A 45384-nucleotide genomic window follows, 5' to 3' on the forward strand; every position below is an offset into this window, starting at 1 on the left:
GGGCGTGCCCGTGGTCGGTCAGCTGGCCGCGCATGCGCCGGAGCGCAGTCGCGGCGTCGTGCTGACCTCGCTCGCCTATCAACCCGGTGGGCACGCCCTGCGCACCATCGTCCCGCTGGTGGACCGTTCGATCTATCCCGCCGATCAATATCCGGACGGCCAATGGGACTATTACCGCTATTACACGAAGCACTTCGAGGAGGCCGTGGCCGACCTCGATGCGGACAAGGCAGCATCGCTGGCGTCGATCTTTCAACCCGGTGACCCTGCCGGCATCGGCAAGGTTTCGCCGAATGCCTCGGTCACCCGCAAGGGCGGCCGCTACGGCGCCGCGCACCGCGCACCGCCTACCAAACCTGACCCGGCGCTCTGGCCAGCGGCGGATTTCGAGGTGCTGGTGCAGTCATTCGAGGCCCACGGCTTCCGTCCCTCATGCGCGTGGTACATGAACGACGATGCCGACATGGCCTATGCCCGCGAGGCGCCCGATGGCGGCCGCCTTTCGCAACCCGTGCTGTTCGTCAACGGCGACTATGATCAAATCTGCACCATCACCGGAAATCACCAGGGCGACCCGATGCGTGCGGCCTGTGCCGACCTCACCATGACGAGCATGCCTTCCGGCCACTGGCTGCCGCTGGAACGCAAGGCCGAACTCAGCCAGGCCATCCGAAGCTGGCTGAAGGCCAAGAGCCTTTGATGGCGGCGCAATGAGTGTGGCAGCGGCGCCCCGGATGCGTCTACATCGGGCGCTTGGGTTCGCCTTTTTGCGGCGTTGCCGTATCGGAGTCCGATTTCTTGTGCTTGTCGGCCGCGATCCTGCGGATGCGGTCGAAGCGGCTTTCCTCGGTCTTTTCGGTCGTGGCGACCGTTTCTGGCTTCCGCGCGAACGTGATCATGGATCCGTCTCCTGGGCTAGAGGCCTGCACCGGGAGGGGATGCTCCGGTGGTGGTCACCCCGGCTCCTGAAGAGCCGGGGCGTTTGATCGGGATCGGCCGGGCCCTGAAACGGCTTTGAAAAAGCACGTGCAGGCCGGCCTCGCCTGAAGTGTTAGTAGCCGCCCATGCCGCCCATGCCACCGCCGCCAGCGGGCGCAGCGTCCTTGGCCGGGATGTCGGTGATCATTGCTTCCGCGGTGATCAAGAGCGCGGCGATCGAGCCGGCGTCCTGCAGTGCGGTGCGCACCACTTTCGCCGGGTCGACGATGCCGGCCTTGATCATGTCGACATAGACCTCGTTCTGAGCGTCGAAGCCCTGATTGTGGTCCTTGCTGTCGGTGAGCTTGCCGACGACGATCGAGCCTTCGACGCCGGAATTCTCGGCGATCTGGCGGATCGGCGCCTCAAGCGCGCGAAGCACGATGGAAATGCCCGCCGTGACATCGGCATTGGCGCCGTTCAGGCCGGCAAGCACTGAGCGTGCGCGCAGCAGGGCGACGCCGCCGCCGGGCACGATGCCTTCCTCGACCGCCGCGCGCGTTGCGTTCAGCGCATCGTCGATACGGTCCTTCTTTTCCTTCACTTCCGACTCGGTGACGCCGCCGACGCGGATGACGGCAACGCCGCCCGCCAGCTTGGCCAGCCGCTCCTGCAGCTTTTCCTTGTCGTAATCGGAAGTCGTCTCCTCGATCTGGCCCTTGATCTGGGCGACGCGCGCCTGGATTTCGGCCTTGGGGCCGGCGCCGTCGATGATCGTGGTGGTGTCCTTCTCGATCAGCACGCGCTTGGCGCGGCCGAGCATCTCGATGGTGACGTTCTCGAGCTTGATGCCGAGATCCTCGGAAATCATCTGCCCTGCCGTCAGCACCGCGATGTCTTCCAGCATCGCCTTGCGGCGATCGCCGAAGCCCGGCGCCTTGACGGCCGCGACCTTGAGGCCGCCGCGCAGCTTGTTGACGACCAGCGTGGCCAGAGCCTCGCCCTCGACGTCCTCGGAGATGATCAGGAGCGGCCTGCCGCCCTGCACCACCGCTTCGAGGATCGGCAGCATGGCCTGCAGATTGCCGAGCTTCTTCTCGTGGATGAGGATGTAGGGCTCTTCCAGCTCGACGCGCATCTTGTCGGCATTGGTGACGAAATAGGGCGAGAGATAGCCGCGGTCGAACTGCATGCCCTCGACGACGTCGAGCTCGGTCTCGGCGGTCTTGGCTTCCTCGACGGTGATGACGCCGTCATTGCCGACCTTGTCCATCGCCTTGGCGATCATCTCGCCGACGGTGGCATCGCCGTTGGCGGCGATGGTGCCGACCTGGGCGATCTCGGCCGACGACTTGACCTTCTTGGCCTTCGCCTTGATCTCGACGACGACGGCGGCGACCGCCTGGTCGATGCCGCGCTTCAGATCCATCGGGTTCATGCCGGCGGCGACCAGCTTGGCGCCTTCGCGCAGGATCGAGGCGGCCAGAACCGTGGCGGTGGTGGTGCCGTCACCGGCCAGGTCGTTGGTCTTCGAGGCCACTTCGCGCACCATCTGCGCGCCCATGTTCTCGAACTTGTCGGCAAGCTCGATTTCCTTGGCGACAGTGACGCCGTCCTTGGTGATGCGCGGCGCGCCATAGGCCTTGTCGATGATGACGTTGCGGCCCTTGGGGCCGAGCGTGACCTTCACCGCGTTGGTGAGGATCTCGACGCCGCGCAGCATGCGGTCGCGCGCCTCGGTGGAGAATTTGATTTCCTTGGCAGACATGATTTTTCGTCCAGTTCTATTTGGAGTGGATCCGTCGCGGCGCGGAACGCGCGGCGCTTCTGTCTCTGTGTCGTGCTGCGTCCCTGCGCATGGCGAAGGACGCGCGCCGCCTGATCAGGCGGCCTTCTTGGCAGCGCCGGACTTCCCGGTGGCAGCCGTGTCGCTCTTATCGACGCTCTTGTCGATGACGCCCATGATGTCGGCTTCCTTCATGATCAGAAGGTCCTCGCCGTCGATCTTGACCTCGGTGCCCGACCATTTGCCGAACAGGATCGTGTCGCCAGCCTTGACGTCGAGCGGCACCAGCGCGCCGTTTTCGTCGCGTGCGCCCGGTCCCACGGCGATGACTTCGCCTTCCTGCGGCTTTTCCTTGGCATTGTCGGGAATGATGATGCCGCCCTTGGATTTGATATCGCCTTCGGCGCGCCGGATGACGACGCGATCGTGGAGTGGCCGAAACTTCATGTGAACTACTTTCTGGGGCCGGCATAGGCGGCCCCGTCTCCCATATAGGCGCTTTGGCACTCGATAGATAGGAGTGCCAAAAATTATTCACGAACCGGATTAAATATTCAAAAGTATTATTTCGGCCTGTCTTTTCGTGATATTCGCAAGGGGTCAAATATATCAAAAGATTGAATTTTGCCGACTCAACGCCTATTTATCGGACGAGTTCACTTTCACGATTTCAGGCATAAGGGAGATTTCTTCGATGGCCGAAGGCAATCAGACGATCATGGAAAAAGCTGAAGCCCGCTTTGTCGACAAGCAGAAGAAGACGGCGGAGCGCAACAAGGCCACCGCCGAATACATGTCCGAGGCGAAGGCCCGGGAGATCAAGACGGCCAAGCTCAGGACCTTGCGGCTCGCCAAGGAAGAGGCCGACCGCGCCGCCGAAGCCCTGAACCCGACGCCGAAGAAGAAGCGGGTGACCAAGAAGGCCGCCGCGACGGCAGAGGCCAAGACGACAGATGCAAAGACGGGGGCCAAGACATGAGCCTGACCTTCCCCAACCGCAGCCGCAGCTATGACGAGGCCGGCAAGCGCATCCGTTTCGTCGGACATGACGGCATGTTCCAGATCTCCTTCTCCGTCGCCGCGGACGCGATGGCGAAGATGCAGCCGGCGGCCGCAGCCAATGAAGCCGGCTATCTCGCCACCTTCGACACGCAGAGCAGCGCCATCCGCGACGTGGCGGCCAAGGCCTACGATCGCACCCGCAAGAGCATGTATGTGCTGACGGCGGCGGATTTCGGCTGATCGGCCAAGTGCGTGTCGCTCAGAACCGATCTCGGTTCTGAGACAGACATGCATGGAAACGCAGACTACACGTCCATCTTCTCGACCATCGCGCGGATCTTGTCGGCCTTCTCGAAATGGTCGAGGCGCTGGGTCCTGATCCACCACTCGGCGGCCTCCATCAACAGGTCCGGATCGTCGTTCCTGTTGGTGAAGAACGCATAGAACGAGACGCCGACGCCGGCGCCTTTTTCGGAGATCTTGCGGTCGCAGACCTCCAGTATCTTCTGCTTCAGGCTGGCTCTCACGGAAATCCTCGATCTTGCTGTGCGGCGGCTGTTGCCGGCTGGCGTGGCCAGCGCCGCGGCGGTTCAGGTCTTGCGCTCGGCCCTCTCGCGACGCTTGACGTCGCGAGCATTCATCTGCGCCACCATGTCCTCGGCATCGCGCGGGCTCATCCCCACCATCACCCTTTGCCTGACCACGGCGGGCTGGCCGGTGAAGACATCGATGATGCTCCAGCTCTGGGGAAGCTCCTTGCGCAGTGCGTAGCGGTCGGCCATGCCGTGTGCCTCAGTTCTGCATCATGAAAAACACCGCGCCCAGGATCAGCACGGTCCAGGCGACGACCGACAGCTTGAGCAGCAGGCCGCCATGCGCGGCCAGCAGGTCCCGCAGACGCGGCAGGACGCCCACCGGCGGCACCGCAGCCGCCACGGAGGCGACTGGCGCCTTGACGCCGAGTTTTCCGAAGACGGGCAGCTGCGACGGTTCGCGCACGAAAACAACCTTGGATATCGGGAAAATGCCGGGAGCACGCAGGCTCGCCCCGCTCAATAGCACCCTTTCGCCCACGCCCCGCATGCGAAATGAAAATAGTGCGCGGCGAGCCCATGCGGCACACGGCCTCCGTCCCGCCCCACGGACATTGTGCTGGCTAAGCGTGGAGACACCGCAGCGGTTGGTCAACCGGACGCTGGCCGACTTGATCGGCGCACCGCGAGGAACAGGCCGACGCGTTGGCAAATGTCGTCGCCGGCAGGCAACGCCATGCTCAAAACTTCGTCGAGAAACTCGCCTTGAACGCGTTCTCCATCGCACCCGAGGCGAACTGGCCGTCATAGGTGAAGCCGAGCCGGCTTGCCTGGCCGATGGCGAGGTCTATGCCGGCCTGCAAGGCCAGCGCGTCGCGCGTGATCGGCGCGCCGGTCACGGTGAAGGCATCGCCGCCGGCGAAGGACAGCCGCGCCGACGGCAGGTCGGCGAAGGCGTGCCGCCAGCCGAGCGAGGCACGCGCCTCGAGCGCCGCGCCATCGACCACGAATGTGCGCGAGAGCCGTGCGCCGAGCGTGGTGAAGGTAGCGTCGTTGCCGACACCGTCCGAAGCCAGCGCCGCCGCGCCGCCAGCCTCGGCAAAGCCGCCTGTCGACAGGTGAACATAGGCCAGCCCCGCGAACGGCTCGACCTTCACCGCGCCGAGATCGAAAGCGCGGGACGCCTCGCCGAACACCTGCACGGTGCTGGCGCCATAGCTTGCTTCCAGCTGCTCGCTGAAGCCGGGAAACACCGGGTCGCGCGTGGTGTCGATATCGTGGTGGCTGTAGCCGGCGCCGAAGCTCAGCTGCACGCTGCCGACCAGGCCGCCGCCATAGGCGCCGAGATGCACGCTGGTGACATCGGCGGAGGACGCGCGGTCGTCGACATCGAGCGACGTGACGCTGATGCCGCCGAGGAAACCGAGCGTCCAGTTGTCCGCCACGCTTGCGTCGATGCCGGCGAAGAAGGCGCCGGTGCTGGCGTCGACATCGGCGGCATTGCCGTCGCCGTCGAGCGAGCGCGCGAGTCCGGCGCCCTGCATCCAGAAGCCCCTCGCCCCGGGGTCTGCGATGGTCGTGCCGATGCGGCCGAGGGCGGCGTCGCGCGCCAGCCGGCTTTCGTAGAGCAGCAGGCCGGACACGGCCGCGTGCGCCTCGCCCGACAACTGGTCGAAGGCATAGCGTGCCCCGTCTTCGGAGAGCGGCGCGATCGCGCTGTAGACACTGCTGCCGGTGCCGAGCGACTCGATGCCGCCGGCCGCCGCCTTCTGGTTCGGCGTCCGCGCCACGTCGGTGAAATCGACGGCGTTGCGGGTCAGTGTCAGCACGACATTGTTGCCGTCATCGCCGGTATAGGTCACGTCGGGCGTCAGGAAGGCATAGACATGAGTGACGCTGGCGAACGTCCCGGTCACCGCATCGGCGCCCTGGTTGTCGATGATGGTGTAGCTCTGGCTCGGCTGCCAGCCGGTGCCGGTCAGTTCATGCAGCGCCAGCGTGCCGCCGCTGACATCGACCGTGCCTGTCACCACCACCTTGTCGGCGCTCGCCGTATCGACCTCGATGTCGAGCGTGCCGGCAAGCCTGTAATTGCCATTGATGGTTTGCGTGCCGATCGAGGCGCCGGGCGCATGGTGGCCGCCGGCTCCGATGTTGACCGTGCCGCCGGCCAGCGTGCCGATCGTGCCGGTGCCGCCGAGCGTCGCGCCGCTGGCCACCGCCACATCAGCCGAGCCCAGCGAGCCATCGATCCGAAGGATGCCGCCATTGACGGTGGTGGTGCCGAGATAGGTGTTGACGCCCGCCAGGATCAGCCTGCCGCTGCCGTCCTTGGTTAAGCTGCCCTTGGCCAGCGCGCCGCCGTCCGAGATCACGCCCGAGATCGTTTCGTCGAGGCCGAGCGCCCCGGTGGTGAGCGTGTGCGCGCCGAGCGCGATGTCGCCCGCGCCCGACACGGAGCCAAGCGAGACGCAATTGCACAAGCCGGCCGCGTCGAAACTCGAGAGATCGATCTTGCCGCCGCTTTGATTGATGATCTTCGCCGCATCGGAGGCGTTGTCGCCGCGAAACGCCGTGGTGCCGCCGCTCTCGTTGGTGATGATGGCGCCGCCGGCGGTGGCGCCGGCCAGGAACGTCGTCCTGCCGTCGCTGCCATTGGCGATCGTGGCGCTGCCGGCGCTGGACTGATTGTCGAAGACGACAGACCCGTTCTGCGTCGAGATCGACAGGCCGCCGGCGCTGACCGGACCGGTAAAGCGCAGGCTTGGCAAAAGCGTTGCCGCTGGCGCGCCCGTCACCGAAACCCCTCCGGTGCCGAGCGCGCCATTGGCCGCCGCAACGAGCTCTCCCTCCTTGATGGTCGAGCCGCCCTGATATGAATTGGCCGCGCCAAGGGTCAGCGTGCCGTCGCCGAGCTTGACGATGCTCCCCGTGCCGGCAATGCCGACATTGATGATCGCGTTGTTGATCGTCGCGCCCGGATCGGCGTCGACGATGATCTCGGTCGCGGCCGAATTGGTCACCAGCGCGCCGCCCGCGCCCGCCGCCAGAGTGTAGGTCCAGTCGGCCGGATGCGAGACGAAGCGCAAGCCGGTGAAGGTCTGCGAGCCCACCACGCTGACCGTTCCGGGCGTGCCGGCGAACACCGCCTTCTGGCTCGCCCAGGCGGCGTTGATGTCGCCGGCGGCATTGGTCCAGTTGGTGCTCGAGCCATCCCATGTGCCGGTGCCGCCGCGCCCGTTGGTGACCCCGCCGGGGGTCATGTTGGCGCCGTCCCAATATTGCTCGCCCGATCCGGTCGCCACCAGCAGGTTGACCACGCCGCCGCCGCTCTGGATCGACCAGTCGCCCGGATTGAAGCCCGGCGGCACGGTGCCGATGACCAGCCCGTTATTGGTGAACGCGCCGCCATAATTGGCGATGCGGTAGCTGCCATTGCCAAAGCCGCCGGCGTCGCTCACCGAAAGCTTGCCGTCCAGCGTCAGCGCCCCGGTGACATCGAACAGCGGCGTGGTGCTGGCGGCGCCCAGCCAGACATCGAGGTTGGAGGCATCGTTGAGGCCGAGCGAGGCCAGGGTCAGCGTCTGGCCGGCGACGCCGAGCAGCGTGCCGCCATTGGCGATCGTGGTCGCGCCGACCGATCCGGCGCCGCCCAGCGTGCCGCCGGACTTGACCTGGAAGCTGCTCGACGCCATCGAGCCATTGACCAGCATTGTGCCGGCATTGACGTTGCTGGTGCCGGAGAAATTCTTGTTGCCGGTGATGGTCAGCGCGCCCGCGCCTTGCTTGGTGAAGGTGCCGGTGCCGTTGATCTGGCCCTGGTAGAGCGTGTCGGCCGCGGCGCCCGCGGTGAGCGTGCCTGTGCGGATCTCGAGCCGGCCGTAGCCGGAGAGGTCACCGACCGTCTGGTTGAACCCGTTGAGGTCGAGGACGCCGCCACTGCCGATGATCGCGCCCGTCGTGGCCAGCCGGTCATTGCCCCCCAGTATGAGGCTGCCGAACGTCAGCTTGGTACCGCCTGTGTAGGTCTGCACGCTGTTCAGCGTCAGCGTGCCGTTGCCGGTCTTCTCGAAACTGCCCTCGCCCGAAATGACGCCGGAATAGGACGGCGTGCCATTGAAGAACACCGACAGCTTGGCGTGGTTGACATAGTCGCCATTCAGCGCGCCGTCGGCGGAGAAATCGCCGATGCGCAGCTCGCCGGCGTTGATCGTGGTCCCGCCCGAATAGGCGTTGGCGCCGATCAGCGTCACCAGGCCCGTGCCGTTCTTGATCAGCGATCCCGACCCGGAGATGATCCCGGCGTAGCGCGGGACGATATCGGCCGAACGGTCGATGATCAGGGTGCCCTCATTGTTGACGACGCCGTCGCGGATGCTGCCGGTCGTACCGCCATTGCCGAGTTGCAGGACGGCGCCGGCGCTGATGTTGGTGACCGCCGAATAGGCGTTGTCGCTGGTGAAGATGGTGGTTCCGGCCAGGATGTTGACCGCGGCCGGGCCGGCGAGCGCGCCGAAGCCGCCAATGTTCGTCGCAAAGACATAGTCGCTTGAAGTGTGGTTGAAATTGATCGCCATCGGCCCGGTGGCGGAGCCCGAGAAGATCACCTGTCCCGCTTCGAGCGTGCCGGGCGCAGCCGCCGGGCTGCCGGAGGCCGCGCCGATGTTGAGAGTGCCCGATGACCCCGCCAGCGCGCCGATGCCGACAGAGCCGGCGCCGCCATTGACCCTGACGACGCCGCCGTCGGCGATGGTCAGGGCGCCCATGCCGGCGCCGCCGATCGTCAGGCCCTGCAGATCGCTCTGGCCGGAACCAAGCGTATCGCTGATGGTCCATAGCGAGCCGGCGCCCGTCACCGTCACCGTGTCGGACGTGGCTGTCGTGGCGTCGGCGGCGCTGGCGATGTTGGTGTAGCCGGTGTTGAGCTTGCCGCCGCCCGAGACGGTCACGGCGGCGGTCGAGTTGGTGCCGTTGCCGATATAGAGCCGGTAGGGCGTGGTGAAGCTGGATCCCGTGCCATCGACGGTAAGGGCGGCCTTGCTGTTGGCCGTGTAGCCCAGCCTGGTGTCGGCGCTGAGAAAGCCCGAGGCGGTGGAATCGATGAGCACGGCGCCGCCGGCAAGCACGTTCAATTCAGCGGTCTGGCTGGTCGAGCCGATGACCAGCGGCGCGTTGCTGTAGACGCCGGTGATCGTCCATTGCGATCCGGCGCCGGTGACGGTCGCCTTGCCGTTGGTGATGGCGACGGTGTTGGTGGCCAAGCTGTGCGTGCTGGTCAGCTTGCCACCGGCGGAGACGGTCAGCGTGCCCGCGCCCACCGAGCCGACGAACAGGTTGCCGGTCGACCATGTCGCGCCGCCCGATACGGTGGCGGTGCCCACCGAACCCGCATTGCCGCCGACATAGGTGAGCCTGGTGGTGGCGGTGGCGTTGTCGAGCAGCTGGAAATCGCCCTTGCCGGCCACGCCGATGATCATCTGCGTGGTGGCGCTGCCGGTCATCGAGACATCCGTGCCGCTGCCGGTGACGAGCAGCTGGCCATCGGCGTTAACCGAGGTTTCGCCGATCTTGACATTGCCGCTGGATTGCAGCTTGCCGCCGGCCTCGACCCTGACACGCCCGACCGCGCCATTGTCGGCCGCGATCGAGAGGAAACTGTTCGACCATTGCGAACCGGCACCGGAGATGGTGACCGTGCCGGAGGACGATGGATTGTTGGCAACCACGCCGCCAAGGCTGGTGATCTTGCCGCCGCCCGAGGCGGTCAGCGCGCCCGTGCCGAAATCGCCGATGATGAGATAGTTGGAGCCGACCCCGAGCGTGCCGGCGCCATCGACGACGAGCGCGCCGCTGGACCCGGCGGTGCTGCCGATGCTGACCGTCAGCGCCAGCGCCCCGGCCGAGCCGATCGTTGCCGTGTTGACCCCGGAATTGTTGATGACGAGATCGTCGCTGGCGGTCGGCGCCGATGACGGCGTCCAGTTGCCGGCCGTGAACCAGTTGCCGGAGCTCGACCCGTTCCAGGCCAGCGACGCGCCGAGCGCGAGCGACGAGGACGAGACGAAGAGGGCGGCAAGCCCCACCGTCAGCGGTATCGATGCCCGTCTCGGCGCCGCGCGGCGCCCCCGATGTCCCATCCCGTTCCCCTGCCCCGCAGATGCCAGCCGCCTTGCGATTCCCCACGCCGTCGGCGGTCTTGCAAAAGCTAGAGACCCGTGTCGGGGCTCGATACCGGCAGTTAGGGACAGATGCGGACAAATCTGGACATTGGCCCGGCAGTGCTGCCCGGCGGCGGCGGCGGGCGCGCTCGCGACAGGCTGGGCCGCCGATCGCCGGGCTTGCAAATCGCCGCCTCGGTGCCATCTCTAGTCCGGGCAGCCGGGGCCCGACTCACCGGCCGGAGATGGCGAACACATGACGCAGCGAAGCGGCAGCGCCGACCTGCCGCTGCATGGCGGGCGGGTCCCGAAATGGCTTGGCGACCGCATGACGCGCCTGGGCGCTGTGCTGTGCGAGGCGATCATCCATCACTACGGCCGCGACGAGCTGCTGCGCCGGCTGGCGCATCCCTTCTGGTTCCAGTCCTTCGGGGCGGTGATGGGCATGGACTGGCACTCCTCCGGCATCACCACCAGCGTCATCGGCGCGCTGAAGCGCGGGCTGACGCCGCTGTCGGGCGAACTCGGAATCCATGTCTGCGGCGGCAGGGGCGCGCATTCGCGCAAGACCCCGCATGAACTCGAACGGATCGGCGAACGCGTCGGCATCGACGGCCAGGCGCTGGCCACCGCCAGCCGGCTGGTCGCCAAGGTCGATAGCGCCGCCGTGCAGGACGGTTTCGATCTTTACCTGCACGGCTTCATCGTCACCGACGACAGCCGCTGGGTGGTCGTCCAGCAAGGCATGAACGGCGACAGCAAACTGGCGCGCCGCTACCACTGGCTGTCGGAGGGCCTCGCGAGCTTCGTCGACGAGCCGCATGCGGCGATCGAGGGCAAGCGGCAGGGCGAGATCGTCAACCTCACCGACCACCGCGCCGAGCGCTCGCGGGGCGCCCAGCTCGACCTGCTGCGCCAGCTCGGTCCCGACCGGATCGTGCGCGAATTCGCCGAAATCGAACCGTCGAAGGTCCCGGCCTCCGCGCAGCCCATGCTGCCCAACCTGATCATGCCCGCCCACCACGACGTGCGCGAGAGCGATATCGTCATGCGCCGCCTGCACGGCAATATCGCGGCGGCGATCGAAAGCGGTCCTGCGGATTTTCCCGAATTGCTGCTGGTGCCGGGCGTCGGCGCCCGTACCGTGCGGGCGCTCGCCATGGTCGCCGAGGTCGTGCACGGTGCGCCGTGCCGCTTCTCGGATCCGGCGCGGTTCTCGCTGGCCCATGGCGGCAAGGACCGGCACCCGTTTCCGGTGCCGCTGAAAGTCTATGACGAGACCATAGCGGTGATGAAATCGGCGGTCCGCAAGGCGAGGCTCGGCAACGCGGAAGAGCTTGGCGTCCTGCAGCGGCTGGACGGACAGGCGCGCCGCCTGGAGCGCTACGTCACCGGTCCGAGCCTCAAGGAGATCGTCGCCGGCGAGTTCGACCAGTCGCATGAACTGGGCGGCCGCTCCGTCTTCGGCTGGGAGCCGCCGCCGGCCGACGCGCCGGCCTCGCCCTTGACACCGGGATCTGCGCCACCTGTAACAGGGCGGCGACAGTCGGGCGGCTGATCGAGCCGTGGGCGGAGACCGGCTTCGTATCCTACATGCCGAAGAACTGGCGCCCGATCAGCAGTCCAAGCGCGGTGACGGCCAGCGGAAACAGCAATGGCGCGATTTTGCTGAACAACGAGACCTTTGTCTCCTTTGGCGGGATATAGCGTGCATTGCCGAGATTCTTGGTCATTCCGTCCCCAGTCGCGCCGATCATTAGCAGATGCTGATTAAACGCATGGCCGCATTAACGACTTGCAAAGAAAATGCATCGAATGGCTGACAACGACGCGTCAAGCGCTATCGGCCGACGCCGGGAAATACGACCTCTGGCGGAACCGAATGCGCCGCTGGATGTTTTGGCGTTCGGGGGTACCATGGATATGCAGACTTCACGGGAAAGGCGACCGTCTTTGCGGACGCGGATGCGCAATGCCGTACTCTCGCCGCCATCCGGCGCGAAGCCGGTGATGGCCGGCAAGTTGCTGGCGGACTTGACAATGGGGCCTGTTGGCCACGACTAAACCATCTCGACAATCGCCGACCTGACCACGAGACAGCATGCCAGCAGTTGATACCACCACCGCCAGCGATCGCGGCCATGCCTTCCTCGCCGGCGGCGGCCAGCTCGGTAGCCTGATCGCGGCGTTCGACTGGGCCTCGACATCGATCGGCCCGATCAGCGGCTGGCCGCAGAGCCTGAAGACGGCGGTGTCCCTCATCCTGCGCTCCAGGGTGCCGATCGTCATGCTTTGGGGCGAAGACGGCGTCATGATCTACAATGACGCCTATTCCGGCTTCGCCGGCGGCCGTCACCCGCGACTGCTCGGCTCCAGGGTGCGGGAAGGCTGGCCGGAAGTGGCCGACTTCAACGACAACATCATGAAGGTGTGCCTGGCCGGCGGCACGCTTGCCTATCGCGACCAGATGCTGACGCTGAACCGCACGGGAGAACCCGAACAGGTCTGGCTCGATCTCGACTACTCGCCGGTGCTCGACGAGAGCGGCGAACCGGCCGGCGTCATCGCCATCGTCATCGAGACGACCGCGAAGGTCGCGGCGGAGCGCTGGCGGGCGAGCGAACGCGACCGGCAACGCCAGATGTTCGAGCAGGCGCCGGGTTTCATGGCCATGCTGTCGGGACCCGACCATGTGTTCGAGCTGACCAACGCCACCTACAGGCAATTGGTCGGCCACCGCGACGTGATCGGCAAGCCCCTGCGCGAAGCCCTGCCGGAGGTGGCGGGCCAGGGCTTCGTGGAACTGCTCGATCATGTCTTCACCAGCGGCGAGGCCTTCATCGGCTATGCCTTGAAGGCGGACCTGCGACGCAGCCCCGATGCGCCGAAGGAAGACCGGTTCATCGACCTGGTCTACCAGCCGGTGCGCGCCCCTTCCGGTGAAGTGATCGGCATCTTCGTGCAGGGCGTCGACGTCACCGACCGGCTTGTCGCCGAACAGGCCTTGCGCCGGAGCGAGACGCAGTTCCGCACCTTCGCCGAGGCCATGCCGAACCATGTCTGGACGGCAACGCCCGAGGGCATGCTCGACTGGTTCAACCCCCGCGTCTACGCCTATTCCGGCGCCGCAAACGGCGCGCTCGACGGCCAGGCCTGGTCCACCATCGTGCATCCCGACGATATCGGGCCGGCCAGTGAAAAATGGCGGCAGGCGCTCGCCGCGGCCGTCTTCTACGAAACCGAATTCCGGCTGCGCAGGCATGACGGGGTCTATCGCTGGTTCATTTCGCGCGCCGTGCCGATCCGCGACACCGACGGCGTCATCCTGCGCTGGATCGGCACCAACACCGATATCGACGACCAGAAGCAGGCGGCGGAGGCGCTGCTGCAGAGCGAGCGCCGCCTGCAGCTGTCGCAGAATGCCGCCGGCATAGCGGCGCTCGAACTCGACATCGCCAGTGGAATCGTCGTCGGCTCCGAAGGCTTCTGGGACCTCTGGGGCCTCTCGCCCCGCGACAGCGTCCATATAAGCGTGCTGGAAAACATCGTCATTCCCGAGGACAAGGACGTCCGTTCCAACCAGCGGACCCGCGAGGAGGGATCGGCGGTGCCAAATGTCGAATACCGCATCCGGCGGCCCGACAATGGCGCGCTGCGCTGGCTGTCGCGCCATGTCGACTTCGTCCATGACGAGACCGGCAAGCCCATCAAGATGTTCGGCGTCATGCAGGACGTCACCGACCGGCGCGAGGCTCAGGCGAGGCAGGAACTGCTGACCCACGAGCTGGAGCATCGCATCAAGAACATCCTGGCAATGGTCGCGGCCATCGCCTCGCAGACCTTGCGCAACACCGATATCGTCACCGCCAGTGCTACCTTCAACGAGCGCCTGCGCGCGCTGGCCAACGCGCATGACATCCTCAACAAGACGCGCTGGACCAGCGCCTCGATCCGCGAGGTGGTCGACAACACCATCGCCTCCTTCCCGGCCGAGCAGATCTTCATTTCGGGCCCAGCGCTGCCGATCAACCCGAAGATGGCGCTGACCTTGGCGCTGGCCGTCAACGAGCTTGCAACCAACGCGTTGAAATATGGCGCCCTTTCGGTACCCGAAGGCAAGGTGTCGATCGAATGGTCGGTGCAACCGTCGGCCGAGGCGGATGGTCAGCCGCGGCTGGTCTGGCGCTGGCGCGAACAGGGCGGCCCGCCGGTTACCCCGCCGAGCCGGCGAGGCTTCGGCCGCTTCCTGATCGAGCGTGTGCTGGGCACCGATTTCGGCGGGTCGGTCCGGATCGACTACAATTCCGACGGAGTCGAATGCGAGTTGAACGCACCGGCACCCCATTTGCCGACTGGCCTTTACTGACTACATAGCACCTTCAGATACCATAGAGCGTAGAATGACCATTCAGCCCTCCACCACTGTCCTCGTCGTCGAAGACGAAGCGTTCCTGTTGTTCGCCATCGCCGATGAGCTGCGCGAGATGGGCTTCGCGGTCCTGGAAGCCAGCAATGCCGACCAGGCGATCGCGTTGCTGGAGCGCCGGCAGGACATCGCCATCCTGTTCACCGACATCGACATGCCGGGTTCGATGGATGGCCTGCGCCTGTCCGCCGCCGTGCGCGACCGCTGGCCGCCGGTCAAGATCATCATCACCTCGGGCAAGCGCCAGCCGGCGCGCGAGGCGATGCCGGCCGGCGGCGTTTTCCTGCCCAAGCCCTACGCGCCGGAAGCCGTCGCCGCCACCATCCACGGCCTGCTCGGCTGATTTGAAGGGCGGCACGCCGGCATGGATGGCGGCGCAATAGCGAGATCAGGCGACGGGCGCCTGAAGCCGCCTACTTGCCGCAGTGGTGATCGTTGATCTTGTTGATGGCGTTTGCGTCCGGTCCGACGCGATCGTAGGAGCAGGCTCCGGCCGCCGTCGTGAACATCTGCTGGTCATAGTAGCGCGGACCGCCGAACAGGAAGTTGATGAGGTCGTCATCGGCGGGAACGTAGCGTTCGGACTGCGCCTTGTGCTGGTGATGATGCCGGTCGCCGGCGAAGGCCGAGGCACAAGTCCCGACCGAAAACGCGATGGTGAGGATCGCGAGGCATTTTGTCGTCATTGCAGCACCCTTCTGGCATCCGGAATCGCACCATACATCCAAAACCGCCGGCCGGACAAAAGTTCCCGCCACATGGTTTCGTGGACGTATCGGGCGGACAGCAACAACGCCATGGTCACCCAGCACGGCCGATTGGCTCTTGCCGAAGACCGCGTCCTCGCTCATCCATGGAGTTGACCGACAGCCCTGGGACCGATGATGACCGACGCCAGCCTTCACATCGTCGAAGCGACGATCGAGCAATTGCGCCGCGCGCTCGATGAAGGCACCGTGACCAGCGTCGAGCTGGTCGGGGCCTATCTCGGGCGCATTGCCCGCTACGACCGCCATGGCATCACGCTGAACGCGATTCCGGTGCTCAACCCAGCGATGTTCGAGGAGGCCGCCGCCTCCGACCAGCGGCGCCGCGACGGCGCCCTGCTCGGCCCGTTGGACGGCATCCCCTACACGGCCAAGGACAGCTACAAGGTGGCGGGCCTGACGGTCGCCGCCGGTTCGCCGGCCTTCGAGCATCTCGTCGCCAACGAGGATGCCTTCACCATCGCCCGGCTCAGGGAGGGCGGCGCCGTGCTGGTCGGCCTCACCAACATGCCTCCAATGGCCAATGGCGGCATGCAGCGCGGCGTCTATGGCCGCGCCGAAAGCCCCTACAATGGCGACTATCTGACCGCGGCCTTTGCGTCGGGCTCGTCCAACGGCTCCGGCACGGCGACGGCGGCCAGCCTTGCCGCCTTCGGGCTCGGCGAGGAGACCTGGTCGTCCGGCCGCGCGCCGGCCTCCAACAACGCGCTGGTGGCCTACACGCCATCGCGCGGCGTCATCTCGGTGCGCGGCAACTGGCCCCTGGTGCCAACCATGGATGTGGTGGTGCCGCACACGCGAAGCATGCCCGACATGTTGGAGTTGCTCGACGTGATCGTCGCCGACGATCCGGAGACGCGAGGCGATTTCTGGCGCGCACAGCCCTGGATTCCCCTGCCGAACAGTTCAGAGCTACGGCCGCCGCGATACACCGATCTGGCGCTGGCGGGCTCGCTGAAAGGCATGCGCCTCGGCGTGCCGTGCATGTATATCGGCCGCGACAGCGGCGCCGACAGGCCGATCGAAACCCGCGCCTCGGTGCTTGCCCTGTGGGACCAGGCGGCGGCGGACCTGAGGCGGCTTGGCGCCGAGGTGGTCGAGGTCGATTTCCCCGTCGTCTCCAACTATGAGCGCGACCGTGCCGGCGCGCGCACCATGGTCGAGCGTGGCCTGGTGCCGCAAGAATTTGCCGAACGCGAGATCCGGGATCTCTGCGTCTGGGCCTGGGACGATTTCCTGCGCGCCAATGCCGATCCGGCGCTGCCCGACCTCGCCTCGGTCGACGGCCCGAAGATCTTCCCGCAACCGCCGGGCACGCTGCCGGATCGATATGAGGGCGGCTTCGACGTGGCGGAATATGTGGAGCACGCCAGGCGCGGCGTGACGCCCTTGGCCGATATTCCAACGCTGGAGGCCGGCCTGAAGGGGCTGGAGGCGACGAGGCGCATCGATTTCGAGGACTGGCTCGACGAACATGGGCTCGACGCGGTGGTGCTGCCGGCCGCCGCCGATGTCGGCCCGGCCGATGCCGATGTCGACGAGGCCTCCGCCGCGCTGGCCTGGCGCAACGGCACCTGGGTCGCCAACGGCAATCTGGTCTGGCGCCATTTCGGCATTCCGACCGTCACCGTGCCGATGGGCACGATGGCCGACATCGGCATGCCCGTCGGGCTGACCTTTGCCGGCAAGGCCTATGACGACGAAAGGCTGCTGCGCATGGCCGGCGACTACGAGCGGTCGACCCGACGCCGAACGACGCCGCCCCGCACGCCTGAGCTGGCGGGCGATGTCTTTGCTCGGCGCCCGGCGCAAAGCGTTAAGAGCAACGCTCCGCCGTTCGGCATCAAGCTCTCGGCGGATCTGAGGCATACCGGCGAACAGGCCGAAATAGTCATCACGCTCGATCTGCCCATCGAGGCGACGAACGCCAGCATCAAGGTGCACGTCAACGGAGAGCCCGTCGCCATGCAACGGAGCGACGCGAGCTTCAGAGGAGCGGCGCTTGTTACCGCCGCCGAACATCAGCGCTTCCACAGCGTCTGGCGCGACTCGTATGGCTCGATCGTTACGGCGGTGGTGAGATTGGAGGATGGACGCAGCGCGGGCGCCTACGCCGTTGCCGGCGGGATTGGATGAACGCCCGTTGCTAGGAAGGCAGCGAAGCCAGCCATTCCTCCCAGAATTCCTGCTGCATATGGACGAAAACCGGAACCACGTCAGGGCCATCGTCAAATATGTCGACCAAATCGGTCTGTTGGGGAAGCTGTCCCATCTGCACCTTGCAGGCCATCAGTCCGCGACTTTTCCCCATCACGGTATTTTCGGGATAGACGTTGGCACTTGCCCCGTAACAGAAGGGCAGCAAGCCATCGACTTCAAGTGCCTGACGAATCTGGAACAGAGCGTCGAAAAAGTCTTCCTCGTCGGCTTTAATAACCTTGCCACGGTAGTCGCATGTGAGGCTGCAGACGGCGCCGTCCACATGCAGGGTAAACACGGCTTCCTCGTCTCCGCCCGTGCCCCCGCCGACCAATAATACAGTCCGCTGGTAATCCATTCTGTCCCCCCTCGCCATTCACCGGATGGTAATTCGATAGCGGCCGGCTTTCCAGCCATGGCGTATCGATTTCGAGGTCTGGCTGGAGGCAGGACGCCGGGCTGCTGCATGGCTTCGAGGGGCGACCGTCCCAACTTTGGTCATCCTAGGGCGAAGCAAGGAGCGAAGCGACGCGGCGCAGACCTTAGGATCCATTCCGTGAACGACTCACAAGTGCAACGGTCCAGAACAATCGTTTGCTCCCACCGCCGGATAGCCAAGGCCTGAAGCGACAGCGACCCCAACTTCTGCACCTTCGCAACGCTCATAACTCACGGAATGGATCCTAGCGTCTCCGCGACGGAGCTACGCTCCTGCTTCGCCCTAGGATGACGAAGCGTGGGGACCTGGCGACAGTTGCAAAGATTGAGCAGGGCTACGTCAGAACGCATCGGCCGTCCATCCAGACTCGCTGCAAAAACCGTCCCCTGGCCGGTTGCTACACGGTGCCTCAGCGCCAGCCCAGCGCCGGCGCGACATGGGTCAGGATCGCTTCGAGGACATGGGCGTTGTATTCGACGCCGAGCTGGTTGGGCACGGTGAGCAGCAGCGTGTCGGCCTCGGCGATCGCCTCGTCCTGCGCCAATTCCTTTATCAGCACGTCCGGCTCGGCAGCGTAGCTGCGCCCGAAGATCGCTCTGGTGTTCTCCTCGATGAAGCCGATCTGGTCGCGGCTCTCATTGCCGCGGCCGAAATAGGCGCGGTCGCGATCGTCGACCAGCGCGAAGATGCTGCGGCTGACCGAGACGCGCGGCTCGTGGCTGTGGCCCGCCGCCTTCCAGGCCTCGCGATAGATGCGGATCTGCTCGGCCTGCTGGATGTGGAACGGCTTGCCGCTCTCGTCGAACTTCAGCGTCGAGCTCTGCAGGTTCATGCCGAGCTTCGCCGCCCATTCCGAGGTCGAGTTGGTGGCCGCGCCCCACCAGATCCGCTCTCGCAGGCCCTCCGAATGCGGCTCGAGCCGCAGCAGGCCGGGTGGATTGGGGAACATCGGCCGGGGATTGGGCTTTGCGAAGCCCACGCCGCGCAGCGTCTCCAGGAAGACCTCGGCGTGGTGCCGCGCCATGTCGGCGTCGCTCTGTCCCTCCGGCGGCGCGTAACCGAAATGGCGCCAACCGTCGATCACCTGCTCGGGCGACCCCCGGCTGATGCCAAGCTGCAGGCGGCCGCCGGCGATGATGTCTGCGGCGCCCGCATCCTCGGCCATGTAGAGCGGGTTCTCGTAGCGCATGTCGATGACGGCGGTGCCGATCTCGATGCGGCTGGTCTTGGCGCCGACCGCCGCCAGCAGCGGGAACGGCGACGCGAGCTGGCGCGCGAAATGATGGACGCGGAAATACGCCCCGTCGGCGCCAAGCTGCTCGGCGGCGACGGCAAGCTCGATGGATTGCAGCAGCGCGTCGGCGGCGGTGCGCACCTGCGACTGCGACGAGGGCGTCCAGTGCCCGAACGAAAGGAAGCCGATTTTTTTCATGGCCATGCGATATAAGGATGCGGGTCGCGCTTCAATGCAAAAGCTGCGACCGCCTTCACACGACCCCCAACGAAGTGCGTAGCAGCCGCGACAGCCGGTCGGCGAAGGCGCGCGGATCGGCAGGCTTGTCGCCGTCCAGCACCCGCGCCTGGTCGAGCAGCAGCCGCGTCGCGTCTTCGCGCAGCGCGCCGTCCACTGTCTCGGCGGCGAGCGCCTTGACGGTCGGATGATCGCGATTGATCTCCAGGATCGGCTTGGCCGCCGACTGAAGCCGCCCGGCGCCCTGCAGGATGCGCTCCATCTCGCGGTCATAGCCTTGCTCGGAGGCGACGAGGCAGGCGGCGCTTTCCGTCAGCCGGTCCGACAGGCGGACATCGGAGACGTCGTCGGCGAGCTTTTCCCTGGCGAAGGCAAGGAATGCGTCCAGCTCGGCCGAGGTCGCGTCGGTAGCGGCGGCATCGCCCTCCGGCCTGGCGAATTTCGCGAGGTCGGCGGCACCCTGGGTGATCGACTTGAACGTCTTGCCCTCGAAATCGGGGGCGTTCATGGTCCAGAAACTGTCGATCGGATCGGTCAGCAGCAGCACTTCGATGCCGCGCGCCCGGAAACCTTCGAGCTGCGGCGACGCCTTCAGCTGGTCGATATTCGTGCCGGCGAGGAAATAGATGGCGTCCTGTCCCTCCTTGGCGTCCCGGGCATAGTCGGCGAGCGAACGATGAGCCTCGCCCGAAGCGGTGGTGCGGAAGCGCGCCAGCGCCAGCAGCTGCGCGCGCCGTTCGAAATCCTCATAGATGCCCTCCTTGAGGACACCGCCGAAATTGCTCCAGAGTTTCCCGAACGCCTCGGTGTCGCTCTCGGCGAGCTTCTCGATCTCCTTGATGATCCTGCCGGTCACGCCCTTGCGGATCGCCGCCAGGATCGGGCTGTCCTGGATCATCTCACGCGACAGGTTGAGCGGCAGGTCGGCGGTATCGACGAGGCCCCTGACGAAGCGCAGATAGCGCGGCAGGAGCTCGGCGTCGTCGGTGATGAAGACGCGCTTCACATAAAGCTTCATGCGGCCCTTGCGGTCCGGATCGAGCATGTCGAAGGGCGGCGATCCCGGGACAAAGGCGAGCGCCACATATTCGTGCCGCCCTTCGGCGCGGAAATGCACCGTCAGCGCCGGCTCGTCATATTGGCCGGAAACGCCGCGATAGAAATCCGTGTACTGCTCGGCGGTGATGTCGGCCTTCGGCTTTGTCCACAGCGCGGTGCCGTCGGTCAGTTCCGCCGGCTCCGCGCCCGCCTTCTCGATGATGGCGATCGGCACGGGCACATGGCCGGACTGCTCCTTGACGATCCGCTCCAGCGTCCAGCGCGACGCATAGGTCTTGGCGTCCTCCATCAGGTGCAGGATGACGCGGGTGCCGCGCGCCGGCGCGTCCGCCAGCTCGGCCGGAGCGATGCTGTAGCTGCCCTTGCCGTCCGAAGACCAGAGCCATGCCTCGCCGGAACCGGCGCGGCGCGAGACGACATCGACGCGGTCGGCCACCATGAAGCTCGAATAGAAGCCGACGCCGAACTGTCCGATCAGCTGCGCGCCCTCGCCCGCCTTGTTGGCCTCGATGCGCTCCATGAAGGCGCGCGTGCCCGAACGCGCGATGGTGCCGAGCGCCTCGATCATCTCGTCGCGGCTCATGCCGATGCCATTGTCCTCGACGACAAGCCGGCTGTTTTCCTCGTCCGGGGACAGGAGGATGCGGCTGGACGGATCGCCGGCCAGCAGCTCAGGCGAGGCGATCGCCTCATAGCGCAATTTCTCGCAGGCATCGGCGGCGTTCGAGATCAGCTCGCGCAGAAAGACGTCCTTGTCGGAGTAGACCGAGTGCACCATCATGTGCAGCAGGCGCGCCACATCGGCCTCGAAGACATGGTTCTCGGCGGATCGTTCCTCGGTGCTCGTCGTCATGTGCAAACCCTTTCCACGGCAAATCCCGGCGACGAAATGGCAAGCGCCGCGAAGAATTTCAAGACCATGCTTGATGGCGCTCCAGCGCGCCAGCCAGGCATGCGTTATCCTTAATGCGATCCCAGCTCCGGCATGAGTGTCGGCATTGCAGGGACCGGCGATCCGATGCTCGATCTAGGCGGCCCGCGCCACACCCATCGAACCTGAAACCCGATCCTGACGGCGGCCGTAAGCCCGGGGTGAACAGCCCATGATCTTCTTGAACGCCATGCTGAAGGACGTGTCGGAATCATAGCCGATCGACCGCGCGACGGTCGAAAGGGAGTCGCTGGAAGTCTTCAGCCTGTCGGCCGCAAGCAGCATGCGCCAGCTCGCGAGATAGTCCATTGGCGATGTGCCGACCTTCTCCTTGAATTTCAGGGCGAAGGTTGATCGCGACATGGCGGCGCGCGTCGCCAGCTCTTGCAGCGTCCAGCGATGCGCCGGTTCGTCATGCATGGAATTGATCGCCAGGCTCAACTGTCTGTCGCCGAGCGCGAACAGCCATCCGACGCCCCCTGCTGAGCCTTGGGCGAGATGCAGCCTCAGCGCGTCGACCAACATCATGTGGGCAAGATGCTCCACCACCAGAGCGCCACCCGGCCGCGGATCGCGCAGTTCCTCCATCATCCGCTCGACCGGCCAGCGCAGCGCCGGCTCGTCCGATCGATCGCGAATATGGATGATCGGCGGCAGCATGCGCAGCAGGATTTCCGCGTGGTTTCCTTCGAGCCCGAAGCGGCTGCTGACCAGCAAGAAATCGCCGCCACCGTTGAACGAGACGATACCGGGCTTGCAGGGCGACGAAAAAACCTCACCGCCACCCGCCGGCACGGACGCCGGATCGCTGGCCAGGCGGAACGGTCGCCCGCTTGGAAGCAGGAAGGAGTCGCCCGCTTCCACGAATACGGGATCGGCCACCCCCGCCACGGAAAGCCAGCATCGGCCGGCAACCACGGCGCAGCATTTTATGCCGTCCTGCTGATCCGGGAACTGGATCGACCAGTCTCCGCCCGCCTCCAGGCCGGCGGACATGTAATTTCGCGGCTTCAGCAATGAAAGGACGTTTGAGAGCGGATCCATGCACATCTCGGACGATCGAAGAGATAATGCGGATCATACAGCATAGTTCGTATTTTCCAACCACCTACATGCTCCCCTGGAAGCCGGCACAGCACCTGTCTCGGCATGTCTCGAAAGGAAGCGACCATGGAAAATCTGGATGGGAAGCGTGTCGTCATCACCGGCGGCACGAGCGGCATAGGCCTGGCAACAGCGAAGCTCCTGCTCGATCGGGGTGCGCGTGTCCTGGTCACCGGACGCACGAAAGCCACCCTGGAGGAAGCCGCAAAGAGCCTCGGCAGGAATGCGATCGCGGTGCAAAGCGATGCGGCATCGCTGTCCGACATCGAAGCGCTCGCCGATCGCGTGAAGGCCGAGTTCGGAACGATCGACCTGCTCTATGTCAACGCCGGCGTGACGCGGTTCGTGCCCTTCGAAGGCATGACCGAGCAGGTCTACGACGAGGTCATGACGGTGAACGCAAAAGGTCCTTACTTCACGGTGCAGAAGCTTGCCCCGCTGATCGAGGAAGGCGGCGCCGTCATCGTCACCACGTCGGTGGTGAACGAGATGGGATATCCCATGATCAGCGCCTATTCCGCCAGCAAGGCCGCGTTGCGGTCGATGGTCCGCAGTCTTGCCCGGGAGTTGCTTGCCCGCGGCATCCGCGTCAACGCGGTGAGCCCGGGGCCCATCGAAACGGGAATTCTCGACCGCTCGCTACCCACCGAGGCGGTCGGCCAGACAAAGCAGGCGATGAGCGAGGAGAATCCGATGAAACGCTTCGGCCGCCCGGAGGAAGTGGCAAGGGCGGTCGCTTATCTGGGCTTCGAGGCGACCTACACAACGGGCTCGGAACTCGCCGTGGATGGCGGCGGATCCCAGCTTTAACGCCTGGAGAGGCGCGCCGGAACTGGTCCGGCGTGCCGCAATTCAGGGGTGGTCGGCTGAAAAGCCCCGCGCGGCGATCAGCACGGGCAGCAATTGACGCCCCATCTCCGACAGCCGGTACTCGACCCGCAGCGGCTTCTCGCCGAAATTGGTTCTCTCCACCAGGCGATCGCGCTCCAGTTCACGAAGATGCTGCGTAAGCATTTTCTGTGTGATGCCCGGCATGTCCCGCCGCAATTGTGAGGTGCGCATGGATGGATCGGCGTAGAGGCGAAACAGGATCGGCAGTTTCCAGCGCGCCTGTATCATCCGCACCACCCGCGCGACGTGCGCGACCGCGCCGTCCGGGCCAAGACAGACACCGCGCTCCTCGTGCGGGATGGGCACTTTAAAGTGCGTACTTGTCTCACCTGTCATGGCACTTGATCCTACGCCGAACTCCAACAGCAGAAGTGGACGTTCGGCGATGGATTTGCAATTGGACGGCAAGACGGCGCTGGTCACCGGCAGCAGCAGGGGGATCGGCGCCGCCATCGCCAGGAAACTCGCGGCCGAGAGGACGGTTGTCGTCGTCCACGGTCGCGACAGGGCCCAGGCGGCGCGGGTCGCCGACACCATCCTGGCATCGGGCGGGCGCGCCCATGTCGTCGTCGGGGATCTTACGCATGACGACGAGGTAGAGCGCCTGGTCGAGGAGGCGCAGGCTCTCGCCGGCCCTATCGACATCCTTGTCAACAATGCCGGAGGCTCGGGCGGCACCAGGCAGACCTGGGAAACCGCGCAGCCGACAACCTGGGGTGCCGCCTATGATCGTAACGTTCTGGCCGCGCTCAGGGTGACCACGAGGCTGCTGCCCGGGATGCGGGAAGCGGGATGGGGGCGTGTGATCAACATATCGAGCCTGGCAGCGACGATGCCTCCCCCCTCTGGCCCGGACTATTCGGCATGCAAGGCGGCGATCAACGCCATGACGGCTTCGTTGTCAAAGGCGATGGCGTCTGACGGGGTGACGGTGAACGCGGTTTCTCCCGGCACGGTCCACAGCGAGACGCTGGACGCCCGCTTTCGCGAGGTTGCCACGGAGCACGGGCTGGACAAGGACGCGCCATGGGCGGAAATCGAGCGTGTTGTCTTGCCCCTGTTCGTCGATGTTCCGGTCGGCCGTGTTGGCACGCTTGACGAAATCGCGGATGCGACCGCGTTCCTCGCCAGTCCGCTCGCGGGATACATCACCGGAACCAATCTGCGGATCGATGGCGGGGTCTCGCCCAGCCTCTGAAAACGCGCGCTAGGAGTGCGGCGTCTGGCCAGGCGTTTTGCCGGCCCACGGTCGCTCGCGCGGATGCATGGTTGGACGCCCGCACCGTCGACCGCATGACGATGCGGCCACATCGAGACCCGGTGTCGCAAGACGCCCCAAAATCCGGCGGCCAATGGTGAAACGGTGCTGGAATGATCGTCCGTTTTAGCCGGGCTGGCTGAGGGCAGAAGACCGCTTTGCCCCGGCACCGCTGCGAGAATCGTGCGCTGGCGAATGATTTTATTGGACGCGGAACGAGTCAGCGTTGGGCAAGTTAGACCAACGGTAACAATCACATCCCAATGCCTGGATTAACATTTGTTGTAGGCAGGCATTCGGGATTGAAATCAAGGGACTCGTTTATGGACGACTTGCTGGGGAAATCACATTACAGGCAGCCGGAAGAACAAAAGCCGATTCTTCTATGCTTTTCACATCTTCGTTGGAATTTTGTATACCAACGCCCGCAACACATCCTGACTCTTGCCTCAAGGTCGAAACAGATCATCTATTTCGAGGAGCCGCTCTTCGAACAGGTGCCTCAGGCCTTCATGCGTTCCAGCGACGTGTCGCCGTCCATCAAGGTCGTCACCCCAGTTCTGCCGCTCGGGACCGGCGAGGCCGATGCCATCGCGGCGCAGCGACGGTTTGTCGATGGCCTCGTTGCTTTCGCGCCACGGGACTTGTTGACGACCTGGTATTACACGCCGATGGCATTGCGGTTCAGCGACCACCTTTCCTGCGATGTCTGCGTCTATGACTGCATGGACGAGCTTTCAGCGTTCAAGAACGCGCCCGCCGAACTCGTGCTGATGGAGAAGCGGTTGCTGGAACGCGCCGACATCGTGTTCACCGGCGGGCAGAGCCTGTACGAGGCCAAGCGCGGCATGCACGGGTCGATCTTTCCCTTCCCGAGCAGCATCAACGTCATGCATTTCCATCAGGCCCGGGGACCGGGAAATGACCCGTTCGACCAGCTCCAGATCCCGCACCCCAGGGTCGGCTATTTCGGCGTCATCGATGAACGGCTCGACGTGGATCTGGTGATGAGCACGGCCATGGCCATGCCGGACGTGCATTTCGTCATGATCGGACCGGTCGTCAAGATCGATCCCGGGAGCCTGCCCAAGGCGGCCAATATCTATTGGCTGGGCGGCAAGGACTACACAGAGCTCCCAGCCTATCTCGGGCATTGGGATGCCGGCTGGATGCCCTTCGCGCTCAATGCGGCCACCCGCTACATCAGCCCGACCAAGACGCCCGAATTCCTGGCGGCCGGCGTTCCCCTCGTGTCAACCGCGATCGTCGACGTGGTGAGGACCTATGGCGCGGAGGGTCTAGTCGACATTGTCGACGCGCAGGACGTCGAAGCCAAGCTTCGCTCCCTGTTGGCCCGGCCCCGCGACGCCTTGCTGGCACGGGTCGACGCCTATCTCGCCGGCATGTCCTGGGAGAGCACCTGGGCGGCGATGGCCGGGCACATCCAGCGCGCCCGCTCCACCAGCAATGTCCTGCAGTTCCGGCGGAGCGCGTAGCCATGTTCGACTGGCTGATTGTCGGCGCCGGCTTTGCCGGCAGCGTGCTCGCCGAGCGTATCGCTTCGCAACGCAACGAAAGCGTCCTGATCATCGACAGGCGAAGCCACATCGGCGGCAACGCCTATGACTGCTACAACGAAGCCGGCATCCTGATCCACAAATACGGGCCGCACATCTTCCATACCAATGCGCAGTCGATCGTCGATTACCTCTCGAAGTTCACGGCGTGGCGACCCTACGAGCATCGGGTGCTTTCCCAGGTCGACGGCCAATTGCTGCCAATTCCCATCAATCTCGATACGATCAACAGGCTTTACGGCCTCGAGCTGACGTCGCGACAGCTGGAGCAGTTCTTCGCGTCGCGGCGCGAAACGGTGGACGAAATCCGGACCGCCGAGGACGTCGTTGTCAGCACCGTCGGTCGCGAGCTCTACGAAAAATTCTTCCGTGGCTACACCCGCAAGCAGTGGGGCGTCGATCCGTCCGAGCTGAACAAATCGGTGACCGCGCGCGTCCCGACCCGCACCGACCGCGACGACAGGTATTTCGGCGACAGCTTCCAGAACATGCCGGCCGGCGGCTACACCCGCATGTTCGAGCGGATGCTGGACAATCCCAACATCAAGATCATGCTGCAGACGGACTACAGGGACATCCAGGCCCGCATTCCGTTTCGCCGGATGATCTATACCGGGCCGGTCGACGAGTATTTCGACTGGTCGCTGGGCCGCCTGCCTTACCGGTCGCTGCGGTTCGAGCACGTGACCATCGATCGCGAGCAATTCCAGCCTGTCGCCGTCGTCAACTATCCGCAGACGGAGGACTATACGCGCATCACCGAGTACAAACACCTCACGGGCCAGCAGAGCCCCAAGACCAGCCTTACCTACGAATATCCGACCGACGTCGGCGACCCCTATTACCCCGTGCCGCGCGCCGAGAACGAGGCGCTCTACAAGCGCTACGAAGCGCTGGCGGCGAATGTCCAGGACGTCTGGTTCGTCGGCCGCTTGGCGACATATCGCTATTACAACATGGACCAGGTCGTCGGGCAGGCGCTGGCGACGTTTTCTCGCATCCAGAAGAGCCTGCCGGCGGCCGGCTCCACGCCGGCAGAGGCCGCTGAATGAACGATGCGCTGGAGATGTGGGGCGGCGTGGAATGCAGCCATGTCCGGGTCGGCTCCACCCTGCGCGACCAGCTGACGGAAACCGGCCACCTGCAACGGTTCAGTGATCTGGACCTCATCGCCGGTCTCGGTATCAAGACCCTGCGATATCCCGTCTTGTGGGAAAAGGTCGAAGCCGAGCCGGCCCGCCATGACTGGAGCTGGACGGATGCCCGGCTGCAACGTCTGCGCGAACTGGGGATCGAGCCGGTCGCCGGCCTCATGCATCACGGCAGCGGGCCGGCATGGGCAACGGTCCTCGATCCCAATTTCCCGGAGAATTTTGCAAGATATGCCGCCGCGGTCGCGCAACGCTATCCCTGGATCGAGTCCTACACGCCCATCAACGAGCCGCTCACCACCGCCAGGATCAGCGGGCTCTATGGCGTGTGGCATCCGCATGGCACAAGCGAAGCCACTTTCCTCCAGCTCGTGGTTGCCCAGTGCCGCGCCACCGCCCTGGCAATGAAGGCGATCCGCGCCCAAATCCCGTCGGCTCGCCTGGTGCAGACGGAAGATGTCGGAAGGATCTTCGCCACCGAGCATCTCGCCTATCAGGCAGATCACGAAAACGAACGTCGCTGGCTGGCGCTGGACCTCCTGGCCGGACGTGTCGACGCCGGGCATGCCTTTCACGGTCGGCTGCTGGATGCCGGGATTCGCGAAGACCATCTCCAGGAGTTGGCGGCCGAGCCCTGCCCGCCGGATATTATCGGCCTTGATTACTACCTGACCAGCGACCGGATGCTCGACGAGCGGACAGACCGCTACCCCAACGAAGCCATCGGCGGCAACGGGATCGATGCCTATGTCGACACCGCCGCCGTGCGCTGCGTCGACCAGCGCGATTCAGGCTTGGGCGAGAGGATCGACGAAGTCTGGCAACGCTATCGGCTGCCGATCGTCGTCACGGAACTCCACAACGGTTCGACCCGCGACGAACAGGTGCGGTGGCTGGTCGAAGGATGGCGCACCGCCCAGGCCGCAAAAGACAATGGCGTCGATATCCGCGCGGTCACGTCCTGGTCGCTGTTCGGCGCCGTCGACTGGAATTCGATGCTGTCGGCGCGGCACGGCTTCTACGAAAGCGGCGCATTCGACATACGCTCCGGCACACCCCGGCCCACGGCAGTCGCGGACGTGATCAAGGACCTGGCGACGCGCGGGGGCTGCGACCATCCAGCGCTGGACCGGCCCGGCTGGTGGCGCGATGACCGCGAGCGCGCGGCCGCGCGGCATATCCTGCTGCTCGGATTCGGCCGCATGATCTCGGCCATCGAGCAATGTTGCGCAGCGCGCAGGCTGGCGGCGTCGGCGGCAACGCCGGAGGCAGTTCGCTCAACCATGCATGCCGACCGCGCCTGGGCCACGATCCAGGTCGAAGAGCGGAGCCATGGCGGATTGCCCGGCACGATCATCTGCCGGTTTCCGGACGGGGGTGACCTGAGGCTGCGATACGCTGCCAAATGCTCGACGAACGACGTGGCCAATGCGGTGCTCGACCTTGTCATCGACAACCACCGGGGCGCGTTCGAACTGTCGCGAACCCGGCCCGGCAATCAATACGAACTGCATCCGCTATCCCCGGCGGCCCGCTTTACGCGACCTGACTTCGAATGGGCCAGCAACGTCGCGTAGCCAATGCCGCCGCCGCCAGTGTCGACGGAGCGCTTGAATTGATGTGTCGCATAAAGATTTCCGGCAGCACATCAAGTGATCGACACGTCGCGGGCGAGATCGGGTTGTTAGGGAGGAACCTAAGTCAACATACGTGCTTTTAATCTTATGATGAAGGCTGGCGCGGATAGGCATTGAAATGGCACGCTATTTTTTCGATCTGCACGACGGCAACGAGTTTACCGATGACCGCGAAGGCGTCATCTGCGGCACATTGACGGAAGTCAGCGATCACGCGGTCGGCGTGCTGCCCGACATTGCCCGCGAAGAACTCCCCGATGGCCCCAATCGCCGCTTCTGGATCAAGGTTCGCGATGAAAACGGCGCCTATGTATTCCGGGCCTCGCTCGCGCTGGCGACCGCATGGCTCGTCAAGGACGCCGATGGTCAAACTCAACCCGGCGAGGAACTGAGGCTAGCCGCGCTGCGCCGAACCCACGAACAGGTCAGGGCGATACGGCGCGACCTGGCCGAGGACGGGTTGTCCTTGGAAATGGCGGAAATCGACAGCTTGATCGGCTTGGCGCAAACCGAGGCCGAGCGGATGATGAAGAGCCTGTCACAGATGGCAGCGCCCGCCGCTCGCTGATCCTTAAAAGTATCGACGCCTACGCGATCGCGCCGTCGGACGTTGCCGCGCGGATCGACGATTGTCGGCGTCGCATGGAAACGACCCGTTCGCCTCGGCGGGCACGGAAACGGACCGCTCGCCTCGGCGGGATTGGGCTGTCCAACGGTTCCAGGAAAACCGGGGAACGGCTTTCCCTGGAAAAGCGCGCAAGCGCTTTCCCTTGGGAATTGCGTCAAAACAAAGAGTTAGGGCGGTTTGCCGTTTCCGAGAAACGGCGAACTGCTCTAGGCAAATTGCCTGATCTGGCTGCTCAGCGGATCGGATTGCCGTGCCTCGGCGGCTTGACCGCTGTCCGGATTCCGCACCGACATCAGCAAATCGTCCATCGACGCGGAGGCCGGCTGCTTCCGCGATATCTTGGCGATGATATCGGCCGCGATCTCGGCGCCCAGCTCATGGCTCGAGACAAGCCCCTGGATGAAGGGGCGATCCGACAGCAGATAGGGAAGCGATGCCATATGGATATCGCCTGATGCCAGGCTTGACGATCCACCGTCCTCCCCAGCTTGCGTTGCCTCGTCCACGACCGCCAGGTGATCCCTCAGGCCGGCAAAGGGGATATCCTCATCCTTGACCGCTCCCTCCCCGACGGCGTTTATCAGCACGTCGAACTCGAGAGCCGCCGCGGCGGTCTTCACGCAATGAGACTGGCCCGACGAATCGACCTCGTAGTCGTCGCCAAGCCGTTCGATTGTCAGCACGCCCGCCTCGTGCAAAGCCAGGAGCCGCTGCACCGATTGCGGTGGAATGGCCGCGTAATTGTCGACGAACATCCGCTTCATGCCGCGGTCGAACCGCTTCCGGTCCTCGACGCCGAAATGCACCACCGCGCCCTCCATGATCTCATGCATACGCAGGATGGCGTAACGCCATGGCACGGTGTGGCTCAGCGTCCGGTTCGCCATGACTTCGCGAAGGTTGGCGCGCGCCCAGGAAAACGGTTCTGAATTCGCTCTCGGCGCAAAATAGGCCGGCGGGAAACTATCCACGTCGAGCCGCGACAGCCCTATACCCCGCGACCACTCGGGGTCGCTTGTCTCAAGCTGCGCCTTGAACAGGGACATGACGCGATCGAGCAGCCCGTCGCTGCCGGCCTCGATGGCGGCGTCGACCGCGGCTTGCGTGAAGATCTCGAGCGGCTGATAGGGAAACGGGCAGAAGAAATCCGCTTCCGGCAGCAGACCGTTGCGCGACATCATGGCGATGCGCAAGGCCTCGCTGCCATGCCCCGGAACGAACGAGACAGTGTCCGATTCCTCGACAAATGCGCCGTGGTCGAGGGCGATCGATATCGTGGCGTCGATCCCGCTCAACGACGTCCCCAAAATGCCTATGCGGCCCGGCGGCAGTCCTTGCAGGCGCCACGTCGGATATGGGCTGTCGAAATAGGTCCGGTCGCCCTCGCCCGCTTCCTTGTCCACGGTATGGCCGGTCGCGACCACGACATGATCGAAGTCCGCTTCAAAAGCGACGTCATCGCCGATACCGGTCACGGTGACGTGGCCTCCGTCGGCGCGGATGTCGTCGACCTGATGATGTGTCTTGACCTCAACTTGGTGACCCAGGGAGTGGGCCTTTTCCACGAGCTGGAAGAACTGGTCCCGAAAATAGGTCCCCAGCGTGACCCGCGGAAAGAATGTGCGTTCCGTCACGTCTTCCGGCTGCAAGCCAAGGCTGTCCAGGCCCGTCTCCGACAGGGATCGCAGCCAATCCACCAGGCTTACCAGCAGCTGCGGCAGCTCGATGCTCGCGATGTTCGCCAGCAGGGCTTCATGGTTGGTGTTCTGGCGATAGGGCATGCCCGTGCCGGCGCTGCCGGTCTTCTCGTAGATCGTGATCCTCAGCGGCACGCTGCTGCCCAAGAGCGCATGCAACGTGTAGATGGCGGTCGGACCCGACCCGATAATTCCAATTCGTGACATTTGAGGCTTTCGAGAGCTGGCTCTGACAGCCCGCCATTGGAGCTGTATCTGGTCAGAAACTTCATTGTGCGGTGGAGGTTCCTTCCTCGGCCCCGGCGTACGGAAACAACCATCGCAACCGCATCGGTCCTGAGCGATGGGCAAACGCTGTTTATCGCTCCCCGGTCGGAACAAAGGCACCAAACGCAGGTTAGGCCTACAGCACATGTGTGCATGAAAGGACCTTCCCCATGAAAACACGACTACTTCTCGCCTCATTGGCCGCGGCCACCGCGATGACCCTCGCTTTGCCCGCTCTCGCCGCCGACAGCGCGCAGGATTTCGTCAACAAGGCCGCCGTCGGCGGCATGTTCGAGGTGGATTCCAGCAAGATCGCCGAGGGCAAGGCGCAGGACCAGGGCGTCAAGGATTTCGCGCAGAAGATGATCGACGACCATGGCGCCGCAAACGCCAAGCTGGAGACGATCGCCGGCGAGCAGAAGCTGACCGTTCCGAAGGAACTGGATGCCAAGCACAAGGGTGATGTCGACACGCTTCAAAACGCCAAGGATCCGATCGACGCACCCTACGTCCAGATGCAGCGCGACGCGCATATGGAGGCCGTGGAGCTGTTCGAGGGCTATGCCAAGGACGGCGACAACGCGTCGTTGAAGACGTTTGCGCAGGAGACCCTGCCGACACTGAAGATGCACCGCGACATGGTCGAGAAGATGGCCTCCATGGCGGGTGACAAGGCCGCGACGTCGACAGCCCCGGCTGCGGCAACGACCGACACCACCGCGCCGGCTGCAACCACCACCGACACGACGGCGCCGGCCGCAACCACCGACACCACCACTGCGCCGGCTGCAACCACCGACACCACCACTGCGCCGGCGGCAACCACCGACACCACCACCCCGGCCGTGACGACCACCGGAGAGACCAACCCGTCCGCGCCCGTTCCAGGCGCAAACAGCTTCACCGAGGATCAGGCCAAGGGCCGCATCCAGGATGCCGGCTTCGCCGACGTCTCGGCGCTGACCAAGGATGATCAGGGCATCTGGCGCGGCCAGGCCACCAAGGACGGCAAGAAGGTTGATGTCGCTCTCGACTACCAGGGCAACGTCGTTGCCGGCGCAAAATAACCAAACCCTATCAAGGAGATACGAGATATGAAAACCGTTACAGGACTTTTCGACAATTATGACGATGCTTCCGACGCCGTTGGCGAACTGGAAGCGTCGGGCATCCCGCACTCCGACATCAGCATCGTCGCCAACAATGCCGACAACCGGCACGATCGCCACGACACGTCGAAAGCGGCTGACGACGCCGCCGGCGGCGCCGGTCTGGGCGCCGTCGTAGGCGGAGCCGGCGGCCTGCTGGCCGGGCTTGGCCTGATGGCCATCCCGGGCGTCGGTCCGGTTGTGGCCGCCGGATGGCTGGCCGCCACTGCTGTCGGCGCCGTGAGCGGTGCCGTTGTCGGCGGTGCCGCGGGCGGCATCGTGGGCGCGCTCACGGACTCCGGCGTGTCTGAAGACGATGCGCATGTCTATGCCGAGGGTGTCCGCCGCGGCGGCACGCTGGTGACAGCCAAGGTCGATGACGCTCTTGAAACCGAAGCCCGAAGGATTCTCGGACAGTCAAAGTCCGTGAACCTCGAACAGCGCCGCGGTGAGTATGAGGCCGCCGGCTGGACCCGTTTTGATGCGGACGCCGACACATACGAGTCGACCGAAATCGGGCGCGACGGCGCCCGCGACGTGAACCGTATCTAGTTCGAACACGCAAAAACTCCCGGCCGAAGCTGCTTCGGCCGGGAGTTCCGTTTTCAGGGGCAAATGCGGGTTCGGCCACGCGTCAACGCATCAGCCCGGCCGTGCGCAGCGCGTCCTCGATTGTCTTGGAGATGCCCGTGGCTGAACCTCGCACAGGGCTTTTGGGCGTTTCGGCGGCATGATCGACTCTGACCGCCCGGGGAATGTCCACCGCCGCACGAAGCTCCACCGCCCTGCCCGACGCCGGTTGCCGTGAAACCTTGGCTCGCCCGGTGGCGGCGCCCTTGGTGATCTCCCAGAACGCCGCGATACGCCGGGTGGATGATATGCCGGCCTCGATCATGAATGGCGCGACATTGCCCAGGCCGTCCTCGCCGAGGGTCTTCAACGGCGTGCCATGGCCCATGCCAGCGATGGTATATCGCTCGATCACCTCGCGTCCGCCGGCATCGCGCCACACCTGGCGCATGTGTCCGTCGACGGTTTCCGTCCGGGGCAGGCCCGGCTCGACCCTATGCACACCTTGCCATTGGCCGAGAATGGAATCCGCATTGGACGGCGCCACCGTTGCGTCGGCCGATCCCTGCCAGATCGAAACGCGGGGCCAGGGCCCCTCGTGAGGCGAAGCCTCCTTCAGGCGCCGCTGCAGCTCCGCCGTGGACGGTCCGCCATGGCCGCGCATGCGGTCGAAGGCTTCCGGGATCGTCGAGGCGCTGCCATGCGCCAGGCCGGCGATGATCGCGCCGCCGGCAAACACCTCCGGGTATGACGCCAGCATCGAGGCCGCCATGGCGCCGCCCGCCGACAGGCCGGTGACGAAGATGCGCCGGCGGTCGAGGCCATGCTCTGCCACGATCGTGTCGATCATCTGGCGGATGGAAAGCGCCTCGCCCCGATCGCGCCTCATGTCCTCAGGCACGAACCAGTTGAAGCAGAGGTTGGGATTGTTGGCCCGCTGCTGCTCCGGGTACAGCACAGCGAACCCCTCCTCGTCCGCCAGCCTCGACCAGCCGGAACCATGGTCATAGCCGGCGGCGGTCTGCGTGCAGCCATGCAGGACGACGACCAGCGCTGCTCCAGGCGGCAGGTCATGGGGAATGTAGCAGCGCCCACGCAGCGCGCCGGGATTGGATCCGAACGCGCCGAGATCCGACAGGCGGTCATCGTGAGGATTTGTGGGAAAGCGCGGGCCGCCGCGCATGGCGGCCAGGCGAGCGATGGTGTCGGAGATGGTGCGCAAAATCGATATCCTAGCTGGGCGTCCGAAAACGCGATCCCATAGGACATCGTTGTTGCACTGCACAATGACAAGCTTACGCAAGGTGATGCGTGCCGCGTAGATACCATCAACTGACCTGCTTGCGCAGGCACCCGGCCTACAATGGATTCGGTAAATTTCGTACGGGAACCTCGCTTATTTCTGGATGTTTCTGTTCGCCTCGATGGGGAGGCCTGACAAGTATGGAGACATCACAATGGCGACGACCAGAACGGCCTCCACAAAGGGCCTGAGCGACCTCTTTCATGCCACGCTGAAGGATATCTATTTCGCCGAGAAGAAGATCCTGGCGACGCTGCCGAAAATGGCCAAGGCGGCGCAGAGCCCGGATCTGAAGGCAGCGTTCGAGAAGCACCACGGCGAAACCCAGGAGCATGTCGCGCGCCTGGAGGAAATCTTCGAGATCATCGACAAGAAGCCGCAGGCCAAGACATGCGCCGCCATCATGGGCATCACCGAGGAAGGCGCCGAGATCATGGAAGAATACAAGGGCGCGCCGGCGCTGGATGCGGGCTTGCTCGCGGTGGCACAGGCCGTCGAGCACTATGAAATATCGCGCTACGGCACGATGCGGACATGGGCCTCAGAACTTGGCCTCGATGAAGCCGTGACGCTTCTCGATCTCACCCTGGGCGAAGAAAAGACAACCGACAAGGCGCTGACCCAGCTCGCCGAGTCGGCGGTCAATGTCGCGGCCGAGGCTGCGTAGATCGACTAAGATCAACCGTTTGGAGCGGTGGAGCCCTGGCGGTCGCACGCCGGGGCTCATGTCGAAGCGGCGGACGTTAGGACCGAGCCAATATCTAAAGGGCAAAGGAACCAACGGCCGCGACAAAGCTTCTTGCCATGACGGCGTGGAGCCGGATCTGGAGATGAAGGACATGGGCTTTTTCGGCAACATACTCTCGAGGTTCACCGGCGGCAAAAAGGATGCGCCCAAGCGCACCGGCGATATGCGCAAGGCGACCGGGGCGGGTCCGGCAGTGGCGGCACATTCCAAGGACGCCAAGAGCTCTGGCGCGACCGGTCAAAATCCGAGAGCGGCCAGGAAGAAATCCACCAAGTAACACCCGCGCGACGGGCGGCGGTTTGACCGCCGCTCCAGTGCCGTATGTGCCAATCCCGGAACCTGAGCAGCAGCAGGGCCCAAGGATGTTCAACTCGCCTCGCATGCCACCCAATCCAATGCTCGAGCAGCCGGCGAGCATGCATCCGGTCGCGGCCGCTCCCCGACCGGACGGGTCGGGGAAAGTCCCTCCCGGGCAGCAGACGAGCCAACCCCAATCGCAAGACTATACCGACGCGACAGTGGCGACAGCCGCCCCTTCCGTTCGAGATCAAGATATGGACGGTTAGCGGGGACCTCCAAGGCGGAGATCCATGATGCGGTCGCTGTTGGGGCCCGCGCCACGCTGACCACGCGTCCTGAACGTCCCGACTGGCACCTGCCAGCACCAAGCCCGGACAAAGCAGCGCGCATGACACCGTGCGAACCAGACACGCGGAAGCGATGTCCTGCCTTTCGGTCATTTCCGTACCGACTTGGTTTTATCGCAGGTTTCCCGGCTAAGCATGGAACGGTGAGGGAAAGCGAAAGTTGTCGGCCAGACGGAGAGCTGACAATGATTATCGACGCGCATCTTCACACCTCGGGACGCGAGACGTCGGGCGAGGTCCTGCAAACCCTCGACGAGGCCGGGGTGGACATCGCCTTCCTGCTGGCGCCGTTCCTGACCGAACCATACTCCCTGGACGACCGCGACTCCCTGCGGGCCGGCAACAAATATCTCTCGCGTCTAATCGATGGCCATTCCGACCGGCTGGTGGGTTTCGCGGTCGTGAACCCGCTTCACCCGCAAGCCGCCGGGGATCTCGAGGAAGCCGCCGGATTGCCCGGCATTCGCGGCCTCAAGATGGTGCCCACCGGCTGGTACCCCTATGACGACTGCGCCCATCGCGTTTACGAAGTCGCATCGCGATTTGACCTGCCGGTCCTCTTCCACAGCGGCATCTTCATCGACGGCAGGTCCGGCAGGTTCTGCCGGCCGGCCTTCTACGAGGCGATCCGCGAGCACCCGGGACTGCGTGCGACGCTCGCCCATCTCGGCTGGCCGTGGTGCGACGAGGCGAACGCCGTCGGCGTGATCGACCGGATCAACGGGGTGAACCCCGAAGACAGCCAGTTCAGGTTCGACATCTCGTTTGGCCCGCCGCCGATCTACCGCGAGGAGGTCTTCAGGAAGGCGTTGGACGTGATCGGACCGCGTTCGATGCAGTTTGGCAGCGACCGCTTCCTGCCCTGCAGCGGCGCCCACATCCGGAGCGCCATCGACGAGGTCACCGCCCTGCTCGACCTGTTGGACGTATCCGCGGCCGACCGTGAGGCGATCATGTTTCGCACGGCGGCGGAGTGGCTGAGACTGCCCCTCGCCCTTTCCCCGGAGATTGCCTGATGCCCAAAGCCCCTCACGTCGTGACCGGAAATTCCAACTCCCCTGCGCCCAGGATCCATGTCCTCGAGGTGCTCGGCAACGCCATCGTCGGCGGCATGGAAAATTACGTCAAGAATCTCATCGCCCACCTGCCCGTCGACGACTTCAAGGTGACGGTTCTTTGCCCCTTCGAAAGCGCCCTCACCAGCCAGATCCGGGCACAGGGCCACCAGGTGTTCATTGCGCCGCTGCGGGATGATCCGCCGTGGCGGACCATTGAAATGATCTGCACGCTGATCCGAGAAAACGACATCGATCTTCTTCACGCGCATCTGATGAATGCCCATACCGTGGCGGCGATTGCCGGCAAGCTGACGGACACGCCCACGGTCGCGACGCTGCACGGCATGAGCCTTCATCCGCAGGAGATCAGCGTTATCAGGACGACGGGAAGCCATACGATCGTCGTCTGCCGGGAAGCCTGGTCGCAGGCCATGGCGGTGGGGCTGGCATCGGATAGCGTGAGCCTCGTCCCGAACGGGATCGACCTCGCCGTCTACAATCCTGCCGCCGCGGACCGGTCGATCCTGCGCAATGCGATCGGCATCGCGCCGGATGACGTGCTGATCGGATTCGTCGGCCGGCTGGCCTGGGAGAAAGGTCCAGACAAATTCGTCAAGGCGGCCGAACAGATCCTGCAACACAGGCCCGAGGTTCATTTCGCGCTCGTCGGCACCGGCCTGATGGAAAAGGAACTGGCGGCGGCGATCGAGCGGGCCGGCATCGAAGGCAATGTGCATCTCGCCGGCATGTGGCAGGACCCCAGCAAAGTGTACCCTTCCCTCGACCTGATGCTCCATACCTCGAGGGCGGACGCCATGCCGCTGGCCATCCTCGAGGCGATGGCCTCGGGCGTGCCGGTCGTGGCCATCGGTGTCGGTGGCGTTCCCGAACTGATCGAGGCCGGCGAAACCGGCATCCTGATCGGCACCAACGAATGGCCGGGCATCGTTTCCGAATATCCCGGCGACTGGGATGGCGTGGCCAAGGCGGCGCTGGCTCTGATAGAGCACCCCGAACGGTTGCAGCGCATGTCTGCCGCCAGCGTGCGTCGCGCCGCCGCCCTGTACGACATCAGGCAGTCGGCGGCGGCGACGGCGCAGATCTTCCGGCAACTGATGCGCGTCAGGCGGGAGTCGACGCGGCTGCATTCCGTTTCGTAGGACGGTTGGCGGGCAAGCGTTCAGCGGACCGCCTGGGCCGGCCTGCGCCTTGCATCGCTCACCGTCAGCCAGACGGCGGAGACAAGGAAGTAGAAGGCGCCGAAGGCCGCGTAGGGCGCGACATTGGTGATATCGATCGTCTCCGCGCCGCCCGCCATCTTGACGAAGAAGATGCCTGCCAGTGCCGACTGGGCGCCGCTCAGCACCATGGCCCACTGCGCGCCGGACTTCCAGCGGCGAATGGCGGTGGCGAGCTGAAAGAGGCCCGACAGGACCGCCCACACGCCGAAGACCGCGAGCACCGCATTCATGCTTTTGCCCATCGCCACGGCGACCGCCACCGTGGTGATGACGCTGATGATGAAGTTGAGCAGCTGCGTCTTGTTGCGGTTCAGGCCGCCGGTGCGCTGGGCGTCGATGAAATTGGCCAGCGCGTCCCAGGCGGGATAGGCGACCAGCATGATGGCTGCAAGCGGCGGGATGGTCCGGGCGACCGCGAAAGCCAGGAGCACCCAGGCTGCCGAAACGGCAAAGCGTGTGAAATAATAGCTCTTGAGCCAGGTGTGTGAGGATAGCACCTGGTCGGTTTGATTGGTCATGGCAACCATTTGATTTTCCTTCGTATTCAATATCTGGAATAGGATTGCGTCGGTGCCCGCCTGCCGGACGGTTCACGGTCGCGGCGCCGCCGGTCGGCGCGCGCCGTTTCTTGAGTGGCTTCACATCGGTGGAACGACGCCATCCTTGCCGACGATGATTTGGCGTCCGAGCACGCCCTCTGCCGCCTTCTCGGCGATGATGAACACCACCGCGCCGGGCACGAGGTCGTCCTTTGTGGCGGCGGCAAGGGTCACAACCGGCGTGCCATCGGGGATGGCGATCTTCTTTTGCTGGCCATTGTAAGACACGGTCAGGGTCCGCCCCTGGATGTCCTTGACCGCGTTGGCCACGGTTGCGTTGGTCATGCTGCTCTTGGGCTTCAGATCCCAGCCATAGCTGCCCTCGCCCGCACCCCGCAAAGCCGGCGGGAAGATGAGGACTTCGAGCGCGCCGTCGCCGCCCTCGGCCTTGGGCATCGAGGCGATCCCGACAAAATCGCCTGGCTTGATGTCAGCGACCTGTGCCCGCGCCACGGCCGCGACTTTCCAGCCGTCGGCCAGGGTGACATCAACGGTTTCCCCCTCCCGGGTCTTCACTTTCAGCACCGACGCGCCGAGGGTTTCGACCGTTCCCCTGACGTGGAGTTGCTGGGCCTTCTGCTCGTCGGCGCGCACGGGCCCGGTCAACAGCGGAAATGCTGCAAGGCCGATGGCGACGAGCGCCGGCAAAATTCTGCGGATCATGGTGGTCTCCTTACCTACTGGTTGGTAGTTTATTGAAGCGCGGGCGCGTAAGCGGCGGCGGGCTTCGCCGCTGCCTGCGCGAATACAAATGTCAGTGGATCTTGGTCGACAGGCGCCGCACGGTCGGCGTCAGGATCGCGTCGAAGAGGGCGGGATTGCCGCAGGCCCGCGCCGACAGCATCGCGCCATGCACGGTGGCGATGAAGATCTCGGCCTCCACCTCCGCCGATCCGTCGAACTGGAGAACCCCCTTCTCGGCGCCGCGCCGCATGACCTCGGTCAGCCAGGACGACAGGAACCCGAAGTAAGCCCGCACCTCGACGGCAACCTCGGGCGGCAGCGCCGGCAATTCGCTGGCCAGCAGCGCGCAGACGCAGAACGGGATGGTGGCGTCCTCGATGCACTTCGCCCAGTAGCCGGCATAGGTCTGCAGAAGTGCAAGCGGATCGGGGACTTTGCGTTCGAGTTCCGCCATGCCGGCCTCCGTCTGCTCGCGATGACGCGCCACCAGCGTGCGAACGAGGTCGACCTTGCTGGGGAAGTGATGGTGGATGCTCGCCTTGCGGATCCCCACCACGCCGGCGATGTCGGCATAGCTGAACCCATTGTAGCCGCCCGAAACGATGAAGCTCCGCGCCGACGCCAGGATCTGATCGGAAGTCATGACAAGATTGCTCATGCGGCCTACCTACCTTCTAGTAGGTTGACTGTCAAGGCCCTGTTCGTGCTGCTATCGCCCGTAACCGAGCGGAGAAGACCGACTGATATGGACCCGGTGCGGCCAGTCGCTCTACAACACCTCGAACAGCCCGGCCGCGCCCATGCCGCCGCCCACGCACATGGTGACGACGACGTAGCGCACACCGCGTCGCTTGCCTTCGAGGAGGGCGTGGCCGACCATCCTCGCGCCCGACATGCCATAGGGGTGGCCGATCGAAATCGCGCCGCCATTGACGTTAAGCCGTTCGTCGGGGATGCCCAGCCGGTCGCGGCAATAGAGAACCTGGACCGCGAAGGCCTCATTGAGCTCCCAAAGACCAATGTCGTCCACGGAGAGTTCGAAGCGCTCCAGCAGGCGCGGCACGGCAAAGACCGGACCGATGCCCATTTCATCAGGCTTGGTGCCGGCCACCGCCATGCCGACATAACGGCCGAGCGGGCTGAGGCCGCGTCGCTCCGCCAGCCGCGCTTCCATCACGACGCAGGCCGAGGCGCCGTCGGAAAGCTGGCTGGCATTGCCCGCCGTCACCGTGCCGCCGGCGATCACCGGCGTCAGCGCGGCCAGCCCGGCGAGCGAGGTGTCGGGCCGCGCTCCCTCGTCCCGATCGAGCACGATCTCGCCAAAGGTGATCTCCCTGGTCGCCTTGTCGACCCGCTTCATCGTCGCCGTCACCGGCACGATCTCGGCGTCGAACCGCCCGGCGGCCTGGGCCGCGGCGGTGCGTTGCTGCGAGGACAGCGCATAGAGGTCGCAGGCATCGCGCGCGATGCCATAGCGCCGTGCGACGACTTCCGCCGTCTCGAGCATCGGCATGTAGGCGTCGGGATGCATCGCGGCCAGCGCGGGGTCCGGCGTGGTTCGCAGTTCGGGCGTCTGCACGAGCGAGATCGATTCCACGCCGCCGGCGACGATGATGTCCATCCGGTCGACGATGATCTGCTTGGCCGCGGTGGCGATGGTCATCAACCCCGACGAGCACTGCCGGTCGATCGTCATTCCCGGCACCGTCACCGGGAAGCCCGCGCGCAAGGCCGCCATGCGGCCGATCGTCTGCTGCACACCCTGCGGCAAGGAGCAGCCGAGCAGGCAATCCTCGATTTCATCAGGCGCGATGCCGGCGCGCTCGACGGCCGCGTTAAGCGCGTGCGCGGCAAGCGTCGGCGATGGCGTGTCATTGAACGCGCCGCGATAGGCGCGTCCGATCGGCGTCCGCGCCGTCGAGACGATGACCGCGTCGCGCGTCATGACCGCACCGCCATGGCCGGGGCCACCGTCTCGGCGCTGGCAAGTTCGCGCTCGGCCTGAACAAAGCCGTAGCCGGGGACGATCTCGCCGGCGCGGTCGGAGATCGCGTCCCAGTCGCGGACCACCCGGTCGCCGGCATCTTCATCAGCGCCGATCTGGAGGCCTTGCGTCAGCGTTATATTGGCCCGGGCGAAATGGCCCGCGCCGGCACAGAGGATCGCGCGGTTGGGCGCGTCCTCGCCGACAAGCGCCAGCAATCCCGGGCTGACCAAAGCCGGATCGAGCAGGTCGAGATGCTCTTTCGACAGCACGCCATCCGTCATCTGGGTCGCGGCCGTCGGCGCCAGGCAATTGACGCGGATGCCGTATTTCTCCCCCTCGATCCCAAGCGTCTGCATCAGCCCGACCAGCGCCATCTTGGCCGCGCCATAGTTTGCCTGGCCGAAATTGCCGTAGAGCCCTGTCGAGGAGGTGGTCATGACGACCCGGCCATGGCGCTGCTCGCGCATGATCTCCCACACCGCCTTGGTGCAGATCACCGCGCCCATCAGGTGGACGTCGACCACCAGGCGGAAATCGTCGAGGCTCATCTTGGCGAAGCTCTTGTCGCGCAATATGCCGGCATTGTTGATCAGGATGTCGACGCGGCCGAAGTGCTCCATCGTCTGCCGGACCATTGCGGCGACGGCGGTCTCGTCGGTCACCGATGCCGCGATGGCGATGGCCTCGTGCCCGGCAGCCGTGATGCCGGCCACGACGCGATCGGCTGCCTCGCGCGACAGATCGTTGACCACCACCCTGGCGCCCTGCCGCGCCAGGAACATGGCATGCGCGCGGCCAAGCCCGCCGCCCGCACCCGTCACGATCGCGATCCGTCCCTCGACTGACATCCGGCTGAAACCTCCGATTTTCGACGGCAAGGACCTAACAGAAATGATATTCACTCACAAGATAGCGAACATTGTGCCAGGCCTCGCGAGGCAGTGGATAGCATATTTCAGCCGCTGCCATACTCGGCCCGGAGCCTCAGCTTGTCGATCTTGCCGGTGGCGGCCAGCGGCATGCGCGGCAGGCGGTGGATCGCGTCGGGAATCCACCAGGAAGCGACCCGCCCCCGCAAGGAAGCCACGAGGGCTTCATCGCTGATCGTCTGGGCCTCGCGCATCTCGACCAGCAGGACCGGCCGCTCGCCCCATTTGGGGTCCGGCCGGCCGATCACCGCCGCCAGCGATATTTCCGGAAGCGCGCCGATCACCGCCTCGATCTCGGCGGGATTGATCCATTCGCCGCCGGACTTGATCAGGTCCTTGACCCGGCCGGTGATGGCGAGGTTCCCCTGCCCGTCGATCCGCGCCAGGTCGCCGGTCGCGAACCAGCCCTCCTCGTCGGTGGCCTTCTCCTCCTGGCCGAAATAGCGTTCAACCACGGCGGCGCCGCGCACGCGCAACTGCCCCTCGACGCCGCGCTGCTCGGGCAGCGCCTGTCCCTCGGCATCGGTCAGCAGCAGGTCGACGCCGACGGCGGGTCGGCCGGACAGCGGCGCTTGCGACGGCTCGTAAGGCGGCGCGACCGTGCCGGATGGCGACAGCTCGGTCATGCCCCAGCTCGTCTGCACTTTCACGCCGAGGCGGCTTTCGATCCGCTCCATCAGCGCCGGCGCGATCGGGGCGCCACCGACCGTGATGCGCTTGAGCGTCGGCAATTTGCCGCCGGTGGCCTCGATATGTTCGACCAGCCCGAGCCATACAGTCGGAACCCCCACCGCCATGGTCACGTCTTCCTCGACGATCAGTCTTGCCAGGCTGGCGCCGTCCACGGCGCGGCCCGGCAGAACGAGCTTGGCGCCAACCGCCGGCACGGCGAAAGGAAGGCCCCAGGCATTGGCATGAAACATCGGCACGACCGTAAGCACGCTGTCGGCGCCCGAGATCGCCATCACATCGGCCTGCAACACGCGCAATGTGTGCAGGAAACTCGAGCGGTGGGTGTAGGTGACGCCTTTGGGCGCGCCGGTCGTGCCCGACGTGAAGCAGAGCCCGCAGGGCGCTGTCTCCTCGAACTCGCCCCAAGCCACCTCGCCCTGCGATTGCGCGACCAGCAGGTCGAGCGATTCATGCGGCGGATCGGCGACGAAGTCGCGCGCACCGTCGATCACCCAGACATGGTCGATCGCGGTCCCGTGGCCGATAATCTCCCTGGCGAGCGGCAGGAGGTCTGCGCTGACGACCAGGATGCGGGCCTGGGACAGGCTTGCCATTACGGCCAGTTGCGCGCCGGTCAGGCGCGGGTTGAGCGTGTGGCAGACCGCGCCCATGCCCATGCTGGCGTACCAGACCTCGACATGGGCGTGGGTGTTCCAGGCCAGCGTCGCGATCCTGTCGCCGGCGCGGATGCCGAAGCCGTGCAGCACCGCCGAAATCCGCATGCTGCGTTGCATCAGCGCGGCATAGCCGATCCGGTCGGATGTGCCGTCCGCGCGGCCCGTCACCACCTCCGCTTCGGGATGCCACCTGGCTGCGTGCTGGAGGAATTTCTCCAGCGTCAGCGCATAAGGCTGCATGGTGCCGTCCATCAGCAGCACCTCGATGTGCCAAGATTCACTATCAAGCCAGTTAGCAATTGAATCGACCTTGTAAATGCATGTTCCCGTCGTCCGCCTGATATCATCGACTGGCGATGCGCTCAGTGGATCGCGGCATTGAGAATACTGGCGGCGCTTGCTTCGGAGCGTGAGAACTCGGCGGCGATCGTGCCGCTCTTGGCGACCAGGATGCGGTCGCAGGTGTCCAGGATTTCCGGCAGGTAGGACGATATCAGGATGACGCCGGCGCCACTGTCGGCGAAGCCGCGGATGATCTGCCGTATCTCGGCGATCGCCCCGACATCGACGCCCCGCGTCGGCTCGTCGAAGATCACCAGCCTCGGATTCTGGATCAGCGATTTGGCGATGACCACCTTCTGCTGGTTGCCGCCGGAAAGGTACAGCACCGGCCGTTCGACGCCGATGCTGCGGATCGACAGCTTGTCCACCCACTCGCGGGCCAGGGCTCGCATTTTCGCCCGGGGAGCGATGAGGCGACGCCCGCCGAACTTGGCCAGCCAGCCCAGCCCGATGTTTTCCGCGACGCTCAGCGTATCGAAGAAACCGTCCAGCTTGCGGTCCTCGCTGATATAGGCGATGCCGTCGGCGACCGCCTGGGCCGGCAGGCCGTAACGCACTTCGCGGCCATCGAGCCAGATCCGGCCACCGCCGAAATTGCGCTTGGTGTGCCCCATGATGACCTTGGCCACCTCGCTCCTGCCCGAACCGATCAAGCCCGCCAAGCCTGTGATTTCACCCGGGAAGATCGAGAAGGACATGTTGTTGACCATGCTGCCCATGCGGATGTTCTCGACGCGCAGCACCGGCAGGGCTGACCTGGGCGGGCGCCTGGCCGCCGGGATCCTGCCCTGCTCCTTCAACTCATCGCCGATCATGTGATGGATCAGCCTGCCACGATCGAAATCCGCTGCCGGACCCGTCGTCATCATCCGCCCGTTGC

42 protein-coding genes are annotated in these 45384 nt (G+C 65.0%); 19 read left to right on the forward strand and 23 right to left on the reverse strand.

Annotated features, from left to right (window positions below; all coding sequences use genetic code 11):
• Nucleotides 1-700, forward strand: a 700-nt coding sequence (locus tag WC739_RS06010) for an alpha/beta fold hydrolase (RefSeq protein ID WP_372952102.1), incomplete at its 5' end; no start/stop codon positions are given.
• 40 nt (nucleotides 701-740) lie between these two features.
• Here WC739_RS06010 and WC739_RS06015 read toward each other — a convergent pair.
• The 3 genes from WC739_RS06015 to WC739_RS06025 all read right to left on the reverse strand — a co-directional run bounded on the left by WC739_RS06015 (nucleotide 741) and on the right by WC739_RS06025 (nucleotide 3151).
• Nucleotides 741-899: a hypothetical protein gene (locus WC739_RS06015; protein ID WP_372952103.1), complete on the reverse strand. Its 159-nt coding sequence runs from the start codon at nucleotides 897-899 to the stop codon at nucleotides 741-743.
• A gap of 152 nt (nucleotides 900-1051) precedes the next feature.
• The gene (groL, locus tag WC739_RS06020) at nucleotides 1052-2686 is read right to left on the reverse strand and encodes a chaperonin GroEL (protein WP_372952104.1); all 1635 of its coding nucleotides are present in this window, start codon (nucleotides 2684-2686) and stop codon (nucleotides 1052-1054) included.
• 114 nt (nucleotides 2687-2800) lie between these two features.
• Complete coding sequence (locus WC739_RS06025; protein ID WP_372952105.1) at nucleotides 2801-3151, reverse strand: co-chaperone GroES; 351 nt, start codon at nucleotides 3149-3151, stop codon at nucleotides 2801-2803.
• Nucleotides 3152-3398: 247 nt separating this feature from the next.
• On the opposite strand from WC739_RS06025, the gene WC739_RS06030 reads away from it, so the two are divergent.
• Entirely contained in the window at nucleotides 3399-3683 is a 285-nt protein-coding gene (locus WC739_RS06030; protein WP_372952106.1) for a hypothetical protein, read from the forward strand.
• A complete protein-coding gene (locus WC739_RS06035) occupies nucleotides 3680-3946 on the forward strand; it encodes a DUF1488 domain-containing protein (RefSeq protein WP_372952107.1) in 267 nt (88 codons plus the stop codon). Before WC739_RS06030 ends, WC739_RS06035 begins: the two co-directional genes overlap by 4 nt.
• Nucleotides 3947-4011: 65 nt before the next feature.
• On the opposite strand, the gene WC739_RS06040 is transcribed toward WC739_RS06035, so the two are convergent.
• The 4 genes from WC739_RS06040 to WC739_RS06055 all read right to left on the reverse strand — a co-directional run bounded on the left by WC739_RS06040 (nucleotide 4012) and on the right by WC739_RS06055 (nucleotide 10376).
• Nucleotides 4012-4233, reverse strand: a complete 222-nt coding sequence (locus WC739_RS06040) for a DUF6500 family protein (protein WP_372952108.1) — start codon at nucleotides 4231-4233, stop codon at nucleotides 4012-4014.
• Between the two features lie 63 nt (nucleotides 4234-4296).
• The gene (locus tag WC739_RS06045; RefSeq protein WP_372952109.1) at nucleotides 4297-4488 is read right to left on the reverse strand and encodes a hypothetical protein; all 192 of its coding nucleotides are present in this window, start codon (nucleotides 4486-4488) and stop codon (nucleotides 4297-4299) included.
• 10 nt (nucleotides 4489-4498) lie between these two features.
• Nucleotides 4499-4705, reverse strand: coding sequence for a hypothetical protein (locus WC739_RS06050; RefSeq protein WP_372952110.1), 207 nt, complete (start codon nucleotides 4703-4705; stop codon nucleotides 4499-4501).
• 274 nt (nucleotides 4706-4979) lie between these two features.
• Complete coding sequence (locus WC739_RS06055) at nucleotides 4980-10376, reverse strand: autotransporter domain-containing protein (RefSeq protein WP_372952111.1); 5397 nt, start codon at nucleotides 10374-10376, stop codon at nucleotides 4980-4982.
• A 277-nt stretch (nucleotides 10377-10653) separates the two neighbouring features.
• Here WC739_RS06055 and WC739_RS06060 point away from each other — a divergent pair, with 277 nt between their 5' ends.
• Nucleotides 10654-11955 (forward strand): DUF763 domain-containing protein, encoded by a 1302-nt coding sequence (locus WC739_RS06060; protein WP_372952112.1) that lies wholly within the window; start codon nucleotides 10654-10656, stop codon nucleotides 11953-11955.
• Nucleotides 11956-11986: 31 nt separating this feature from the next.
• On the opposite strand, the gene WC739_RS06065 is transcribed toward WC739_RS06060, so the two are convergent.
• Nucleotides 11987-12130, reverse strand: coding sequence for a hypothetical protein (locus WC739_RS06065; protein WP_372952113.1), 144 nt, complete (start codon nucleotides 12128-12130; stop codon nucleotides 11987-11989).
• A gap of 368 nt (nucleotides 12131-12498) precedes the next feature.
• Between WC739_RS06065 and WC739_RS06070 the strand changes: the two genes are divergently transcribed.
• Together WC739_RS06070 and WC739_RS06075 are read left to right on the forward strand one after the other, a co-directional pair.
• Complete coding sequence (locus tag WC739_RS06070; protein ID WP_372952114.1) at nucleotides 12499-14763, forward strand: PAS domain-containing protein; 2265 nt, start codon at nucleotides 12499-12501, stop codon at nucleotides 14761-14763.
• 34 nt (nucleotides 14764-14797) lie between these two features.
• Nucleotides 14798-15166 (forward strand): response regulator, encoded by a 369-nt coding sequence (locus WC739_RS06075; RefSeq protein ID WP_372952115.1) that lies wholly within the window; start codon nucleotides 14798-14800, stop codon nucleotides 15164-15166.
• Nucleotides 15167-15236: 70 nt separating this feature from the next.
• Here WC739_RS06075 and WC739_RS06080 read toward each other — a convergent pair whose 3' ends face one another.
• On the reverse strand, nucleotides 15237-15509 hold the full coding sequence (locus WC739_RS06080) for a hypothetical protein (RefSeq protein WP_372952116.1): 273 nt from the start codon (nucleotides 15507-15509) through the stop codon (nucleotides 15237-15239).
• A gap of 198 nt (nucleotides 15510-15707) precedes the next feature.
• Between WC739_RS06080 and WC739_RS06085 the strand changes: the two genes are divergently transcribed.
• The gene (locus tag WC739_RS06085) at nucleotides 15708-17726 is read left to right on the forward strand and encodes an amidase (protein ID WP_372952117.1); all 2019 of its coding nucleotides are present in this window, start codon (nucleotides 15708-15710) and stop codon (nucleotides 17724-17726) included.
• Between the two features lie 10 nt (nucleotides 17727-17736).
• Here WC739_RS06085 and WC739_RS06090 read toward each other — a convergent pair whose 3' ends face one another.
• The 4 genes from WC739_RS06090 to WC739_RS06105 form a co-directional block, all read right to left on the reverse strand.
• Nucleotides 17737-18147, reverse strand: coding sequence for a hypothetical protein (locus WC739_RS06090; RefSeq protein WP_372952118.1), 411 nt, complete (start codon nucleotides 18145-18147; stop codon nucleotides 17737-17739).
• 490 nt (nucleotides 18148-18637) lie between these two features.
• A complete protein-coding gene (locus WC739_RS06095; protein WP_372952144.1) occupies nucleotides 18638-19660 on the reverse strand; it encodes an LLM class flavin-dependent oxidoreductase in 1023 nt (340 codons plus the stop codon).
• A gap of 55 nt (nucleotides 19661-19715) precedes the next feature.
• Complete coding sequence (gene htpG / locus WC739_RS06100) at nucleotides 19716-21611, reverse strand: molecular chaperone HtpG (RefSeq protein ID WP_372952119.1); 1896 nt, start codon at nucleotides 21609-21611, stop codon at nucleotides 19716-19718.
• A gap of 174 nt (nucleotides 21612-21785) precedes the next feature.
• The gene (locus WC739_RS06105; protein ID WP_372952120.1) at nucleotides 21786-22733 is read right to left on the reverse strand and encodes an AraC family transcriptional regulator; all 948 of its coding nucleotides are present in this window, start codon (nucleotides 22731-22733) and stop codon (nucleotides 21786-21788) included.
• Between the two features lie 126 nt (nucleotides 22734-22859).
• Here WC739_RS06105 and WC739_RS06110 point away from each other — a divergent pair, with 126 nt between their 5' ends.
• Entirely contained in the window at nucleotides 22860-23603 is a 744-nt protein-coding gene (locus WC739_RS06110; protein ID WP_372952121.1) for an SDR family oxidoreductase, read from the forward strand.
• Between the two features lie 42 nt (nucleotides 23604-23645).
• Here the strand turns inward: WC739_RS06110 and WC739_RS06115 are convergent, their stop codons facing one another.
• On the reverse strand, nucleotides 23646-24020 hold the full coding sequence (locus WC739_RS06115) for a winged helix-turn-helix transcriptional regulator (RefSeq protein WP_372952123.1): 375 nt from the start codon (nucleotides 24018-24020) through the stop codon (nucleotides 23646-23648).
• Nucleotides 24021-24069: 49 nt separating this feature from the next.
• Between WC739_RS06115 and WC739_RS06120 the strand changes: the two genes are divergently transcribed.
• The 5 genes from WC739_RS06120 (at nucleotide 24070) to WC739_RS06140 (ending at nucleotide 29875) form a co-directional block, all read left to right on the forward strand.
• A complete protein-coding gene (locus WC739_RS06120) occupies nucleotides 24070-24882 on the forward strand; it encodes an SDR family NAD(P)-dependent oxidoreductase (RefSeq protein WP_372952124.1) in 813 nt (270 codons plus the stop codon).
• 572 nt (nucleotides 24883-25454) lie between these two features.
• On the forward strand, nucleotides 25455-26438 hold the full coding sequence (locus WC739_RS06125) for a glycosyltransferase family 1 protein (RefSeq protein WP_372952125.1): 984 nt from the start codon (nucleotides 25455-25457) through the stop codon (nucleotides 26436-26438).
• Nucleotides 26439-26440: 2 nt separating this feature from the next.
• Nucleotides 26441-27571 (forward strand): UDP-galactopyranose mutase, encoded by a 1131-nt coding sequence (gene glf / locus WC739_RS06130; protein WP_372952126.1) that lies wholly within the window; start codon nucleotides 26441-26443, stop codon nucleotides 27569-27571.
• Entirely contained in the window at nucleotides 27568-29247 is a 1680-nt protein-coding gene (locus WC739_RS06135) for a family 1 glycosylhydrolase (RefSeq protein ID WP_372952127.1), read from the forward strand. The genes glf and WC739_RS06135 overlap by 4 nt, the downstream gene beginning before the upstream one ends.
• Before the next feature lie 178 nt (nucleotides 29248-29425).
• Complete coding sequence (locus WC739_RS06140; protein WP_372952128.1) at nucleotides 29426-29875, forward strand: hypothetical protein; 450 nt, start codon at nucleotides 29426-29428, stop codon at nucleotides 29873-29875.
• Nucleotides 29876-30141: 266 nt separating this feature from the next.
• On the opposite strand, the gene WC739_RS06145 is transcribed toward WC739_RS06140, so the two are convergent.
• Nucleotides 30142-32079: an FAD/NAD(P)-binding protein gene (locus WC739_RS06145; RefSeq protein WP_372952129.1), complete on the reverse strand. Its 1938-nt coding sequence runs from the start codon at nucleotides 32077-32079 to the stop codon at nucleotides 30142-30144.
• Between WC739_RS06145 and WC739_RS06150 the strand changes: the two genes are divergently transcribed.
• Entirely contained in the window at nucleotides 32070-32966 is an 897-nt protein-coding gene (locus WC739_RS06150) for a DUF4142 domain-containing protein (protein ID WP_372952130.1), read from the forward strand. The two genes, WC739_RS06145 and WC739_RS06150, sit on opposite strands and share 10 nt — an antisense overlap.
• Before the next feature lie 27 nt (nucleotides 32967-32993).
• Entirely contained in the window at nucleotides 32994-33599 is a 606-nt protein-coding gene (locus WC739_RS06155; protein WP_372952131.1) for a general stress protein, read from the forward strand.
• Between the two features lie 82 nt (nucleotides 33600-33681).
• Here WC739_RS06155 and WC739_RS06160 read toward each other — a convergent pair whose 3' ends face one another.
• Nucleotides 33682-34839 carry a PHB depolymerase family esterase gene (locus tag WC739_RS06160; protein ID WP_372952132.1) on the reverse strand — a complete coding sequence of 386 codons (1158 nt, stop codon included), beginning with the start codon at nucleotides 34837-34839 and terminating at the stop codon, nucleotides 33682-33684.
• 235 nt (nucleotides 34840-35074) lie between these two features.
• On the opposite strand from WC739_RS06160, the gene WC739_RS06165 reads away from it, so the two are divergent.
• The 4 genes from WC739_RS06165 to WC739_RS06180 all read left to right on the forward strand — a co-directional run bounded on the left by WC739_RS06165 (nucleotide 35075) and on the right by WC739_RS06180 (nucleotide 38533).
• Entirely contained in the window at nucleotides 35075-35587 is a 513-nt protein-coding gene (locus tag WC739_RS06165; protein WP_372952133.1) for a ferritin-like domain-containing protein, read from the forward strand.
• A gap of 58 nt (nucleotides 35588-35645) precedes the next feature.
• Nucleotides 35646-35945 (forward strand): hypothetical protein, encoded by a 300-nt coding sequence (locus tag WC739_RS06170; RefSeq protein WP_372952134.1) that lies wholly within the window; start codon nucleotides 35646-35648, stop codon nucleotides 35943-35945.
• Nucleotides 35946-36500: 555 nt separating this feature from the next.
• A complete protein-coding gene (locus WC739_RS06175; protein WP_372952135.1) occupies nucleotides 36501-37331 on the forward strand; it encodes an amidohydrolase family protein in 831 nt (276 codons plus the stop codon).
• On the forward strand, nucleotides 37331-38533 hold the full coding sequence (locus WC739_RS06180) for a glycosyltransferase family 4 protein (RefSeq protein ID WP_372952136.1): 1203 nt from the start codon (nucleotides 37331-37333) through the stop codon (nucleotides 38531-38533). Before WC739_RS06175 ends, WC739_RS06180 begins: the two co-directional genes overlap by 1 nt.
• Nucleotides 38534-38553: 20 nt before the next feature.
• Here WC739_RS06180 and WC739_RS06185 read toward each other — a convergent pair whose 3' ends face one another.
• From WC739_RS06185 to WC739_RS06215, 7 genes are all read right to left on the reverse strand, one after another.
• Entirely contained in the window at nucleotides 38554-39132 is a 579-nt protein-coding gene (locus tag WC739_RS06185) for a DUF308 domain-containing protein (protein WP_372952137.1), read from the reverse strand.
• A 120-nt stretch (nucleotides 39133-39252) separates the two neighbouring features.
• Nucleotides 39253-39876, reverse strand: coding sequence for a hypothetical protein (locus tag WC739_RS06190; protein WP_372952138.1), 624 nt, complete (start codon nucleotides 39874-39876; stop codon nucleotides 39253-39255).
• A gap of 91 nt (nucleotides 39877-39967) precedes the next feature.
• Nucleotides 39968-40555, reverse strand: coding sequence for a TetR/AcrR family transcriptional regulator (locus WC739_RS06195; RefSeq protein WP_372952139.1), 588 nt, complete (start codon nucleotides 40553-40555; stop codon nucleotides 39968-39970).
• 111 nt (nucleotides 40556-40666) lie between these two features.
• Nucleotides 40667-41842 (reverse strand): acetyl-CoA C-acyltransferase, encoded by a 1176-nt coding sequence (locus WC739_RS06200; protein ID WP_372952140.1) that lies wholly within the window; start codon nucleotides 41840-41842, stop codon nucleotides 40667-40669.
• On the reverse strand, nucleotides 41839-42732 hold the full coding sequence (locus tag WC739_RS06205; protein ID WP_372952141.1) for an SDR family NAD(P)-dependent oxidoreductase: 894 nt from the start codon (nucleotides 42730-42732) through the stop codon (nucleotides 41839-41841). Before WC739_RS06205 ends, WC739_RS06200 begins: the two co-directional genes overlap by 4 nt.
• 107 nt (nucleotides 42733-42839) lie before the next feature.
• Entirely contained in the window at nucleotides 42840-44414 is a 1575-nt protein-coding gene (locus WC739_RS06210; protein ID WP_372952142.1) for an AMP-binding protein, read from the reverse strand.
• A 110-nt stretch (nucleotides 44415-44524) separates the two neighbouring features.
• A partial coding sequence (locus tag WC739_RS06215) for an ATP-binding cassette domain-containing protein (RefSeq protein WP_372952143.1) occupies nucleotides 44525-45384 on the reverse strand: 860 nt, incomplete at its 5' end.

This window comes from Mesorhizobium sp. (genome assembly GCF_041661565.1).
In the GTDB taxonomy this organism is placed as follows: Bacteria; Pseudomonadota; Alphaproteobacteria; order Rhizobiales; family Rhizobiaceae; genus Mesorhizobium.

Bases quoted from the DNA above. Each gene is read 5' to 3' on its own strand.
- WC739_RS06015 (WP_372952103.1), bottom strand. From the start codon at position 899: ATGATCACGTTCGCGCGGAAGCCAGAAACGGTCGCCACGACCGAAAAG.
- groL (WP_372952104.1), bottom strand. From the start codon at position 2,686: ATGTCTGCCAAGGAAATCAAATTCTCCACCGAGGCGCGCGACCGCATG.
- WC739_RS06025 (WP_372952105.1), bottom strand. From the start codon at position 3,151: ATGAAGTTTCGGCCACTCCACGATCGCGTCGTCATCCGGCGCGCCGAA.
- WC739_RS06030 (WP_372952106.1), top strand. From the start codon at position 3,399: ATGGCCGAAGGCAATCAGACGATCATGGAAAAAGCTGAAGCCCGCTTT.
- WC739_RS06035 (WP_372952107.1), top strand. From the start codon at position 3,680: ATGAGCCTGACCTTCCCCAACCGCAGCCGCAGCTATGACGAGGCCGGC.
- WC739_RS06045 (WP_372952109.1), bottom strand. From the start codon at position 4,488: ATGGCCGACCGCTACGCACTGCGCAAGGAGCTTCCCCAGAGCTGGAGC.
- WC739_RS06055 (WP_372952111.1), bottom strand. From the start codon at position 10,376: ATGGGACATCGGGGGCGCCGCGCGGCGCCGAGACGGGCATCGATACCG.
- WC739_RS06060 (WP_372952112.1), top strand. From the start codon at position 10,654: ATGACGCAGCGAAGCGGCAGCGCCGACCTGCCGCTGCATGGCGGGCGG.
- WC739_RS06065 (WP_372952113.1), bottom strand. From the start codon at position 12,130: ATGACCAAGAATCTCGGCAATGCACGCTATATCCCGCCAAAGGAGACA.
- WC739_RS06070 (WP_372952114.1), top strand. From the start codon at position 12,499: ATGCCAGCAGTTGATACCACCACCGCCAGCGATCGCGGCCATGCCTTC.
- WC739_RS06075 (WP_372952115.1), top strand. From the start codon at position 14,798: ATGACCATTCAGCCCTCCACCACTGTCCTCGTCGTCGAAGACGAAGCG.
- WC739_RS06080 (WP_372952116.1), bottom strand. From the start codon at position 15,509: ATGACGACAAAATGCCTCGCGATCCTCACCATCGCGTTTTCGGTCGGG.
- WC739_RS06085 (WP_372952117.1), top strand. From the start codon at position 15,708: ATGACCGACGCCAGCCTTCACATCGTCGAAGCGACGATCGAGCAATTG.
- WC739_RS06090 (WP_372952118.1), bottom strand. From the start codon at position 18,147: ATGGATTACCAGCGGACTGTATTATTGGTCGGCGGGGGCACGGGCGGA.
- WC739_RS06095 (WP_372952144.1), bottom strand. From the start codon at position 19,660: ATGAAAAAAATCGGCTTCCTTTCGTTCGGGCACTGGACGCCCTCGTCG.
- htpG (WP_372952119.1), bottom strand. From the start codon at position 21,611: ATGACGACGAGCACCGAGGAACGATCCGCCGAGAACCATGTCTTCGAG.
- WC739_RS06105 (WP_372952120.1), bottom strand. From the start codon at position 22,733: ATGGATCCGCTCTCAAACGTCCTTTCATTGCTGAAGCCGCGAAATTAC.
- WC739_RS06110 (WP_372952121.1), top strand. From the start codon at position 22,860: ATGGAAAATCTGGATGGGAAGCGTGTCGTCATCACCGGCGGCACGAGC.
- WC739_RS06115 (WP_372952123.1), bottom strand. From the start codon at position 24,020: ATGACAGGTGAGACAAGTACGCACTTTAAAGTGCCCATCCCGCACGAG.
- WC739_RS06120 (WP_372952124.1), top strand. From the start codon at position 24,070: ATGGATTTGCAATTGGACGGCAAGACGGCGCTGGTCACCGGCAGCAGC.
- WC739_RS06125 (WP_372952125.1), top strand. From the start codon at position 25,455: ATGCGTTCCAGCGACGTGTCGCCGTCCATCAAGGTCGTCACCCCAGTT.
- glf (WP_372952126.1), top strand. From the start codon at position 26,441: ATGTTCGACTGGCTGATTGTCGGCGCCGGCTTTGCCGGCAGCGTGCTC.
- WC739_RS06135 (WP_372952127.1), top strand. From the start codon at position 27,568: ATGAACGATGCGCTGGAGATGTGGGGCGGCGTGGAATGCAGCCATGTC.
- WC739_RS06140 (WP_372952128.1), top strand. From the start codon at position 29,426: ATGGCACGCTATTTTTTCGATCTGCACGACGGCAACGAGTTTACCGAT.
- WC739_RS06150 (WP_372952130.1), top strand. From the start codon at position 32,070: ATGAAAACACGACTACTTCTCGCCTCATTGGCCGCGGCCACCGCGATG.
- WC739_RS06155 (WP_372952131.1), top strand. From the start codon at position 32,994: ATGAAAACCGTTACAGGACTTTTCGACAATTATGACGATGCTTCCGAC.
- WC739_RS06165 (WP_372952133.1), top strand. From the start codon at position 35,075: ATGGCGACGACCAGAACGGCCTCCACAAAGGGCCTGAGCGACCTCTTT.
- WC739_RS06170 (WP_372952134.1), top strand. From the start codon at position 35,646: ATGTCGAAGCGGCGGACGTTAGGACCGAGCCAATATCTAAAGGGCAAA.
- WC739_RS06175 (WP_372952135.1), top strand. From the start codon at position 36,501: ATGATTATCGACGCGCATCTTCACACCTCGGGACGCGAGACGTCGGGC.
- WC739_RS06180 (WP_372952136.1), top strand. From the start codon at position 37,331: ATGCCCAAAGCCCCTCACGTCGTGACCGGAAATTCCAACTCCCCTGCG.
- WC739_RS06185 (WP_372952137.1), bottom strand. From the start codon at position 39,132: ATGACCAATCAAACCGACCAGGTGCTATCCTCACACACCTGGCTCAAG.
- WC739_RS06190 (WP_372952138.1), bottom strand. From the start codon at position 39,876: ATGATCCGCAGAATTTTGCCGGCGCTCGTCGCCATCGGCCTTGCAGCA.
- WC739_RS06195 (WP_372952139.1), bottom strand. From the start codon at position 40,555: ATGAGCAATCTTGTCATGACTTCCGATCAGATCCTGGCGTCGGCGCGG.
- WC739_RS06200 (WP_372952140.1), bottom strand. From the start codon at position 41,842: ATGACGCGCGACGCGGTCATCGTCTCGACGGCGCGGACGCCGATCGGA.
- WC739_RS06205 (WP_372952141.1), bottom strand. From the start codon at position 42,732: ATGTCAGTCGAGGGACGGATCGCGATCGTGACGGGTGCGGGCGGCGGG.
- WC739_RS06210 (WP_372952142.1), bottom strand. From the start codon at position 44,414: ATGGACGGCACCATGCAGCCTTATGCGCTGACGCTGGAGAAATTCCTC.